We start from the raw sequence: 55,667 nt of genomic DNA on the forward strand, positions 1-55,667 counted from the left end.
GTTGGACGAGCGTATGCAGGTACTGCATGTCGTAGCGGCCAGCGTGCAACCGGCACAACTGGCCGATGACCATGCGATGCAGGCGCTGCTGGATAAGCAGGCCTTGCTGCTGGCGATGTTTAACGGCGGCGTTCTTGCTTACCGGACTGACGGGGTCGCCATCGCCGAGACGCCGCGTTCAGTCGGGCGTGTCGGTACCAACCATTTGTATATCGACACGATTGCCGCCGCCTTGCTCGAGGGGCGTGCCACTTTTAGCCGACCCATCATGGGTAAAGCTTTGCGCGCGCCAGTTTTCGGCATGAGTGTGCCTATTCGTGACGGGCAAGGCCGGGTGGTGGGGGCTTTATCCGGCGTGACCAATCTGGGCAAGCCCAATTTTCTCGATCAAATTACTGGCAGCACTTACGGCAAGAGCGGCCATTACGCCATTGTCGATCGCCGGAACCGGCTGGTCGTGACCTCTTCCGACAAGCTGCGCATTATGCAGCCGTTACCTGCACCCGGTACTCATGCCCTGACGGATCGCCTGTTGCGGCAGAATGCCGGCTCGGCAATTGGCACGAGCCAGCAGGGGGGGGAGGAGCTGCTTTCCAGCCAGGATATCCCGCTGGCCGGTTGGGTATTGACGGCCTCACTCCCTACTGAAGAGGCATTTGCCCCTATCCAGTCTATGCAGCAGCGCATGCTGCTGGCCGCTTGCCTGCTGTCCTTGCTGGCCGGTGTGCTGATCTGGTGGCTGCTGCGGCGTCAGCTTTCACCTTTGCAACAGGCCGCCAGTATGTTGACGCAACTGGCAGAGCAGCCTCCTGCCGTGTCGGCCTTGCCTATCCAGCGCCATGATGAAATCGGCAGTTTGATTGCCGGTTTTAACCGCTTGCTCGCCAAGCTGGCCCAGCGTGAACGTGCCTTGCAGGAAAGCCGGAGCATGTTGTCGGAAATTCTGGCCAATGTGGATGCAAGTATTTATCTGAAAGATACAGAAGGGCGTTATCTCTTTGCCAACCGCCCGGTGCTGACCTTTTTTGGCGCTTCTCTTGAGGAGGTCGTCGGGCAGAGGGATGAGCATTTTTTCGACCCGGATACGGCTGCCCGCTTGTGCCTGAATGACCGTCAGGTGCTGGATCAGGGTCTGGTGCTGCGCACGGAAGAGAGCAATTTGCAGGTGCAGGGGCGCTGCGCGACCTACTGGACCGTCAAGTTGCCGCTACGCAATGCTGCCGGTGAGATTTATGCCTTGTGCGGAATCTCTACCGATATGACCGAAAGCAAGCGCATTGAAAAATACGAACAGTTCCGCAGCCAGACCCTTGAACTGCTGGTGAAGGGCGCTTCCTTGCCGGTGTTGCTGCAGGCCATTGTGCAGGGGGTGGAGCAGGTTGACCCGGCCATGTTGTGCAGTATCCTGCTGCTGGATGAAGACGGTCGCCATCTTGGCCAGAGCGTAGCGCCGAGCCTGCCTGAGTTTTATGTTGCCGCTATTGACGGCGTCGAGATCGGGGTCGGCGTAGGCTCTTGTGGAACGGCGGCCATCACCGGGCAGCGGGTGATCGTCGAGGATATCCAGCAACATGCTTATTGGGCGCCATATAAGGAGTTGGCAGCGCGTGCCGGGCTGGCGGCTTGCTGGTCGCAGCCGATATTGTCATCCGCCGGCAAGGTGCTGGGGACTTTTGCCATCTATGCGCGCGAAGTGCGCCAGCCTGGCACCAGCGATATCGCGATTATTGAACAGTCTGCCCATCTGGTCAGTATCGCGCTTGAGCGCAAACAGGCGGAGGACAAGCTGCATCTGGCGGCGAGCGTGTTCACTCATGCGCGTGAGGGCATCATGATTACCAGCCTTGATGGCAGAATCATTGATATCAATGCTGCGTTCAGCCAGATGAGTGGGTATTCTCGCGCTGAAGTGCTGGGGCAGAACACCCGTCTGTTCAAGTCGGGCCGGCATCCGGATGCGTTTTATAGTGAGCTGTGGCAGCAATTGGGTATATGCGGCTATTGGTCGGGTGAACTGTGGAACCGCCACAAGAATGCCGAGATCTGTGCCGAGATGGTGACAATCAGCGCCATACGCGATAGCGCAGGCAGTACGCGGCAATATGTGGCGCTGTTTTCCGATATCTCCGCATTGAAGGCGCATCAAAACCAGCTTGAATACATGGCGCATTATGATGCGCTGACCCGTCTGCCCAACCGTATCTTGCTGGCGGACAGATTGCAGCAGGCCATGAGGCAGAGCTCCAGAAGCGGGCATGCACTGGCTGTTGTCTATCTGGATCTGGATGGTTTCAAGGAAGTCAACGACCAGTATGGACATGCAGCGGGCGACCAGTTGCTGCTTGTGCTGGCCGATGGCATGCGAAACGCCCTGCGGGATGGCGATACGCTGGCTCGTCTGGGCGGCGATGAGTTTGTCGCGGTGCTGCCGGACCTGTCTGAGCCTGCAGCCTGCAAGCCCATTCTGGCCCGATTGCTGGATGCCGCAGCGCAGACCGCGATGGTGAATGGTGAGGCCTTGCAGGTTTCGGCCAGTGTGGGGGTCACGTTTTATCCGCAGCAGCAGGAGGCAGTAGATGCCGACCAGCTCTTGCGTCAGGCCGATCAGGCCATGTATCAGGCCAAACTGGCCGGACGTAACCGCTTCCACCTGTTTGATGCGGAGGAAGATCGCAATATCCGCCACCACCATGCCAGTCTGAAGCGTTTGCGCCAGGCGTTGAATGATGGCGAGTTTGTGCTGTATTACCAGCCCAAGGTCAATATGCGTAGCGGTGAAGTGGTGGGGGCCGAGGCACTGATACGCTGGCAACATCCAGAGCAAGGCTTGCTGCCACCTGGCGAATTCCTGTCGGCCATCGAGAATGACCCTTTGGCCATTGAACTGGGGGAGTGGGTGATTGCGACCGCATTGGCCCAGATGCTGGCGTGGCGGGAGGCAGGGCTGGATATACCGGTTAGCGTCAATATCGGAGCATACCAATTGCAACAGGCCGGTTTCGCCACGCGCTTGCGGGCGCTATTGGCGGCACAGCCGGCGGTTCGGCCTGGCGATCTGGAACTGGAGGTGCTGGAAACCAGTGCCATGGAGGATCTGAGCGGGGTATCGCAGCTGATCGCGGCATGCGGCGAGATCGGTGTTGTGTTTGCGCTGGATGATTTTGGTACCGGCTATTCCTCGCTGACGTATCTGAAACGCTTGCCGGTTGTCCTGCTTAAGGTGGATCAGAGTTTTGTGCGCGACATGCTGGAAGATGCCGATGATTTGGCCATTCTGGAAGGCGTGATCAGTTTGGCCGCGACTTTCCGGCGCCAGCTTATTGCCGAAGGCGTGGAAACCATCGCGCATGGCGAACTGCTGCTGCAATTGGGGTGCGAACTGGCGCAGGGCTATGGTATTGCGCGCCCTATGCCCGGGCCGGCCTTGCCGGACTGGGCCGCGCTCTGGCGACCCGACCCGGCCTGGCAAGATGTGGCGGTGATTGAGCGCCATCATTTACCGCTGCTATTTGCCCAAGTGGAACATCAGGCATGGATGGATCATATGGTCCGCTATCTTCGCGGCGGACAAGTGGCTCAGCCCGCGCTGGATCCAAAGCGTTGTCGCCTGGGCTTATGGCTTGGTGGCGAGGGCTTGCTGCGTTACGGGGCATTGCCGGCCTTGACCCAGGCTGCAGCCTTGCATGATCAAGTCCATGCACAGGCTGCGCGTTTGTGCGAGTGGCGGGTATTGGGCCGGCAGGCACAGGCCGATGCCGGCATCGAGGCGCTGCAGGAACTGCATGCCGGGTTGCAGGATCAGCTAAAAAAGCTGGAGGTAGTGTCGGGGCAGGGTCTTGTTTCACGTGTTGAAGCCCGGGTTTAAGAGCTTGTCGCTTACGTGCGGCATGCGAGTATAAGCCGGACGCGCCCGGCGCCTTGCACCCCCGGCTTCACCCGTATTCGTCATCAACCTGTGCCACCTGCCACCACCAGTTGGTGCATACGGGTCATGCAAGGTGATGGCGAAGCGCTTGGTTCCGGCAGGTGCATCGCTTTCAGACTAGCGGTGGCGATATATTATTGCCGCTGCAGCCCCAGACAAGGGCAAAACATCGTGCTGGCAGAAAGTGCTGTATCTCACGGATTATCCTTTTCGTAGATGCGGCGCTTACTTGAATACACCCAGCAGCTTCAGCACAAACAGCAAGATCACGGCGCCCAGAATGCCGAAGCCCAGGCCGGTCAGTGAAAATGCGCCGGCGCTGTCGGCTGCACCGATGCCCAGCACGCTGCCGAACACCCAGCGCCCGAGTGCCGAGCCGATAATACCGACCAGGACATTGGCGATAATGCCTTGCTGGGCGTCAGTGCCCATGACCTTGCTGGCCAGCCAGCCGATCAGACCCCCCACAATCAGGGTGATGATCCATCCCATAAAGTTCTCCTCCTGTACGTACCTGATAAATGATGATGTACCGTGCCAGCATAGACGCATTTCTGGTTTTTTTTGCACGGCGCGCAGGTGACAGGCTTTACGGTATCATCGCCGCTCGCCCATCTGTCTTTGTGATGTCATGCCCCATTCTGTTGATGAACTGATTGCCCGTCTGCCCAAGACCGAGCTGCACCTGCATATTGAAGGCACGCTGGAGCCGGAGCTGATGTTTGCCTTGGCGCAGAAAAACGCCGTTGCCCTGCCGTATGCCAGCGTGGAAGAAGTCCGTGCCGCCTATGATTTTTCCAATCTGCAGTCTTTTCTCGACCTGTATTACGCCGGTGCCGGCGTATTGCTGACTGAGGATGATTTTTTCGATCTGGCCTGGGCCTATCTTGAGCGCGCACATGGCGACCGTATCGTGCACGCCGAAATCTTCTTCGACCCGCAAACCCATACCGCCCGCGGTGTTCCCTATGCCACCGTGCATCGCGGCCTGTGCCGTGCGCTTGCTAAAGCACAGCAGCAGTGGGGCATGAGCTCGCGCCTGATCCTGTCTTTCTTGCGCCATCTGAGCGAGGACGACGGCTTTGCCGTGCTGGACGAGGCTTTGCCGTTTATTGACGAGATAGACGGCTTCGGCCTGGATTCGAGCGAGCTTGGCCATCCGCCGGAAAAATTCGCGCGCCTGTTTGCCCGTTGCCGCGAACTGGGCAAGCCGGTAGTGGCGCATGCAGGAGAGGAGGGGCCGCCGGACTATGTGTGGCAGGCGCTGGAGGGTTTGCAGGTGTGCCGCATCGATCACGGTGTACGTTCGCTGGAAGATGCGGCGCTGGTCGCGCGTCTGGCACAGGCGCGCATGCCGTTGACCGTTTGCCCCTTGTCCAATCTCAAGCTCAAGGTGGTGGATGATCTTGCCGTGCATCCGCTGAAAAAAATGCTCGATGCCGGTTTGTGCGCGCTGGTGAATTCGGATGACCCGGCTTATTTCGGCGGCTATCTGGGGGAGAATTTGCTGGCTTGCCGTCAGGCGCTGGACTTGTCGGCGGATGATGTTGTGCAACTGGTCAAGAACGGGTTTGAGGCCAGCTGGTTGCCATCCGCACAAAAAGCCTGCTGGCTGGCCGAATGCGATGCCGTCCTGGCTGCGTGGGAAAATGAAGCATGAGCGTGGTCTCGCCCTGTATTGGCCAGTGCAAGCTGGATGAGAGCGGCCGCTATTGCACCGGCTGCCAGCGCACGCGCGATGAAATCGGTGCCTGGAGTGCGATGAGTGATGCCGGCAAGAAGGCAGTGTGGGCGCGCTTGCTGTCGCTTAAGCCAGCCGTGAGGCAAAAGGTGTGCGAGGCGTGCGGTGCCGGCTTTGCTTGTGGCAGCGGCGCTAAGGACGGGACTTGCTGGTGCAATGACCTGCCCAATGTGCTGCCGCCCACCCCGGGCGTGGCCGATTGTCTGTGTCCGGATTGCCTGAAACAAAAGCTGGCTGCCGAGTATCAGGCGCGCGGTCTGGATTGCCCGCTTTAAATGAAACCCATGCCCGCGGTGATCGCTCTCTTTGCCGCGGGTTTGCTTCCACTTGCCTTGCTCATGGGCGATACATTGCATTTTTCTAAAGTGAATATGATTACATAGTAATTTATTCATTCTGTTCTCCTCTGTACATTCCGGATCAAGCAAAGACCACGGGCCTTGTTAGTCAGGCCCGGTTTTGAGAATCAGGAATCCGGAGGAAATCATGTCCCAAAGTTTGCCTTGTCTCTTTGTTGATCTGCCGCTGGTGCGTGCCAATGCCGAAGCAATGGTCGAGTTATGCGAGGCGTCGGGCATCCACCCGGTCGGCATCACCAAGCTGGCCTGCGGCTCGCATGAAGTGGCTGAAGCCTACCTCGATGGCGGCATCCGCACCTTGGGCGACTCGCGTATCCATAATCTGGAAAAGCTGCAGGACTTGCCTGCGCAAAAACTGCTGCTGCGCATTCCCGCCGCAAGCGATGCCATGGATGTGGTGCGCTACGCCGATATCTCGCTCAACTCCGAAGAACACACGATACGGGCCCTGTCTGCGGCAGCCGTAGCGCAAGGGCGCGTACACAAAATCATCGTGATGCATGACTTGGGCGACTTGCGCGAGGGCTGTTTCAATGCTGACGACACCGTGGCGCTGGCGCATCTGGTCAGCGAGTTGCCCGGTCTCGAACTCGAAGGTCTGGGCACCAATCTCGCCTGCTATGGCGGCGTCGAACCCTCTACCGAAAACCAGCAGCAACTGGTCGATATTGCACACCGTATCGAGCATGAACTGGGCGTGAAGCTGCATGTGGTTTCCGGCGCCAGCTCCGCTGCATTGCCCTTGCTGCTTAGGGGCGGCTTGCCGGACGGCATCAACCAGCTGCGTCTGGGCGCGTCCTTGCTGATGGGCATCGGTCTGAATGACGACCCGATTCCGGGCACGAGTCAGGACACCATGCGTCTGGGGGTCGAGATTATCGAGCTCAAGGAAAAACCGTCGGTACCTGTCAATTCGACTGCACTGGATGCTTTTGGCAACAAGCCGGTATTCGAGGATCTGGGTATCCGCCGGCGCGCCATCTGCGCTATCGGCAAACAGGATGTGAATTTCGACGACCTGATCCCGCTGGATCCTGCGCTACGCATTATTGGCGGCAGCTCTGACCACCTGATTCTCGATGTGACCGAGACTGCGCAGCCTTATCAGGTCGGCGACACCATCTACTTCGCGCTGAGCTACGGCGGCGCCTTGCAATGCATGACTTCCGAGTACGTGCGCAAAGAATACTTGCACTAAGCCATATGGGCTTCCGACTCATTGAAATGGAGTAAAACATGACTGAAGTCGTACAAGGAGGGGCCGCGCCCGCGGCCGAACCCAAGCTGAAACTCGGCGCGCTGACCGCGCTGGTCGTCAGTGCCCTGATTGCAGCAGGCATCTTCTCGCTGCCGCAGAATATGGCGAAATCGGCCGGTGCCGGTGCGATCATCATAGGCTGGGCGATTACCTTCGTCGGCATGCTGATGCTGGCTTTCGTGTTCCAGACGCTGGCCAACCGCAAGCCCGATATCGAAGGCGGTGTCTACGGTTATGCCCGCGCCGGTTTCGGTCCGTATATGGGCTTTAACTCGGCCTGGGGTTACTGGATCTCGGCGTGGATCGGCAACGTGTCTTACTACGTGGTGATCTTCTCTGCCTTCAGTTCTTTTTCCGGCCTGGAATTCTTCGGTGAGGGCAACACCCTGCCGGCCATCCTGTGCTCGTCCGTGCTGCTGTGGGCCTATCATTTCCTGATTTGCCGCGGCATTCAGGGTGCGGCGATGATCAATATCATCACCACCGTTGCCAAGCTGATTCCGCTGGGCCTGTTCCTGGTGCTGGTATTTGTTGCCTTCAAGATCGAAACTTTCCAGCTCGACTTCTGGGGACGTCCGGAACTGGGTTCCGTGCTGGATCAGGTCAAGAGCACCATGCTGGTAACCACCTGGGTGTTCATCGGTATCGAAGGCGCGTCGATTTTCTCCAGCCGTGCCGAGAAGATGGCCGATGTGGGCAAGGCGACAATGATCGGTTTTGCGCTGTCCATCATGATGTTCGTTGCCGTGTCGCTGCTGTCGCTGGGCGTGCTGTCCCAGCCTGAACTGGCTGCGCTGAAGAACCCGTCTACCGCTGGCGTGCTCAAGGCTGCCGTAGGTGACTGGGGTGCGACACTGATGAATGCCGGTCTGATTATCTCGGTTGGCGGTGCACTGCTGGCCTGGACCTTGCTCGCAGCCGAAGTGCCATACCTCGCCGGTAAAGACGGCACCATGCCGGCTTTCCTGGGCAAGACCAATGCCAAGGGTGCTCCGGTCAATGCGCTGCTGCTGACCAATGGTCTGGTGCAACTGTTCCTGATCATCACCCTGTTCAATGGTTCGGCTTACCTCGACCTCTTGTATCTTGCTACGTCGATGATCCTGATCCCTTACCTGTTGTGTGCGCTGTATGCTGCGATGATCGCCGTGCGCAAGGATGGCTATAAGGGTGAAGAAGGTGCTGCAGGTAAAGACTTGGTGGTTGGCGTGCTGGCCTCGGTTTACGGTTGCTGGCTGCTGTATGCGGCAGGCCCTAAATACCTGCTGCTGTCCATGGTGCTGTACGCCCCAGGCATTCTGTTCTACCTGAAGGCCCGTAGCGAGCAGAAGCTGGCCGCCTTTACCCGTAACGAAATGGTGTTGGCCGCAATTGCTGTCGTGCTTGGTTTGTTTGCCGCCTGGCAACTGGCCACCGGTGCCCTGACGCTGTAAACCAACGTTTTCCGTGATGTACCCTATTGCCCCCGCGCTGCGGGGGCTTTTTTGTGCGTGTTTGATTAAGGTCAAATCGGCGCTAAGGGGTTGGCGGTAGTTTTCGCTACCTTGTTGCCGGCTGTTTTATTGCCGGCCATGGAAAACGAAAATGGAAGGCTGGCCGTGCGTCTGGATAATTTCGATCTCAGGTTGTTGCGCATCTTTATCACCATTGTCGAGAGTGGCGGATTTTCGGCTGCCCAGGCCAAACTGGGTATGAGCCAGTCGGCCATCAGCTGCAAAATGCACGATCTGGAAACCCGGCTGGGCATGTGTCTGTGCCTGCGCGGTCGCAGCGGCTTCAAGTTGACGGTAGAAGGGCAGCAGGTTTACGAAGAAACCCTGCGCCTGCTGTCTCAGCTTGGGCAGTACGAGAACAAGCTGGGCCTGATACGCGAGCAGATTTTCGGTCATGTGCGCATCGGGGTCGTTGACACCATTGCGATGAATCCTGCTTGCCGTCTGCCGGTCAGCCTGCGCGAGTTCACACGCAAGTATCCGGAAGTCAGTGTGACGCTGGATGTGATGGAGTCCAATGAAATCGAGGTGTTGTTGTTGCAGGGCAAGCTGAGCATAGGCTTGTGCTCCAGCGATTACGAAATGCCCGGCCTGGAATACATCCCTTTGTTTTCCGAGCGCCAGCGCCTGTATGCTGCTGCATCGCATCCGGTGTTCCAGCTCGATCCCCCGGTATCGCGTAAAAAAGATCTGTTGCCGTTTGCCATTGCCGGGCGCGGCAAGCCCGGTGTGACGCCACTGGACGAAGCCGATGGCTTTTGCTCGCGTGCCGTTTCGGCCCATATGGAAGGCACGGCCTTGCTCTTGCTTTCGGGCGAGCAAATCGGATATTTGCCCGAGCATTATGCCGTGCCCTGGGTCGCTGCCGGTGTGTTGCGTGTTCTGGATTTGCCTGCCTTGGACTACTTTCCCGCATTCAGCCTCTGTTTGCCGCGTTACGGCCAGAGCTCGCAAGCGACGCAGCGCATGCTGGTTGAGCTACTCGCCCCTTATCCGCAAGCTGCAGGAAAGGTTGTGCGCGAGCACTGGCCAGAGGCCGTGATTTAGCATCTGGCTTCTTCCTTCAGTTTGGGCGCATCTGACCGGGATCAAATCAACTGAATAAGAATACCTTTATATTCATGGCATGATTATCCGACTGACCCGCCAGCGGGCCGGCCACAGGAGCATGTATGCAGGTATTCAAGGCTGATGTTGTGATTGTGGGGGCCGGCGGGGCCGGTTTGCGGGCGGCGATTGCCGCCGCCGAACTGGATCCGGCACAAAGCATTGCACTATTGTCCAAGGTCTACCCGATGCGCAGCCACACGGTGGCGGCCGAGGGCGGCGCAGCCGGCGTGGTGCAGGCACACGACAGTCTGGAGCATCACTTTAACGACACGGTGTCCGGTGGCGACTGGCTGTGCGAGCAGGATGTGGTCGATTATTTTGTCGGCGAATGTACGCGCGAGATGGTGCAGTTGGAACATTGGGGCTGTCCGTGGAGCCGCAAGGAAGACGGCCATATCAATGTGCGCCCGTTTGGCGGCATGAAAATAGAACGCACCTGGTTTGCCGCCGACAAGACCGGCTTCCATATGTTGCACACCCTGTTCCAGACCTCGCTCAAATATCCGTCCATCCGCCGCTTCGATGAATACTTTCTGCTTGACCTGATTGTCGACGACGGCCGGGCCCAGGGCGTGCTGGCAGTGGAAATCGCCAGCGGCGAGATGATCCTGATTGAAGCCGGTGCGGTGGTGTTTGCCACCGGCGGTGCCGGACGCGTGTTCCGCGAGAACACCAATGGCGGCATCGTCACCGGCGACGGCATGGCGGTGGCCTATCGCCATGGTGTGCCTTTGCGCGATATGGAGTTCGTGCAGTATCACCCGACCTGTATGCCGGGCACCGGGCTGCTGTTTACCGAGGCCTGTCGCGGCGAGGGCGGGCTACTGGTCAATAAGGATGGCTACCGCTACCTGCAGGACTATGGTCTGGGGCCGGCCGAGGACAAGCCGCGCAATAAGGCGATGGAGCTGGGGCCGCGCGACCGTCTGAGCCAGGCCTTCTGGTACGAGATGCAGAAGGGCCGCACCATAGACGGCCGCTACGGGCCGGTGGTGCATCTGGATTTGCGCCATCTGGGCGCGGAAAAATTGCACGAGCGCCTGCCGCAAATCTGCGAGCTGGCACGCGAATTCATGGGTGTCGATCCGGTCACCGAGCCGATTCCGGTGCGCCCGGCCGTGCACTACACCATGGGCGGCATACCGGTCGATGTGCACTGCGCATCCTCCTTGAGCGGCCTGTTTGCCGCCGGCGAGTGTTCCAGCGTTGGCATCCACGGCGCCAACCGTCTGGGCTCCAACTCGCTGGCCGAGTTGTCGGTGTTCGGCAAGGTGGCCGGCGAATCCGCCAGCCGTTATGCGCGTGAAGCCAAGCCGCGCAATAGCGCCGCCTTGCTCAAACTGGCCGAAGCGGCCGCCTTGCCTGCGAAAAACCTGCTGCGCCGCGACGGCAGCGAGCGCATTGCCGATATCCGCCGCGAAATGGCGCAGACCATGGAAGAGGGCTGCGGCATCTACCGCTTGCACGACAGCATGCAGGCCACCTGCGACAAGCTGGCCGAGCTTAAGGTGCGCTACCGCAATATCCACATCGAAGACCGCTCTTCGGTGTGGAATAGCGACTGGCTGCTGGCGATCGAGCTGGGTTACCAGCTGGATGTGGCCGAAGCCATGGCACATTCGGCGCTGAACCGGCGCGAGTCGCGCGGCGCGCACCAGCGTCTGGACGGCTACGAGGCGCGCGACGACATCAACTTCCTCAAGCACTCGCTGGCGCACTACCAGAGCGGGTGCGCACCGGTCATTTCCTATGGCAACGTGAAAATCACCCGCTCGCCACCGCGCGTGCGTGCGTATGGTGCGGCAGGCGAGGCAGCGGAAAAACAACAGGCAGGGCAGGAGGCTAAAGAATGAGCGCAGCAATGGCTAAGGTTTCGGTATTGCGTTACCGCCCCGAGCAGGACGAGGTGCCGGTGTGGCAGGATTATCAGGTGCCGTACAGCGACGACATGTCGGTACTGACCGCGCTGAACTACATCAAGGATGAGCTGGACGGCACGCTGAGCCTGCGCTGGTCATGCCGGCAGGCGATTTGCGGCAGTTGCGGCATGATGATAGGTGGCAAGCCGTCTCTCGCCTGCAAGACCTTCCTGCGCGACTACCCCGAAGGAATCAGGGTCGAGGCGCTGGCCCACTTCCCGATCGAGCGCGACCTGGTGGTGGTGATGGACGGCTTTATGGACAAGCTGCAGAAGGTCAAGCCCTACATCATCCCCAAAGAAGCGCGCTCGCTGGATGAGGGCGAGTATTTGCAGACGCCGGCAGAAATGGATCTCTATGCCCAGTTTGCCGGCTGCATCAACTGCGGCTTGTGTTATGCCGCCTGTCCGCAGGTCGGCCTCAACCCCGACTTTATCGGCCCGGGCGCCATTGCATTGCTGCACCGCTACAACCTTGACAGTCGCGATGGCGGCAGCGCCGAGCGCATGGCGCTGATCAATAGCGAAGTCGGCGTGTTCAATTGCACTGCGGTGGGTTATTGCTCCGAGGTGTGCCCGAAGATGGTGGACCCGGCAAATGCGGTCAACGTGGGCAAGATGAACAGCGCGCGCGACTACTTCTTCCGCTTTATGCGTCCTGCTGGCGAAAAAGGAGAGTGCCGATGAGTGCGAGAAAACCCTATGTCCGGCCTATGGCTGGCTGGTGGCGCCGCGACCCGTTTTTCGTCGAGTATATGGTGCATGAAGGCACGGCTTTTTTTGTCTGGCTGTATGCACTGGAGCTGCTGGCGGGCGTGCTGTGTCTGGCACAGGGCAAGGCCGCGTGGGATGCCTACCGCGCGTTCGTTGCCAGTGTGCCGCTGTTGATCCTCAACGCCGCCATCTTCGCCATGATGCTGTATCACGGCTACACCTGGTTCAAGATCATGCCGCGCACCTTGCCGCCGATGAAGGTCGGCGGCAAGCGGGTGGCCGGTGCGACCATTACCGCGCTGGGCTTGGGCGGTGCACTGGTGGCCAGCGTGCTGCTATTCGGGATTGTATGGATGTTGACGAGCGGAGGTGCACAATGAACCAAGCCCTGAAGCGTAGTCATGAGCCGATATTCTGGCTGCTGTTTGGCGCAGGCGGCATGTTGGCGGCGCTGATCGGCGCCATGCTGGTGTTGATCACCGCCTTTGCCGTCCCCCTGGGGCTGTTGCCGGCGGATGCTTTCTCCTACGCCAATATGCTGGCCTTTGCGCAGAACCTGTTCGGCAAGGCCTTTATCCTGGCAGTGGTAGCCTTGTTCTTCTGGCATGCGGTACACCGCATCTTCCATAGTCTGCACGATGTGGGCATCCATGCCGGCACCGGCGCCCGTGTGCTGTGTTACGGCACGGCATTGGCCGGCACGCTGCTCACTGTCTGGGCGCTGTGGACGATAGGCTTCTGAGTTTGGGTAAAGCGTTGACACCGCCCGGCTTTGGCCGGGGTGTGTCATGACCAGCGTTTAAACCAGCACCTGACGCGTGTTGCGCATGTACTGATGAATCTGTGTTTCGATATCCGGGGCGGTCAGTACTTCGGGGCGGCGGCCATGCGGGCAGGGCAGGCTGGCGGTAGTGCCGAACAGGCGGCAGATCAGCGGGCGTTCGCTGTAAACCTGACAGCCCTTGTCACCCAGATGCGGGCAACTCAGTGCCGCCAGTGCGGCCTCGTGCTCGGCTGTGCTTTTGCGCGGCAGTCTGGCCATTTCCTCGCTCGAAGTAGTGACCGGGCCGCAGCAATCGTGGCAGCCGGGGACACAGGCAAAGGCCGGGATCTGGCTGCGGAAAAAACGGATTTTCTGGCTATTGCTGTTCATGATGGGGTAGGCGATCCGGTCGGCAAAAATAATAAAGGCGTCCGCAAGCGGACGCCTTTGCCTACGGTGATGCGTGCTTAGTTTTCTGCCGCATTCATGGCATTGATGCTGAAGCCGGCATCCACATAGGTGATTTCACCGGTAATGCCCGACGACAGGTCGGACAAGAGGAAGGCGGCCGTATTGCCGACTTCTTCGGTGGTGACATTGCGGCGCAGGCAGGCCTGATCGGCCGCGGCGCTGAGCAGCTTGGAGAAGCCGGAGATGCCGGCTGCCGCCAGCGTCTTGATCGGGCCGGCCGAGATGCCGTTGACGCGTATGCCTTCTTTGCCCAGGCTGGCAGCCATAAAGCGTACCGACGCCTCCAGGCTGGCTTTGGCCAGACCCATCACGTTGTAGTTGGGCATGGCGCGTACTGCGCCCAGATAGGACAGGGTAAGCAGCGATGCCTTGCGTCCCTGCATCATCGGACGTGCCGCCTTGGCCAGTGCCGGGAAGCTGTAGGCCGATACGTCGTGTGCGGTCTGGAACGCTTCGCGGCTCAATGCGTCGAGAAAGTCGCCTTCCAGCGCTTCGCGCGGGGCGAAAGCAATGGCGTGTACCAGACCGTCCAGACCTTCCCACTCCTTGCCCAGATCGGCAAACAGTGCATTGATTTCGTCATCGTTCTGCACATCGCAGCGGAAGACCAGCTTGGAGCCGAAGTCGGCGGCCATGTCACGAACACGCGTTTCCAATTTGTCGACTACATAGGTAAACGCCAGTTCTGCCCCTTCACGGTGGCAGGCTTGGGCGATGCCGTAGGCGATCGAACGGTTGGAAATCATGCCGGTGATCAGAATTTTCTTGCCTTGCAGGAAACCCATTTCGAGTCCTTGTACATGTAACAAGCGGGCATTATACCCGATGCGTGCCGTTCGCCTAATGCCCCGTGTCTGGCAAAGGCGGGCTTGTGGTATTTGTTGCCTGAAAAGCACGCAGTGCCTGTTTCAGTGTCTGGTAAAGATGGTCGGCGCTGCCCCAGTCTTGCTGGGCATGGCTTTGCTGCCATTGCAAGAGTTCGGCACGCCGCCCGGCCAGCGCCAGATGGATGCCGCGCAGCCTGAGTTCGTGTTTGAGTTCGTGCAGGGCATAAAGCCCGGTGGCGTCCAGACGGGTCAGCGGCAACATGTCTATGATCATCCAGCGCAAGCCGGTTTGTGTCTGGCAGGCTTGCAAGGCGCGGTGCTTGAAGTAGGGGGCATTGAAAAAAACAAGCGGCGCATTGAAGCGGTAAATCAGCACGCCGGGTTCCAGTATTGCATCGGGGTGGCGCCGGCTGTCGTGAAAACCGGGTACGCCGGGGATGCGACCGAGAATCTCGTCGTCGGGCCGGGCGGTAATGCGGATAAAACGCAAGAGAGACAGGCCGATGGCAATCGCGATGCCCTGCATTACGCCGGCGCTCACCACCCCCAGCGTGGTCAGCAGTGCGACGCCCAGTTCGCTGCGGCTGATCTGGCGCAACTGGCGCAGTGTGGCCAGATCGATCAGGCCAAAGGCTGCATGCATCAAAATGGCGGCCAGCGCTGCGATCGGAACAAATTGCAAGGGGCGCGTCAGAAACACAATGGCCAGCGCGATCATGCCGGCGGTGACGACCGACACCATTTGGGTTCGCCCGCCAGTCGAGAGGTTGACGGCAGTGCGCGAGTCGGCGGCGCTGATGGCAAAGCTGCCGGACAGCGCCGCCGCGATATTGGCCGCGCCCAGCGCATTGAGTTCCTGATCCGGGTCGATTTGTTCGCCGGTTTTGGCGGCAAAACTGCGGGCGGTCAGGATGGCGTTGGAAAAACTGATCAGAGCAACGCCAGCGGCCGCCGTCAACAGCCCGCCCAACTCGTAAGCCGATATATGGCTAAAGTCCAGGTGCAGGGTAGGCAAACCGGCAGGTACGAAGCCCAGTGTGGCCACCCCCTTGGCTTGCAAACCCAGCGCAGCCACGGCGGTGCTGCTGGCGATGATGGCGACAAGCGCAGCAGGCAGGCGCGGTAGCAGGCGGTCACAAAGCAGCATCGTAGCGAAGGTCAACAGGCCGATGGCCAGTGTCGGCAGGTGGGTTTGCGGCAGTTTATCGGCCAGTTCGGCCAGGCGCGGCAAAATACGGTGGCTATCCAGAGTAAAACCCAGCAACGGCCCGCTTTGGCCGATGAAAATACTCAGCGCTACACCGTTGAGAAAACCGACCAGAATGGGGCGGGACAAAAAGTCGGCCAGCAAGCCCAGGCGCAGGCGTGCTGCGAGCAGGCACAACACGCCGGCAAAAAACGCCAGCAGTGCCGACAGCGCAAGGTAGGTGTCCGGCTGCTGGGCGGCCAGCGGAGTCAGGGCGCTGGAGACCATGGCGCAAGTGGCGGCATCCGGCCCTAGTATCAACAGGCGCGAGCTGCCGAATAGTGCATAGGCCAGTAGTGGCAGCATGCAGGCATACAGGCCGATTTCAGGCGAAAAGCCGGCCATTTGTGCGTACGCCACCGCCACCGGCAGGGCAATACTGGCCACGGTGAGGCCGGCATACAGATCGGCCGGTAAATCCTGACGCCGGTAGTGGACGAAAACCGGCAGTCCCGGCATCAGGCGGTACAGGCGTGTGCGCAAGGCGGGAAGGGGGTAAGTCATGCCTGTACTATACGCCCTGCTATATTTTTGTCATGCAAAGTGGTTGCCGGCCCAAAGCCAGAGCCTTGCCGGATTCGGGCTTGCCGCTGGGCTTGTGGCTTTGCTACCATCAGCGCTTAAACAGCGAATAACGCATACATACCCAGAGGAAACCATGAGCGATCTTATCCAGCACGTTAGCGATGACTCCTTCGAACAGGATGTACTGAAGGCACAAGGCCCGGTTCTGGTTGATTACTGGGCCGAGTGGTGTGGTCCTTGCAAGATGATCGCCCCGATTCTGGACGACGTGTCGCGCGATTACGAAGGCCGCCTGAAAGTGGTCAAGCTGAACATCGACCAGAACGAGCAGACCCCGCCCAAGTTTGGTATTCGTGGCATTCCTACCCTGATGCTGTTCAAGGATGGCGAAGTGGTGGCAACCAAGGTTGGTGCACTGGCCAAGGGTCAGTTGACGGCATTTATTGACAGCCACATCTAATCAAGACTATCCTTCCAGCAGTTTCATGTACGGGCGGCCCCTCCGCCGCCTGTTCTCCCGTTTTCTTCCTCATACTTCCGGCTTTTGAAGTCAATCGTTTCCCTTCACTTCATCAAAAGTCGACACACGGCTGCTATGCACTTATCTGACCTCAAACATCTCCACGTCACCCAATTGGTGGAAATGGCGATCGCCAATGAAATTGACGGCGCCAACCGCTTGCGTAAACAAGACCTGATCTTTGCCCTGCTGAAAAACCAGGCTAAAAGAGGTGAAAGCATTTACGGCGAAGGTACGCTGGAGGTGTTGCCCGACGGTTTCGGCTTCCTGCGTAGCCCGGATACTTCGTACCTGGCCGGTCCGGATGATATTTATGTCAGCCCCAGCCAGATCCGCCGCTTCAACCTGCATACCGGCGACAGCATCGAAGGCGAGATCCGCACGCCAAAAGACGGCGAACGCTACTTTGCACTGGTGAAGGTCGACCGGGTCAATAGCGAGCCGCCGGAAAACTCCAAGCACAAGATCCTGTTTGAAAACCTGACGCCGCTGTTTCCGACCGAGCCTTTCAGGCTGGAGCGTGATATCAAGGCGGAAGAAAATATTACCAGCCGCATCATCGACCTGATCGCCCCGATAGGCAAAGGCCAGCGTGCCTTGCTGGTGGCACCGCCCAAGTCGGGTAAAACGGTGATGCTGCAACATATTGCACATGCCATTTCGGCCAATCATCCGGAAGCGATTCTGATCGTATTGATGATCGACGAGCGTCCGGAAGAAGTGACCGAGATGCAGCGTTCGGTGCGCGGCGAAGTGGTGAGTTCGACGTTTGACGAGCCGGCTACGCGCCATGTGCAGGTCGCCGAGATGGTGATCGAAAAGGCCAAGCGTCTGGTCGAGCATAAAAAAGACGTGGTGATTCTGCTTGACTCCATTACCCGTCTGGCGCGCGCCTACAACACGGTGGTGCCGGCTTCGGGCAAGGTGCTGACCGGTGGTGTGGACGCCAATGCGCTGCAGCGTCCCAAGCGCTTCTTCGGCGCCGCGCGTAATGTCGAAGAAGGTGGCTCGCTCACCATTATCGGCACCGCGCTGGTCGACACGGGCAGCCGCATGGATGACGTGATCTACGAAGAATTCAAGGGTACCGGCAACTGCGAACTGCATCTTGACCGTAAAATGGCCGAGAAGCGTATTTTCCCTGCCATCAATATCAACCGCTCGGGCACTCGCCGCGAAGAGCTGCTGGTGCCGCAAGACCAGTTGCAGCGTATCTGGGTGTTGCGCAAACTCTTGTATCCGATGGACGATATCGAGGCGATGGAGTTCTTGCAGAACAAGATACGCGCAACCAAGACCAATGCAGCCTTCTTCGATTCGATGCGCCGCTAAGATCTGATCGCCAAAACAAGCCAGCCTTTGCGCTGGCTTTTTTTATGGCAAGCAGACATGATATGAGGATGAATCCTGTCCATCATGGTCTTCGTCCCGACTACCCCGCCACGGCCGAGGATGCCCATGGCTGGCTGTCCCTGTGTATGGCACGCGCGGCGCGACCCGTGCGCCCCGAATTTGCCCAGGGCTTTCCTGCACATGTGGCATTGCGGGCGGCGGCGGTGCTGATCGCCATACTATGGCATGCACAAGGGCCGAGCATTTTATTGACACGCCGCACCGAGGCTTTGAAAAGCCACGCCGGGCAAATCAGTTTTCCCGGCGGCAAAGTGGATGCGGACGACGCGAGTGTGATGGATGCGGCATTGCGCGAGGCTTGGGAGGAAGTCGGGCTGGCGCAAGACAGCGTCAGCGTGGTCGGCGAGATGGAGGTTTATCCGACCTTAAGCGGTTTTGCCATTCATCCGGTCGTCGGCATTATCACGCCGCCTGTGAGTCTGGTGCCTGAACCGGGGGAGGTGGCCGAGATTTTCGAGCTGCCGCTTGCGCGCGCGCTCGATCTGTCGGCCTATCAGCGCCATGCTTTTAACCGCGGTGGCGTGGTGGGCGAGTATTACTCGCTCACCCATGAAGAACATTTCATCTGGGGTGCGACCGCCGGCATGCTGCATCAGCTGGCGGTGCGTCTGGCTTAGGGTCTGTCTACTTAAAAACGGCGGTGCAAGGCACAATGCCCTATACACACGCCGCTTCCTTAGCCGTTTTTGCCTTTAAGCCTGGGTAAAGCGCATCGACAAATCGATGGCGCGGATATCCTTGGTCAGCTTGCCGATCGAGATGCGGTCAACGCCGGTTTCGGCAATGGTGCGTACCGTGTCGAAGTCCACCCCGCCCGAAGCTTCAAGTTCGGCGCGCCCCTGATTCAGCGCCACGGCCGCGCGCATTTCTTCCAGCGACATATTGTCCAGCAGTACCAGAGAGGCACCGGCGTTGAGTGCCTGTTGCAACTCGTCCAGATTCTCTACTTCCACCTGTATGCTGACCCCGGCCGGCGCCAGTGCGAATGCGCTTTGCAAAGCTGCCGCAATCGAACCGGCTGCCGCGATATGGTTTTCCTTGATCAGGATGCCATCGTAAAGCCCGATGCGCTGGTTGCAGCCTCCACCGGCCAGTACTGCGTATTTCTGTGCCAGCCTGAGACCGGGCAGGGTCTTGCGGGTGTCGAGAATGCGCGCGCGCGTGCCGGCAATCAGTGTGCTGTAGCGACGGGTTTCGCTGGCGACGGCAGACAGCAGCTGCAGGAAATTCAGTGCCGAGCGCTCGGCTGTCAGCAAGGCACGCGCCGGGCCGGTGATTTCGCATAGCGTTTGCCCCGGCGCGACGCTTTCCCCTTCTTTGACCAGCCACAGTATCTGGCAGCGGGCATCGACCTGACGGAAGCACTCGTCAAACCAGGCTTGTCCGGCTATGACGGCTTCTTCGCGCACGATAATGCGCGCCTGGCCTTGCGTTTCGGACGCAACCAGTTGTGCCGTCCAGTCGCAGGCACCGATATCTTCGGCCAGCGCGCGGGTAACGTCCTGTGCAATCAGATGAGGGGCGGGCAGGCTGGGCATGGCGTTCTCCGTGGCGGGCGACAAAAGCGCGATTCTAGCAGAATGCTGTGCTGTGATGCTTAAGGGAAACTCGCCTGTGTTCTGCTATGATTTGGGCATATTGCTTTGTCTGTGCCTGTTATGAATTTCACTGCCGACCTGTTTCCCCGTGACTGGCTAGGCTTGTCGGCGCTGCTGTCGCTGCTTGTCTTGTTGTTTTGCCTGTGGCGCACACCGTGGCGCAAGCTGGATAGCCGCCTGCTTAATGCCGGTATGGGGGCGACGGTGGCGGTGCTGGCTTTGTGGCTATTGCATGGCGGGCTGAATAACGGCCTGTCTTTTCATTTGCTGGGAGCCGCCATCCTGACGCTGATGCTGGGGCCATGGCTGGCCTTGCCGGCTTTGGCGCTGGTGCTGCTGGCGGTGTCTACGCTGGGTCTGGGGCAGTGGCAGGCTTTCGGGATGAATTTTCTCACCATGGCCTTGCTGCCGGTTGGCCTGGTGCACGGGGTATGGCGATTGAGCCGGCGCTATTTGCCGGCGAATTATTTTGTCTATCTGTTCGTGTGTGCCTTTGCCGCAGGTGGCGCCAGCCTGTTGCTGTCGACGCTGGCATCGTGTGCGGCGCTGATGCTGGCAGGGGCTTATGCGACGGACTTTTTGCTAAATGAAGTCTTGCCGTTTTATTTTTTGCTGTCGTGGTCGGAGGCGTTTACCACGGGCCTTGCGATGGCGGTCTTGACGGTGTACCGGCCGGCATGGGTGGTGTCGTTTGACGACGCGACCTATCTGGGGAAACGTGGGAATTGAGTGCGGTTTAAACCGTGAGGGACGTGATGATGGGTTTTGCCTTGTGGAGTTTGCTGATTGCCTCGCTACTGCCTTTGTTGTGGGCGGTATTGGCCAAGGCGGGGGCGCCGTACGATAACCATCAGCCGCGTACTGTGCTGGCGAATGCGACCGGGCATCGCCTGCGCGCCAACTGGGCGCAGCAAAATGCCTGGGAGGCGCTGACCCCCTGGGTCGCTGCGGTACTGGTGGCGCAGTGGGTGGGGGTCTCGCAGGCGCTGATGGACGTGGCCGCGCTGATTTTTATCGCGGCCCGTCTGGCGCATGGCGTGTTTTACATGACCGACCGGCCAACGCTGCGTTCGCTGGCCTGGCTGCTGGGCTTTGCCGCCATGGTCAGCCTGTATGTTGCAGCGGCTCGGGTGGCCGCCTAGTTCAGATTACGATAGGTTCGGGCTCGATATCGACGCCATAGTGCTGGGCGACCGTCAGCCTGACCTTGCCGGCCAGTGCCCAGATTTCAGCGCCGCTAGCCTTGCCATAGTTGACCAGTACCAGCGCCTGCTTGGCGTGTACGCCGGCATCACCGTCACGGTAGCCCTTAAGGCCTGCCTGATCGATCAGCCAGCCGGCCGCCAGCTTGACCCTGCCTTCACCTGCCGGATAGTGCGGCAGCGCCGGGTGGCGTGCCAGCAGTGCTTCGGCTTGGGTCGCATCGACAATCGGGTTCTTGAAGAAGCTGCCTGCATTGCCCAGTTGCGCGGGGTCGGGCAGCTTTTGCGAGCGGATGGCAATCACCGCCTGGCTGACATCGCGCGCCGTGGGCGCGCTGATGCCGCGGCTGTCCAGTTCGCGGGCAATATCGCCATAGGCGGTTTTGAGGCTGGCGGCTTTGTCCAGCCTGAATCGCACTGCGGTGACCAGCAGGTGCGCACCGGCTTCGTGCTTGAAGATGCTGTCGCGGTAGGCAAAGCGGCAGTCGCTGTTTGGCAAAACGACTTCGGCTCCGCCGTTTGCCAGATCGGCGCAGACTACCTCGCTGATGACGTCTTTTACTTCCACCCCATAGGCGCCGATGTTCTGCACCGGGCTTGCTCCGACCGTGCCCGGAATCAGGCTGAGGTTTTCCAGTCCGGACAGCCCCATCTCTAGCGTATGCAGCACAAAATCATGCCAGGCTTCGCCGGCGGCGGCTTCAAGCTCGATATGCGTATCGGTGTCGGCGATGACGCGTATGCCGCGGGTGGCCATGCGCACCACCATGCCCGGATAGTCGCGGGTAAACAGCATATTGCTGCCGCCGCCCAGCCATAGTACCGGCCCCTGCCGGTAGGCGTCGCTGGCGAGCAGGGCGGGCAAGTCCGCCAGCGTCTCCAGTTCGGTGTAATGGCGCGCGAGGGCATTCAGACCGAAGCTGTTATAAGGCTTGAGTGAGGTTTCACTGTGCAGGGTCAGGCTCATGGCGCAATCTTTGCTAAATGTTGGCGATGCAGGCGCTGGCGGCTTTCGCGAGCCAGATACCAGACCAGGAAAAAGGCTGCGACCGACAGGCTGACCACCAGCGCGGCCCAGAAGCCGTTGACGCCCATGGCCGGCACCAGATAATCGGTCAAGCCCAGCACAATGCCCAGTCCCAGTCCCAGCACCCAGAACGACACAATATGGATGAACATCGGAATGGTGGTGAGCTTGTAGCCGCGCAGTGCACCCGAGGCGATGGTTTGTGCGGCATCGGTCAATTGATAGACCGCGGCAAACAGCAGCAGGGTCAGGCCGATGGCGATGACTTGCGGGTCATTGGTATACATGCGGATGATGGGCTCGCGCAGCAGCAAGACCAGCACCATGGTGATAAAGGCGGCGATCAGGCCGGCTACCAGCCCTACGCCGGATACAAAGCGGGCCTGCAGATAGTCGCCCGCGCCCACGGCTTGCCCGACGCGCACCGACAGGGCAACCGACAGGCTTTGCGGCAGCATGTAGATGATGCTGGTGAAGTTGAGTACCGCCTGGTGGCTGGCCACGACCAGTGTGCCCAGCTTGGCGACCAGAAGCGCAATAAAGGAAAACAGGCTGACTTCGACAAAGAAGGACAGGCCGATCGGAATGCCCAGCTTGAGAAAGCCGGCATAGCGCCTGAAATCGGGCCAGCTCATGCGCTCGGTCAGGCCGTAGGGCTTGAAGTGCTTGGCGCGCGCGATATAGATGTAGAGTGCGATGGCATTGAACCAGAACACGATGGCGGTAGCCCAGCCGCAGCCGGCGCCGCCCATTTTGGGCATGCCGTACAGGCCGTGAATCAGGATGTAGTTAAGTGGGATATTGAGTGCCAGCGCAATCAGGCTGACCAGCATAATGGGCCGTGGCCGGTTAAGGCTGGAGGCGTAGGCGTGCAGGCTGCGGTGCATCAGCGCCGCCGGCATGCCAAGCGCGGCACCGGTGATGTAGAGCATGGTCATGTCTTCGACGTGTTCGGGCAGCGTCAGCCATAGCCTGAGCAGGGGCTCGACCGCGATCATGGCAATCATGCCCAGGATGCCGGCAAACAGACCGAACCACAGGCCCTGACGGCCGGTTTCACCGATGTCGCCATGCTCGCCCGAGCCGAACTGGTGCGACAGAATAGGGTTCAGCGCCGCCACGACCCCCATCAGGGTCACGTAGGCGGTCACGAAGATGCTGGAACCCAGGGATACGGCAGCCAGGTCATCGGTGCTGACGTTGCCGGCCATGACCGTGTCGACAAAGCCGGTGGCGACTTGGGCGACTTGGGCGATCATCATGGGTAAGGCGAGATGGATCAGGGAGCGTGCTTCGCGGCTGATGGCGCCGCGTGGCGCACGATTGAGTTCGAACAGCATGGTCATCCAGAGCAAACAGGCGTAAGCACGCTATTGTAGCGGCAAACGCCTGCTTCTGTCCGGCCTGTGCTAGCGATGGCGTGCGGGCGGGTCCTGGCGCAGCTCGCAGCTGATGACCAACTGGGCGGCAAAACGGCTATTGATGGCCAGTGCGTCATCCAGTGAAACATCGCTTATCAGCAAGCTTGTGCCTTTGTGGCGCGGGATATAGCCCAGCATCGCGGCGTGGGCCGCCAGGCTGGCCAGTGCGCCATGGGTGTCGGCATGCAGCGAGTGCGCATGCAGCACGCCGTTGAGGCTAGAAGCAGGGCGCAAGACGGCAGGTGCCGGGGCGTCGAAATCGGTGTAGTTGTCAGTCTGGCAGTCGTACATGGTTCTGTCCTTGTCGTGCGCGGGTCGCCTTATGCGGGCCCGGTCGCAGCCAGGCGTCGCTTTAGCAGGATTTATATGGGCGCCCTGCAAGTTGTCGGTTAAATCGGCGCTGGGGTCGGAACCCCGATACTCGAATAGCAGATATTGCACTGTACTCAAGAGGGCTCAGCGTAGGGTGTGCGCCCTGCCTTTGTCAAGCGAGGTGTGCATCGGCCGGTTTCGCGATATAATCCGTCCCATGTCTGTCGCGGCGTCCCGCGACCAAAACCAGAATCCGCTACCCCATTCCCATGATCCGCAAGTTAATCCGACGCGTGCTCGAACTGCCCGCAGAGTTGGGCAGCCGCCGTGGCAAACCCAAAGTCATTCCGTTTGCCATGCACGGAATCCGGCGTGACGAACTCAGTCGCGGCGCCCAACGTGTAACCTCCACCTTGCAGGAAGCCGGTTTTTCCGCCTATGTGGTCGGGGGGGCCGTACGCGACCTGATGCTGGGTGTGTCACCCAAAGATTTCGATGTCGCCACCAATGCCACGCCGGAGGAGGTGCATCACCTGTTCCGCCGCTCGCGCATCATCGGTAAGCGTTTTCGCATTGTCCATGTGATGATGGGGCCGGAAACCATCGAGGTCACTACCTTCCGTGGTGGCAATATCGGCCGCAAGAACGACTCGGGCCGCATCATGGCCGACAACTCTTACGGCTCGCAGGAAGAAGATGCGCACCGTCGCGACTTCACCGTTAATGCGCTGTTTTACAACCCGTCCGACGAGTCCATCGTCGACTTTCATCAGGGTATGCGCGATATCAAGGCCAAAAAGCTGGTGATGATCGGCCAGCCGGTGCAGCGCTACAAGGAAGATCCGGTACGCATGCTGCGCGCCGTGCGTCTGGCGGCCAAGTTAGGCTTCGCTATTGATGAAAAAACGCGCAAGCCGATTGCCTCTCATGCCGTTCTGCTCAAGGACGAACCGGCTGCGCGCCTGTTTGACGAGTTGCTCAAGCTTTTGCTGTCCGGCCATGCCTGGGACTGCCTGACCAAATTGCGCGATGAAGGCTTGTCCGGCGGCGCCTTCCCGCTGCTGGATGTGGTTATGGGCGAGGCGGCCGATGACGGTTTTATCCGTCTGGCGCTGGATAGCACCGATGCGCGCGTACGCGACGAGCGGCCGATTTCGGTCGGATTCTTGCTGGCGACCTTGCTGTGGCGTCAGGTGGATCAGCGCTGGCAGGCCTTGCAGGCGGATGGGGAAAAACCGATTCCGGCCCTGATGCAGGCCATGGCTGATGTGGAAGCGACGCAGGACAACGATTTTGCCATTCCGCGCCGCTTTAGCGTCACCATGCGCGAAATCTGGATGCAGCAGCCGCGCTTCGATGCGCGTAGCGGCCAGCGCCCGTTCCGCTTTATGGAACAGCCGCGTTTCCGTGCCGGTTTCGACTTCCTGGCGCTGCGTGCCGCGGCCGGCGAAGTGCCGCAGTCGCTGGTGACCTGGTGGGCCGATTTCCAGAAGGGCGACAATGAAGCGCGTCAGGCGCTGATTGCCGCGGTCAAGGATGAAGAGGGTGTACCTGTGCGCAAGCGCCGCCGCCGTCCGCGCAAAAAGCCTGCTGCCGGAGATGTCGCTTGACTCGCGCCTTTGTGGCTTTGGGCAGCAATCTGGATAACCCGGCCGCCCAGCTGAAGCTGGCGCTGGTGGCGCTGGCCGCCTTGCCGGGCACCTCTTTGCTGGCAAGCTCCGCCTTGTACCGCACCACACCGGTTGGTTTTATTGCTCAGCCTGATTTTGTCAATGCCGTGGCCGAGCTGGACACCGCGCTGGATGCGGATGCCTTGCTGGATGCCCTGATGCAAATCGAGCGTATGCATGGCCGTGTGCGTTCTTTTCGCAACGCGCCGCGCGTATTGGATCTGGACCTGCTGACTTATGGTGACGAGATCAGGCATAGTGAGGTGCTGACCCTGCCGCACCCGCGCATGCATGAGCGTGCCTTTGTGTTGCAGCCTTTGGCCCAGATTGCACCCGACTACCAGTTGGGTCATTACGGGTCGGCACGAGAGTTGGCCGAGCGCTTGGGTTCGGCTGGTATCGAGCGCCTGAACGACTAAACCCCCGTCCGATTGTTGGAGAGCGTGCATGAATCCTTTGCGTTATGTGGTGATAGAAGGGCCGATAGGTGCCGGCAAATCGACCTTGGCGCGCCGTCTGGCCGAGCATTGGGAAGTCGACCTTTTGGCCGAAGCGTCCGAGGCGAATCCTTTTTTGCCGCGTTTTTATCGCAGCATGCCGCATCACGCACTGTCTACTCAGCTCTCTTTTTTATTGCAGCGCAGTAGTGCCGCGCGCAGCATGATAGAGGGTGAGCTTCAGGGCCGGCCGGTGGTGTCGGACTTTTTGTTCGAAAAAGATGCTCTGTTTGCCCGTGCCAATCTGGATGCCGAAGAACTGGCACTCTACCGGCAATTGACACCGCGCATCCTGCCCGAGCATCCGTCGCCCGATCTGGTGATCTATCTGGAGGCCTCGGAAGACGTGTTGTTGTCACGGGTGGCCGAGCGCGCCTGCGAGTATGAAGTTAATTTTCCTGACGGCTATCTCAAGCGGGTGCATGAGGCTTACCGCAACTTTTTTTACGAGTATGATGCCGCGCCCTTGCTGACCGTGAACACCGATCACCTCAACTTGCTTGAGGGGGGCGAAGATTTTGAATTATTGTTGCGCTGTATTAGCGAGATGCGCGGGCAGCGCAGTTATTTTAACAAGAGCGCTTGATGCGTCTGGCCACAAGCCAGGCTTGTGCGCAGTTCCAAAGACCCTAAGGAGACACCTAGGTCATGAAAGTCACTGTCAATACCCTGAACAAGATGGCCGCCGAAGGCCGCAAGATTTCCATGCTGACTTGCTACGACGCAAGTTTTGCGAGCCTGCTGGAGGATGCCGGTGTCGATATCCTGCTGGTGGGTGACTCGCTGGGTATGGTCATTCAGGGCGTAGATTCGACCTTGCCGGTGACGCAAGAAGAGATGGAATATCATGTGCGCTGTGTCGCGCGTGGTGCCAAACGTGCGCTGGTGCTGGGCGACATGACCTTCGGCAGCTACCAGCAAAGCCCGCAGCAGGCATTTGCCAATGCGTCGCGCCTGATCCAGGCTGGTGCGCATATGGTGAAAATCGAAGGCGGCGCCTATATGGCGGAAACCACCCGTTTCCTGTCCGAGCGCGGCATTCCGGTGTGTGCCCATATCGGGCTGACGCCGCAATTCGTCAATGCTTTTGGCGGCTACCGGGTGCAGGGCAAGAGCGAAGACGATGCGCGCCGCATCGTCAACGACGCCAAGGTGCTGGCCGAGGCCGGTGCCAGCATGGTGCTGATGGAGTGCGTGCCCTCTGCGCTGGCGCGCGAAATCACCGAAACCGTGGCTGTGCCAACCATAGGCATTGGTGCCGGCGTCGATGTGTCCGGTCAGGTGCTGGTGTCGTACGATGCGCTCGGTGTCTATCCGGGCAAGAAGGCCCGTTTCGTCAAGAATTTCATGGCTGACGCCCAGAGCATACAGGGTGCGGTCGAAGCGTATGTCAAGGCCGTGCAGGACAAGAGCTTCCCTGCCGCCGAGCACACCTTCTAAGGGATGAACCATGCAAGTCATTCGTAGCATTGCCGAGCTGCGCGCTTGGCGTAAACAAGCCGCTAGCGTCGCTTTTGTGCCGACCATGGGCAATCTGCATGCCGGCCATATTGCGCTGGTTAACGAAGCGCATCAGCATGCCGCGCATGTGGTGGTCAGCATTTTCGTTAACCGCCTGCAGTTTGGCCAAGGGGAGGATTTTGATGCCTACCCGCGCACCTTCGATGATGATTGCGCCAAGCTGGAAGCGGCCGGCGTCGATGTGCTGTTCTTTCCGCTGGAAGCCGAGCTGTATCCGCATGTCCGCCAGTCGTTTAATGTCGAACCGCCGCATCTGCAGGACGAGTTGTGCGGGGCTTTCCGTCCCGGACATTTCCGTGGTGTCGCGACGGTGGTGACCAAGCTGTTCAATATTGTCGAGCCGGATTTTGCCTGCTTTGGCAAGAAGGACTATCAGCAGCTGGCGATTATCCGCGGCATGGTGGAAGACCTGAATAGCCCGGTGCAACTGGTACCGGTTGATACCGGCCGTGCCGATGATGGTCTGGCCTTGTCGTCGCGTAATGGCTATCTGACGAGCGAAGAGCGTGCCGAGGCGCCGCGCCTGTACCGCAATCTCACGCTGATGCGCGAGGCCTTGCTGTCCGGCGACAGCGATTATGCGGCGCTGGAAACGCGTGCGCGCCAGGATCTGGAGGCGCATGGCTGGCGTGTCGATTATGTCGAGGTGCGTCAGGCGCAAACGCTGGAAATCGCCCATGCCGGTGAAAAAAATCTGGTGGTGCTGGTCGCTGCCCGCCTGGGCAAGACCCGCCTCATCGACAATGTAGAAGTCGCGCGTTAAGCGGTCTGTCTTCTACCCGCATAAGGCCCGCTGCAGGTTTGCATCGGGCCTTATGGTTTGATTGTCAGGAAAAAAGGGAAATACCTCATGCTCAGAAGCATGCTCAAATCCAAGCTGCACCGCGTGACGACCACGCATTCGGAACTGCACTATATCGGCTCGTGCGCCATCGATGAAAACCTGCTGGAAGCCGCCGATATTCTCGAATACGAAGAAGTCGAAATCTGGAATGTGACCAATGGCGAGCGCTTTGCGACCTACGCCATTCGCGCCGAACGTGGCTCGGGCATTATTTCGGTCAACGGTTCGGCTGCACGTCGTGCCGCGCCGGGGGATCTGTTGATCATCGCGACTTTTGCCCAGATGAACGAGCAGGAAGTCGCCGCCAACAAGCCGGCGCAGGTGTTTGTTGATGCGGATAACCGCATCACCGAAGTGAAATATGGTGCCACGCCGGTGCAAGCCGCTTAAGCACTGCCTGCTCTAGATGAAAAAATCCCGCCGCTGGCGGGATTTTTGCTGTCCGGAAAGTGCCGTGCGATTATTTGATTTCCACCTCCACGCGGCGGGATTCGCGATTGTCGGCCATGTCGGCCACGGTGTAGACCGGTTCTTCCAGTACGATCTGATCGGCTTGAACACCGGCTTCCGTCAGTAGCTTCTGGACTGCTGTAGCGCGGTTTTTGGCCAGTTCGATATTGTGTGCCGGCTCACCGGTTTTATCATGGTAACCACTGATGCTGATCTTGGCGGCGGGATTGGCGTTGGCATATTCGGCGATGGCCGCCAGTTCATTCCTGCTGCTGGCGGGGGGCGTAAATACATCGATATCAAAATAGATGCGGGCGGCTGCCGGCTTGCCGGCAAGGGCGGGGGGCTCCATGGCTGCGGGTGCTGCTGGCGCTGGGGGTGGCGCTTCCGCTTGTTTCATGACCTGGGGCTGTTCGGGCTGGATAGCTTGTTCGCTACAACCGCGAAATTGAAAGATGCCGAACAGAATGGCGGCAAGTCCGAGCAGCCATAGCCACCAGCGGCCAAAGCCGGATTTTTCTGCGACAGCCTCGATCTTGTGGCCGGCATCCGGGATGGCTTGGGCGACTGCCTTGGGCGCCGCTCCGATTAAAGAACCCAGGCCCAGCATGGCCGTGATCGCTGCGGGTATCTGTCCGGATAAAAAGCTTTCCTGTCCCTTGAACAGGCTGCTCAGGGCACTTGCATCTATGGTGCCGCCGCCGGCCTGATTCCTGAGGAAACCGAGAACGAAGGGGGTGGCTAAAGCCAGTAGTTTGTCCATTGACAGCAGATTTAAATGGCTTTCGCTGGCGAGTGTAGAGGTCAGTGGAGCGAGTTTTTCACCAAAGAGGGATGACAACTGCTGCTGTCCCATGGCAGAGACTACGCCTATCTTGTCGGGCGTGAGCAAGGTGCCTGCATCCTGCAATAATGGCAGGTTGGGGGCATTGACTAGCTCCAGCAGTTTGTTGGTTCCGCCGGCACTGGTGTTCTCCTTGAACAGGCTGGCGAGCAAGACTGGAATGGCGGTGCCCAGAGCGTTCTTGATGCCGGTCGCGGGCTCTCCCAGATGCTGGGCTGCGAGTCCGGTGAAGGGGCCTGCCAGGCCCTGTTTTAGGGTATCGAGTAAGTTGACGTGCATTTCCATACTCCCGGTCGGGTGGTGTTGGTATGTAAGACAATACAAAACAATGGCTTACGTGCATTACGTCAACTTAGTCCATCTTTTTTTTCTTTGTCTGCTTTTAACGCGATGTGGGCTGTTTTATGTTTTATTCTGCTGGAGTCGCGCACCCCCGGCCAGCCGCTCACAAGCCGGGCAATGATCCGGCGTGGAGGGCGGGAGCCTGATCGCCCAGCCACTGCAGCAACTGGCGCTTAACCTCGGGGCTGCTTAACAGTGCCATATGGCTGGTGTTGTAGGCGATGCTCTGGTTTTGCGGGGAAAACTGCAAGACGCGCTGCGGATCTGCATGTTCGCCCAGCGCACTGGATAGCGGTACCAGACCGTCGCCCAGAATGGATTCGGTCAGCGTGCCGCGCTTGCTCGCCGTTGTCGCCGCGATGGTGTAACAGACGACACCTGCAGGCAAGGGAAGAATTTGCCTGTCGTCCGGTTTGCGCCGGAAACGGTCATGACCTTGCCAGTCTTCATCCAGTACGTGGCCGTACCTCAGATCGGTAATGCCGGCGCTGCGCAACTGGCCAATCTTAGCCAGCGGCGCGCTATAGGGCGTACTGCCCAGAATGACATCTATCCAGTTGCCGGCCTTCTCCAGCGGTGCACCATGGTGCGGCGTGCCCAGAAATACGATGTTCTGCAGCGCGTCTGGCCAGGAAAAGTCCGCCGCCCGGGCATAATGAATAGCGCTGCGGATCAGTAAGCCGCCCATGCTGTGTGCCAGCACGGTCAGCTCGCTAATGGGTACTGGCCACTGGGACAGTGTCTGTTCCAATAGCTCGGCCAGTGCGTGGCCATTTTGCGAGACATGCAGGCCGCTGTTGTAACGCAGGTAAAGCGGGGTATAGCCCAGCGCATCGGCCAGCAGGGTGCCATGATCGAACTCCGCCTCTGGCTGGCCGCTGCACCATTGCAGGTCATTCATGCACAAACCGTGTATCAGCAGCAAAACCTTGCCCTGACCCGCTGGGCACGCAGCCATTTCCAGCGGTGCACCCTGATGGCGTAAGCTCATTGTCAGGGCAAACGGGCTGTGATGCGCTTGCAGCTTGTCACCCATCACGCCATTCAGTGCCGCCAGTAGCGCAAGCCGCTCTCGGCTGTCTTGCTCCGACTCATTAGACGGGGAGAGTCGTGTTTCCAGGCTAGAGAAAGCCCGTTGCAGGCCTTGGTCAATTAGGCGGGTCACGCCGCGTACGCTCTGGTACACAAAGCCGGTAATGCCGGCAGTCTGCCCGGGTGCCGCGCCGCCTGACATGCCCAATGTCTTTCTGATCGACTGGTGGACGTTTTCGACAATATGGCTGCTATGGGTGACTGCCAGGCCCGCTAATTGGCTGAGTCCGCGCAAATCGCTTGCCCGCCAGTGCTGGCCCGGCTTGACGTGATGGGGTGACGGCATGGTGGGCTCACTCGCTAGAAATGCTCGTGCAAACAGGTGTTTGCCTGTGTCGAGACTACGCGCAGTTGCCCGCCTTGTCGTGTCCTGCTGCCAGGCAGCGGGATCTTTGTGGTAGAAAAGCCCTGTCAGCCAGAGCTTGGCTCTATGCATCAACTTGGCTTAACGGTCAGACAAAGGCACGCTCAAAGCATGGAGGTGCTTGCCGCACTGGATAGCTGCCATCCGGCCACCTGCTGGCTGACCGCCAGCGGCCAGCGATAGACGCGCGAGAGCGCTGCCGGTTCCAGTACCTTGTCAGGGCTGCCATAGCCGACCAGCTTGCCCGCATCCAGCAAGGCCAGCCATGTAGCGTGGTTGGCCGCCAATGTCAGGTCGTGCAGTACTTCGATGACCGTATGTCCAGCTGCTGCCAGTGTTTGCAGCAAGCGCTGCAAACGGAATTGCTGGCGCAGATCCAGATGGTTGGTCGGTTCGTCCAGCAGCAGAACCTGAGCCTGCTGTGCCAGCGCGCGTGCGATGGCCGCCCGCTGGCGCTCCCCGCCGGAGAGGCTATCCAGCCGCTTGCCTGCCAGTTGTTCCAGCTCGCAGCGGGCCAGTGCCTCGTCCAGTACGGCTCGATCGGCTGCGCGTGGCTGGGAAAATGGTCCCAAATGCGGCATCCGGCCCAGTAATACGAATTCAGTAACCGTCAGCGGTAAACCGGCCGGTATGTGTTGCGGGACATAGGCGATGCGCTTTGCACGTTCGGCTGCGCTCAGTGCATAGACATCGTCACCGCCCAGAACTACCTGGCCGCAAGCGGGTTTTGCCAGCCCTGCCATCAGGCGCAGCAGGGTGGTTTTACCTGCGCCATTGGGGCCGAGCAAGGCACAGACCTGACCGGCGGGGACATGTAGCGACAGATTGTCGATGACTGTCCGATTCCCTCGCAGCAGGCTGATTTCATTCAGATCAAATACCATTTCAGCCATTGACTAGACTCCTTTGCTGGCGGGCAAATAGCCAGACGAAAAACGGCGGGCCGGCAAAAGCGGCAATCAGGCCAACCGGAATGTCGATCGGCCACACGACTGTGCGTGCCAGCGTGTCAGCTGCCAGCAGAAATAGTGCGCCCCCCCAGGCCGAAAGCAGGATCATGCGGCGTCTGCAGCCCCCAACCAGCACGGCGACCAGATTGGGCACCATCATGCCGACAAAGCCGATCACCCCCGACAAGGCGACGGCACCACCGGTCGCCAGCGCGGCACCGATGGCGGCCAGATACCGGGTACGCACGACATCGACGCCCAGCGAACGCGCGGCATCCTCACCCAGCAGCAGGCAATCCAGATCGCGTGCGATCCATAGCAGCAGTGCGATGCCGGTGAGCGCGACCAGGGCGCACGCACCCAGCCGCTCTGGTGTTGCCGCAGCCAGGTTGCCGGCAAGCCAGGCGCTGGCTGCGCGCAGTGTCAGATCATCAGACAGAAACAGCATCAGGCTGATCAGCGCGCCGCAAAACGCGCCGACCACCAGCCCCATCAGCAACAGGCCGGCAAGACCGCCGCGTACCAGCCGTGTCAGCGCCAGAATAAGCCAGGTCGCAGCCAAGCCACCTGCAAATGCGGCCAGAGGCAGGGGCAGGGCATGCCAGCCCAGTGCCAGCACGGCGACGACTGCGAGGGCTGCGCCACCCGAGGTGCCGATCAGGCCAGGGTCGGCCAGCGGATTGCGAAACAGCGCCTGTAGCGCGGCCCCGCTGGCAGCCAGTGCCGCGCCGACCAGAAGGGCGGTTGCGATGCGCGGCAGGCGCAGCGCCTGGGTTAGCGGATCGGATAAGTCGGGCCAGGCCAGCGCATCGCCCTGGCTTGCCAGCGCCAGTAGCGGCAGCAATAGCGTGGCTGCCAGTAATATGCCCATCAGGCGGTGCATCGGGTTCATGGTGCCAGGCGCAAGCCTTGTCTCGATAACGGCCATCTCAAAGCCTCCGCAAACGCTCGACGACGGCTGGGCTGTCCAGCGTCACCATCATGGCATCGCGCGCACTCAGTTCAACAACGTTGCCGGCCTTGCCTGCAGGGGTGGCCGCAATTTCCGGCCGGCGTGCGAAAACCGCCGCGCCACCATGTACCGGCGTATTGTGTGCGGCCAGTACGATTACATCCGGTGCCAGCGTGCGCCATGCCTCGCGCGACAGGGTTTTGTAGCCCTTGATCTGGCCGGCTGCATTCACGCCACCGGCGGCACGGATGAGCGTGTCGGCCGGCGTGCCGCTGCCGGCTACCATGGCGCCATCGTAGCTGATCAGGTAGCGGCGCCCATTGGCTGGGCGCGTGCCCATTTTTGTTTGCCAGTCACGTGCCAGGGTCGCGGCAGCAGCCGGTTTGCCGACCAGCGTGCCGACCCGCTGTATCGCCTGGGCAAAGTCACTGCCGTCCTCGGCCAGTGAGACTTCTTCGGCGCGTACACCGATGCGCTGTAGTTGCTGCCAGATGCCCGGCGGCTGCGCGGCGGCGCTGCCCAGTACCAGCGTCGGCCGGGCGCGGGCGATGGTTTCGGCCGAGAGTGAGCGGACAAAACCGATTTCGCCCGCATGCGCAAGTTCCGGCATGCGGCTTGAACGGTCGCGTCCGACGACTTCGCCAGCCGCACCCAGCGCGACCACGATTTCGGCTACATCACTGCTGACTACGACCAGACGTTCTGCCGCCTGTAAGGGCAGGGTGAATGACAAGGCCGCCAGTGTCAGCGTCCGGTTTACCCATTTATGCATCGTCGCTCTCCAGTGGCAGCAGTTCGCCCAGCAGTTTGCGCCATTCGATGCGCTCGCTTTGGCCGGGTTTGCGTTCGCCAAAGAATGTCACCAGTGATTCGCCCGCTTCGTTGAATAACTCCAGCGAGGTCACCGCGCCAGTGTCGCCCGGTTTGTGGGTCACCCAGGCTTCGGTGATCAGATCGGTGCGCAGGCGCAGCTTGAACTGTGCATCCAGTACATTCAGCCAGTTGCCGACAACCTTGACTTCATGTAGCGGGCCGGTGTGGATCTGGATGATGCCGCCATTGCCGGCAAACACCATAATCGGCAGGCCAATGGCCGCGGTACGGCGTAGCAAAACTTCCACGGCATCGGTACGGACTTGCCAGGCCTGTCCGGGCGGCGCAAGCCGGAAAGCTTGCTGGCGCGACAGTCCGTAGCGCCGCAGCAAGGGATGAAAAGCGTGTACATCGCCAAGGGCCAGCCAGTCGCGCTGGAATGCGGCAATGTCTATATCGCTGCTGGCAGCCTTGCTCTGCACCACCGTCGCCGCGTCTAGCTGCAGTGCTGTACGCGGGCAGGCAAAGCGCTCACGCAACGCATCGAATGCAGCGATATTGCTGCTGTCGCTCAGGAATACCTTTTGGATTGCATGTCCGTTACGGTCAAAGAACTGCAGCGCGCGCCTGATGCCTTCTGTACCCGCCGTGACTTGCGCATAAGCATGCGCCCAGCCGAACAGGAAAAAGCGCAGGTCGATCACCGGGTTGATGGCCAGGCCTACTTTGCCGTCGAACTGCACATTGCCGTAGTGGCCGGTCAACTCATGGACGCAGGCACTGTTGTGTGCCAGTGCGGTCACTTCGCCCAAGGCCGCGATGGCGGACAGCAAGGCCGGCCAGTCTGAAGTATCCAGCCGGGTAGCGGCCGGGTCGGCATGCACCAGTTCGCATTCGGTGATGCCCAGTTGTGCCGCGGTGTCGCGCGGGTAAAGTGCGCCTTCCTGTGCGCGTAACAGCGCCAGTTGGGCCATCAGGTTCGGTGGTGCGGTTTCCATTCGTGTTCTCCTTGTTTTTTCGGTCAGGTCAGTACTGCCGCTTAAAAGCTGTAGTTGTAGCTGGCGCTAAAGTTGCGCCCGGGTTGGGTGTAGCGCTCAAGTACCGCATCGCCTGCGCTCAGTCCGCGTACGTCGGCGCTATTCCAGTACTTGCGGTCGGTCAGGTTGAAAATGCCGGCCCGTACGGTGTGGTGCTTATCCGCTTGCCAATAGGCGGTCAGATCCAGTGTCGCGTAAGCGGGCGTCTTGAACTGGTGCGCTTCTGCAACACGGCGTTTTTGGGATACGGCTTTGACAAAGGCCTCGGCGCCCCATGTTTCGCTGTCGTAGCGCAGGCCGGCAACGGCCGTTAGCGGGGCGACCGAGTTCAGGGGGCGATCGTCGGTTTCATTGCTGCCCTGTGCCCAGGCTACGCTGCCCGCCAGACGCCAGCCGGGTGCAAAGCGCCAGCCTGCCTTGGCTTCTACGCCATGGATGCGGACTTTGCCGATATTCTGGTACTGGGATTCAAAACTGCCCGGACGGGTGCTGCTGCCGATACCGTTGCCGTTGCTGTCGCCTTGCAAGGTGACCAGTTCGATAAAGTCGCGGTAATGATTGGCGTAGGCGGTCAGGCCAAAATCGGCATGCTGCCAGTTGCCCTTGAGCCCCAACTCGATGCCACGGCTGGTTTCGGAGTGGAGATTCGGGTTGGCCACGACTTCGTAACCGTGGGCATGGTTGGCATACACCATATTGGCATCGTCAAATGGCGGTGCTCTAAACCCGGTAGAGAGCTGTAAAAAGCCGGTGTAATGTTCGGCAAACGGCAGCGCCAGACCAAACTTGGGGGAGAAGGCATTGTCGCTGAACGAGGGGGCCGCACCGTCAGGGTTGGCGTTCAGATAAGCCTGATCGGTGTGGGCGCGCATGCGGTAGTAGTCCCAGCGCAGGCTGGGCGAGGCGACAAGCCCGCTGGCGAAGCGGATTTCATCTTGCACGAATACACCTACGCGATCGGATGTGCTGTCCGGGAAGGTCTTGCTGGGGAAGGTTTCGCCGGCGATGACGTTGCTGCTGCTGCCGTTGGCCTTGATCTCTACTTTGTCGCGCGGGCGGCTGGTGTCGGTACGGCTGGCATCCAGCCCCCATGCCAGCTGGTGGGTGAGGCCGGCCAGATCGAATTGCTGGCGGGCGTCGAGTGTCAGGCCTTTGCTTTGCTGTTCAAAGCCGTAATTGGAAATGCGGCGTGCGCCATTGCTGCGCCATTCAATGCTGTCATCGCTATTGTCGAGCTTCTGGGTATAGAGCTTGACCGATAGCTGGTCGAATACACCGATATCGTCAGCCTGCCAGGCCAGCGAAATACGATCACGTGCCACGGTGTCGGCCGCGTTCATTTGCAGGATGCCTGCGCTGTACTTGTCAGCGGTAGTGCGTGCGCTGATTACATCGGTATCGGTCTGGCGCCGGTAGTGGTCCAGTGCCAGCTCCAGCCGCTGACCCGCCACGGGCTGCCAGCCAAGCTTGGCCAGTACGCTGTCGCTCGTCCAGTCCTGCGGGTTGGGCGTGGTGCGGTTTTTGGCGCTATCTGGATTGCTTGCACTGTTGCTGCCCTGGTTGCGGGTCTCATGGCCACGGCGATGGGTCGCGACCAGCATCGCATCTGTGTTCTCGCCCTTGAGTGCCAGTCTGGCGCTCAGACCGGTCGAGTTGTCGGCACTGCTGCCGAACAGCTTGACGTCACCGCCCATGTTTTCACCGGTTTGCAGCAAGTCTTCGGCTTGCAATGTGCGATAGCCGACTACGCCACCGATGGCGTCCGAGCCGTACAGGCTGGAAAACGGCCCTTTGACGATATCGATCGCACGCAAGGTTTCCAGATCGAGGTAGTCGCGACCGGAAGTAAAGCCGTTGGCATTGCCGCCGCCGGCGTAGGCATCCGGCAGGCGAATGCCGTCGACCAGCATCAGAATGCGGTTGCCGTCAATGCCGCGGATGGTATAGCCGGCATTGCCGCGGCGGGCAGGGTCGCTGGCAACTTCGACACCGGGCTCGTACTTGACGGCCTCGGCGATATCGCCTGCCAGCGTTGCATCCAGCTTGTGGCGCGATACAACCACCGCATTGGGGGCCGTTTCAGCCAGTACTTTTGCTGTGCGGTGGGCGGTAACTTCGACGGTTTCCAGTCTATCGAGCTGGACCGATGTTTCGGCAAAAGCCGGCCATGCCGAGGCAAGGCCGATCAGTAATGGGGTCAGATGAAAGCGGGCCATGCAAACTCCCTGGCGGGTTGTTGGCTGGCTGGCGCAAACGCGGGCTGGCTGGGTGAATAGGGCGGGAGGGTCCCGCGAGGACTATTTGGTGAGAATCAACTTGTTATTGCTGGTCAGGCTGAGGCGATAGACCTCGCCGGCATGTTCTATTTTGATTTCCCGGGTATGGCTGAACAGCTGCTGGCTTTGTAAGGCCGGTGTGCTTGTCGGGATGGTGAGGGCTGGGTTAACGCGCGGTTTGTTCATGTTGCGACCTTTATTTTGATTTCGCAAATGATAATGATTCTCAGTAAGAAGTGCAATTGTTAGTTGTTATTGTTGCAAATGAGACACATTATCATTTAGCCTAGAGAGGCCAGCCACCGCCAGCACGTCATTTTTCCGTCCAACTGGAGACTTCATGGCTGACGCCTCATCTGCTGTACTACCTTTTTCCACCCGCCGTGCATTGATGCCGATGTGGGGGCAGAGCCCGCTGGCACCAAGCCAGTGGCCGGAGCGCTGGTCGCAACTGCAAGCGGCAACCCTGCCGGATAATGCCCTTGCCTATGTTCATATCCCTTTTTGTGCCAACCACTGCGTTTTCTGCGGCTTTTACCGCAATGGCTGGAACCCTGAATCGGCTCGCCGCTATACCGACCGCCTGATCGCTGAACTGGAGGCGGATGCCGCCAGACGTGCACCCGGTGGCAGCATCCAGGCCCTGTATCTGGGGGGCGGTACGCCGACCCTGCTTGCGGCAGAAGATCTGGCGCGCTTGCTGGACGCACTGCGCGCTACGCTGCCGCTGAGCGATGACTGCGAGATCACCGTCGAGGGGCGCATCTCGCATTTCACCCCGGAGAAGGTGGATGCTTGCCTTGCCAGCGGAGCCAACCGTTTCTCGATTGGCGTGCAGACTTTTGATTCGGCCATCCGCCGTCGGCTCGGCCGCAAACATCCGGGGGATGAGGCGGCTGATTATCTTGCCTGGCTGGCTGCTTATAGCGGGCAGGTTGTCGTTGCCGACCTGATTTTCGGTTTGCCGGGGCAAAGCGAAGCAATCTGGCGGCGAGACCTTGAAATCGCTCTCGGGCTTGGCCTTGCCGGGCTTGATGTTTACGCCTTCAACCTGATGCCGCAATTGCCGATTGTGCGCATGATAGAAAAAGGTGCCTTTCCGCCAGCCCCCGGGCTTGCCGAGCAATTGCAGCAATACCGCATTGCATGCCAGCTATTTGCCGATGCCGGCTGGGCGCAGTTATCGAATAGCCATTTTGGCACGCCGGATGGTGGTGAGCGTAACCGTTACAACCTGGCCATCAAGTCGGGTGCGCCCTGTCTTGCTTTTGGTGCCGGTGCCGGCGGCAATCTGGCCGGTATCAGTTATGCGGTAGAGCCTGATCTGGCCCGCTATCTTGAGACGCCATCAGCACAAAAGCCGCTCGCCCGCATGGCACGCGCAGCGACGGGCAACCACTGGTTACCCGTCTTGCAAGGCGAAATCGAAACCGGATGCTTCAGGCTGGCGGCTTTGCCTCGCCCCGAACTGACCCTGCCGCTATTGCAGCATTGGGCGGGGCAGGGCCTGTTGTGGCTGGATGACTCGCATGCCCGCCTGACAACGGAAGGTCGTTTCTGGGGCCCCACCATGATGCGGCAACTCGCCGATACCTTGCAGCCGGCCAATCATGCCGGCCATGCCGTCGCGCTTCACCCCCATTGCACACGTAAGGACTAGTATGACCAATACAAAACTGATCGAAATCAAGGACCGTCTTTCCCGTAATCCCGGTGTCGTGCTGGAAGCCCTGGCCGAGAAAAGCGGTTTGAGCACGGCGGAAGTGATCGAGTGTCTGCCGGAATCCATGTGGAAAAAGCGCGCAGGCAGCGATTGCGTCGAGGTCTTGCAGGCTTTACCGGCATTAGGCGATGTGACGGTGATTGTGCATACCGCCGATGGCATTTTTGAGTTTGGCGGGCGTTTTCCCGAAGGTGAGACCGGCCATGGTTTCTACAATCTCAAGAACCATAGCGGGCTGCATGGTCATTTGCGCGCCAACCGCTGCCAGTGCATTTATCTGGTCGAGCGGCCGTTTATGGGGCGCGATAGCGCAAGCCTGCTCTTTACCAATCAGGAGGGCGGGATCATGTTCAAGGTGTTTGCCGGGCGAAATGCAGACGGGGCGCTGGATCCGCTGCAACTCGCCGCGCTACGCAAGCTGTGCGAGGCGACGGCATGAACGATTTGCTGATCTTTGGTGCCAGCCGGAATAGTGGTTATTTGCTGGCACAGCAGGCTCGTGCGCAGGGTTTGAAGGTTGCCGCGCTGGCCCGTCCCGGACGGGGTGCAGGCCTGGCCGGGCTGGGTGTTACGGTGGTAGAGGGTGATGCCTTCAATGCCGAGGATTGTTTGCGCGCACTGGCTTTGACACAGCCAAGGCAAGTCGTCAGCTTGCTGGGCGGCAAGGACAGTACGGGCCGGCGAATTGACGAGACCGGCAATATCAATGTGATTGCCGCGTGCGAGCAGTGCGGTGTTGAACGCGCCTTGCTGGTGACCAGCTTTGGTTGCGGTGACCTCGCGCCTTTGCTCTCTGCTCAGGCCGCCAGCTTGCTGGGAGAGGCGCTTGCTGCCAAAAGCCGCGCAGAAGTGCGCTGGCAACAAAGCCCGCTCGCGATCACGCTGTTGCGCCCCGGCGGGCTTAGCCACGCCCCAGCAAGCGGTCGCTGGCAGTTGCATGATGGCAGCCGTGGTAGCGGTGCGACGCTAGCCCGCGCCGATCTGGCTCTGGCCATTCTCGCGCTACTTGCCGACTCGGCAAGCGTAGGCCAAGTGCTGTGTGTGAGTGCGCGCGGGGCAGAAGATGGCGGGGCCATCGCAGATCGTTAATTAGTAAAATGCGGCGGTGTGAAAACAACAGCCCGGCTTTTGCCGGGCTGTTGTTATATGGAAGACGGCTAATTAGCGCTTGCCGCTTTTGGGTGGCCGTCCTGCCGGTTTGCTGGTGTTGCGTGCGGTGGGCAGTTTTCTGTCCTGAGTCTGGCCATTGCTGCGGACACTGCCCGTCGCGCGACGCGGGTTGCCGGCTGGGCTCTGGCGCGGGCTGCCTTGCTTGCCAAAGCCTGGCTTGTCTTCGACACCCCATGGCGGCACCAGATGCTGCGGGCCATTACCGATCAGGTCGGCGCGGCCCATATCTTCCAGTGCATTGCGTATGGTCGGCCAGTTTTTCGGGTCATGAAAACGCAGGAAGGCCTTGTGCAGGCGGCGGCGTGCCGGATCGCGCACTGCGTCGACTTTTTCCGAGCTGCGCGCCAGTTTTTTCAGCGGGTTGCGGCCGGTGTGCCACATGGTGGTGGCCAGCGCCATCGGCGTCGGGGTAAAGGTCTGCACCTGGTCCGGACGGAAGCCGTTGTCCTTGATCCACAGTGCCAGATTCAGCATGTCCTCGTCGCTGGTGCCCGGGTGGGCGGCGATAAAGTAGGGGATCAGATACTGCTTTTTGCCCGCCTGCTTGCTGTAGCGCTCGAACAGTTCCTTGAAGCGGTAGTAGCTGCCGATGCCCGGCTTCATCATCTTGGACAGCGTGCCTTCTTCGGTGTGCTCGGGCGCGATCTTCAGGTAGCCGCTGACATGGTGGGTCACCAGTTCCTTCACGTACTCGGGCGAGCGCACCGCCAGGTCATAGCGTACGCCCGAACCGATGGTCAGACGCTTGACGCCGGGCAGGGTGCGCGCCTTGCGGTAGAGCTGGATCAGCGGGCCATGGTCGGTGTTCATGTTCTCGCAGATGTCCGGATAGACGCAGGACAGGCGCCGGCATGAGGCCTCGATTTTTTCGTCCTTGCAGGTCAGGCGGTACATATTGGCAGTCGGGCCACCCAGATCGGAAATATGTCCGGTAAAGCCTTCGGTCTTGTCGCGGATTTCCTCGATTTCGCCCAGGATGCTGGCTTCCGAGCGGCTCTGGATGATGCGGCCCTCGTGTTCGGTAATCGAGCAGAAGGTGCAGCCGCCAAAGCAGCCGCGCATGATATTGACCGAGAAGCGGATCATCTCCCACGCCGGAATATTGGCGCCTTCATAGACCGGATGCGGGTTGCGTGCATAGTCCAGCCCGTACACATAATCCATTTCCGGTGTCGTCAGCGGAATCGGTGGCGGGTTCATCCAGACATCGCGTTCGCCGTGGGTCTGCACCAGTGCGCGTGCATTACCGGGGTTGGATTCCAGATGCAGGGTGCGGCTGGCGTGGGCATACAGTACCGGGTCGTAGGCCACGGCTTCGAAAGCCGGGATGCGGATCACGGTCTTGGCGCGTTCGGCGCGGCGTGCGGCGAGGCGCTCTTCGCGGCTGACGATGCGGATGGTCTTGGGCGCATCCGGCGCAGCCGCGCTGTCGCAGGCCGCTTCTGTTGCCTGGGTAGTGTCGATATACGGGTTGATATGGCTGTCGATGCGGCCGGGCACGTCGACCGTGCTGGAGTCCATTTCGGTCCAGCCTTCGGGCCGCCAGCCATAAGGCACCATAAAGGAGGTGCCGCGCACATCGCGGATATCGGCCAGACGCTCGCCGGCGGCGGCGCGGTGTGCCACTTCAACCAGTGCGCGCTCGGCGTTGCCGAACAGCAGCATGTCGGCCTTGGAGTACACCAGTGCCGACTGGCGCACTTTTTCGCTCCAGTAGTCATACTGTGCGATGCGGCGTAAGGAGGCTTCGATGCCGCCGACCATGATGTCGGTGCCGGGATAGGCTTCGCGGCAACGCTGGGCATAGACGGCCACGGCGCGGTCCGGGCGCTTGCCGGCCACACCGGCGGCGGTGTAGGCATCGTCCGAACGGGGTTTGCGGTCAGCCGTGTAGTGGTTGACCATCGAATCCATATTGCCGGCCGAGACGCCGAAAAACAGCCGTGGCTTGCCCAGTGCCTTGAAGTCTTCGGCCGAATGCCAGTCCGGCTGGCTGATAATGCCGACCTTGAAGCCCTGGTCTTCCAGCAGGCGGCCTATCAGTGCCATGCCGAAGCTGGGGTGATCGATATAGGCGTCACCGGTCACCAGAATAATGTCGCACGCGTTCCAGCCTAGCTGCTTCATCTCGATGCGGCTCATAGGCAGGAAGGGGGCGCTTTTGTGTTTTTTATTGGAACGCAGGGCGTGGATGGGTGTGGTGGTGACGTCGGTCATGGCTGGGCTTCAATTCGGCAAGGCGCGCATTGTGCCAGAAATGGCGGGTTTTTTCATGGTTTTTTGTTGATTTTCATTGACATAGCCCTTTTTGGCTCAGGGTTAAAACTGTGCTTTGCCATGCTGTTGTTGTGTGCCTGACCGGGTTTTTGCCTGCCGTGCGCTCAATATTTCTTGTTATTTAGATACTTGTTACTACCTTTTATGGCGTAAACGTGTTTAAACTCACCGCCTTTGCTGCCCGCTGCTTCTTTTGCCACAGTGGGCGTGTATTTCATTTGGGAGTGATCTGCATGTCTTTCTGTACCCGATCCATTCGTGCCAGCCTGGGCGCTCTGCTGGTGTGGGTTGCCTTCGCGCCGGTGCAGGCGGCTGGCAATCTTGCCGTGCCGGATGCGGCCGCGAGCGACCCGGCTGCCTTGGGCTGGATGGTCGGTTCGCCGCCACCGCCCGAGCGTATGGTGCGCTTCGATGATGGCAGCTATTTCAAGTTTCCGGCCATGCGCTGGAGCGTGTCCCATTTTCGCCAGCTGATGCCGACGGTGAATGTTTCGCGCGGGCTGGGTGCGCCGGTGCCTTTGCCGTACAAGCTGCGTAGCGAGATTGATGCGTTGCGCTTTACCCCCTTGGGTGCCACAGAGACCATGACTTGGGGCGAGTCGCTGGGGGCTAATTACACCGATGGTATCGTGGTGCTGCATAAGGGCCGTGTCGTTTACGAGCGCTATTTTGGCGTATTGAAGGACGACGGCCAGCATGGCGCGATGTCGGTCACCAAATCGCTGGTTGGTACGCTGGGCGCGATGCTGGTGGCCGAAGGCAAGCTGGATGCGGGCAAGCCGGTATCGGCTTATCTGCCCGAGCTGGCCGGTTCGGCCTTTGGCGATGCTACCGTGCGTCAGGTGCTGGACATGACGACAGGCCTGCAGTTTAGCGAAGATTATGCCAATCCCAAGGCCGAGGTGTGGGCGCATGCCGCTGCCGGCAGCCCGCTGCCCAAGCCCAAGGATTACACCGGCCCGCGCAGCTATTACGAGTTTTTGCAGACGGTGAAAAAGCAGGGTGAGCATGGCGCGGCCTTCGGCTACAAGACGGCCAACACCGATGCGCTGGGCTGGATTATCGCCCGTGTGACCGGGCGCTCGGTGGCCGAGCTTTTGTCCGAGCGCGTATGGCGCCGTATGGGAGCGGAGCAGGATGCCTACTTTACCGTTGACTCGACCGGCACGCCGTTTGCCGGTGGCGGGCTGAATGCCGGCTTGCGCGATCTGGCGCGTTTTGGCGAGATGATGCGTAATAACGGCCGCTTTAACGGGCAGCAGATTATTCCGCGCGTGGCGGTCGAGGATATCCGCCATGGCGGCAAACCGGCCGATTTTGCCAAGGCCGGCTACAAGCTGTTGCCGGGCTGGAGCTACCGCAATATGTGGTGGGTGACGCATAACGAGCACGGTGCTTACGCTGCGCGCGGGGTATACGGGCAAACCATTTATATCGACCCCAAGGCCGAAATGGTGATTGCGCGCTATGCCTCCAACCCGGTGGCCGGCAATGCGGCCAATGATCCGACCTCGCTGCCGGCTTACCATATGCTGGCCAAGCACCTGATGGGTGTTGCCAAGTAAAGTGCTGGGCGTCGCGCTTGTCAGCAAGGGGCAGGGCCATGGCGGCCTTGCCCCTTTTTTTAGGCGTTGTCCCAGTGATGAGTGGGTGCTTGCATAGAATGTTTAGCGTTGATCGCACTTTGACAAGGAGAGCGGAAACTGCCTAGTGAAACGTCAGACCGTCTTGCGCCGCAGGGGGGGGCTTACCCTTGGGCGAAATGTGCTGGTACGGCATCCTGTTTAAGTGGGCTGTCGCCTTTTTTGCGTCGCCAGTGCGGCGCAATACATTGCCGCCAGCGGGGCGATCGCCTATGCTCGCGCTTTTAAATATTGAAGATGGGTAGCTCGTGTCGCGTGTCCTTGTTCTGCTTGGCTGTACCCTGATTCTTTCTGCCTGTGCCACACAGCAGGCGCCGGTGCCGGTCGTGGTTGCGCCGGCTGTTGTGCCCGAGTTGCCGCCGTTACCGGTGGCGCCCGCTGTCGTGCCGGTGCTTGCGCCAGTGGCCGAGCCTAAGCCTGCGGTGAAGGTGGTACCGCAGGTGAGCGAAGCCGAAGGGCGGGTGCTGCTGGATCGGTTATTGCCGGCCAAGGTGTCGCCGCGTGCCGGCTGGCGTGAAGATATTCTGTCGGCTTTTAGCGCACAGAAAATTCCGTATACGGCGCAAAACTTTTGTGCGGCGCTGGCGGTGATCGAGCAGGAGTCAAGCTGGCAGGCCGACCCGACGGTGCCGGGCCTGCCCGGCATGGTGTGGGGCGCCATCGAGGAGCGCGCCGGGCGTTACCATGTGCCGCTGGCGCTGGCCAAGACCGCTTTTTTGAAGGGCTCGCCCGATGGACGCAGCTATAAGACGCGTATCGACAGTCTGCGTACCGAAAGGGAAGTGAGTGAACTGTTTGATGATATGGCGGCCGATGCCGTGCGTTATGGCTTGCCGGTGGGGATGAAAAATCCGATCCGTACCGGCGGGCCGATGCAGGTCAGTGTGGCTTTTGCCGAATCGCAGGTAGAGGCCTGGCCTTATCCTTATATCCGGCGTGGCAGCATACGCAGCGAGGTGTTCAGTCGTCGTGGCGGGCTTTATTTCGGTATCGCCAATCTGTTGCAGTATCCGGCGCCGTATAGCGAGATGAAATACCGCTTTGCCGACTTTAATGCCGGGCGCTACTCCAGCCGCAATGCCGCCTTCCAGGCTGCCTTGTCGTCCTTGTCCGGCCAGCGCCTGACGCTGGATGGCGATCTGCTGAATTACCGCGCCGGTGGCGCGCAGAGCGAAACCTCGCAAGTGTTGCAGGCTCTGGCTGGCCGTCTGGGCATGAGTCCTGACGCGATGGCGCGCGATTTGAAAATGGAAAAGCTGGCAGGTTTTGGTCAGAGTGCCTTGTACCGCAAGGTGTTCGAGTTGGCGACGCGCGAGCAGGGGCGGGCCTTGCCGCGTGCCATCATGCCGCAGATAGACCTGAAAAGCCCCAAAATCAGCCGCAAGCTCACCACCGAATGGTTTGCCGGGCGTGTGGACTGGCGTTATCAGGCCTGCCTTGCGCGCGCGCCGCGTTAAGCGTGCGGGCGAAGTTTGCGCCAGAGCAGGAATAGGCTGCCCGCGCACACGATGGTGATAAGGATGGCTTCTTCCAGATGTTTGAGTTCGCCCAGCAGCAAGGTCAGCGCACTGCCGAAGACATAACCTAAGCTTGCGAACAGGTTGGCCCAGATGGCAGCGCCAATGGCGTTGTAAAAGGCGAAGGTGGCAAAGGGAATGCGGCTCATGCCCATGATGGCTGGGCCGGCGGTGCGCAGGCCCAGCATGAAACGTATGCTGATAATGAGCGGGGCATGCCATTTGTCCAGCAGGGTATTGATGCGCGGCGTATGGCGGGCCAGTGCCGGAAAGCGGGCCAATAGCCATTGGCCGCGCCAGCGCCCCAGGCTGAAAGCCAGCATGTCGCCGCAAAATCCGCCGGCGGCAGCGACTGCCATGACCCAGGGCAGGCTCAGCCAGCCGCGGTGCGCGGCAAAGCCGGCGGCAAGCAAAACGGTTTCGCCTTCGATGGCTGTGCCGGCAAACAGGGCGTAGTAGCCGTACTGGTCGATCAGCGTGCTGAGCATGGTGTGGGCTATGGGGTGGATGTGTGCCTAGTGTAAACGCTGCATGGCAGTTCGTGCAGCCATGCAAAAAGCCTCGACCGGAGTCGAGGCTTTCTGTTTTCTGGTGGAGGTAAGCGGGATCGAACCGCTGACCTCTTGCATGCCATGCAAGCGCTCTACCAACTGAGCTATACCCCCCAAAATGGCGTCCCCAGGGGGAGTCGAACCCCCGTTATCGCCGTGAAAGGGCGGTGTCCTAGGCCACTAGACGATGGGGACCTTAATGGTCGGTCGAAGCGATGTTGCGGCTTCAGGCCTGAATCTTCTGGTGGAGGTAAGCGGGATCGAACCGCTGACCTCTTGCATGCCATGCAAGCGCTCTACCAACTGAGCTATACCCCCACGATTTACTGCTGCGTTGCAGTGTGTGCTGCAACGAGAACGGAACTATACAGACGGCTTTTTTTACCGTCAAGGTGTTTTTTTATTGTTTTTGTGAAAAAAGCAGATTTTCCGATTTATCTTGAGGCGCAGTGCGGCGTCCGGCATGAATGGCGGCGATGCCGGGTCGCCGTTTGTTCTGCTCTGGCCTTATAATCGCCGTTTTACATCCTGTGACGGCGGTCTAGCCATGTCGGTCGGGCATTACGAAAATTTTCCGGTAGGTTCTGTATTGTTGCCACGACGCATGCGCCGTGGCGTGCATGCCATCTACCATTTTGCCCGTACTGCCGATGATATTGCCGATGAGGGCGATGCCGGTGCCGAGGCAAGGCTGGCGGGGCTTGCCGCGCTGTCATCTGCGCTGGACGAAATCGGTCGCGGCCAGTTGCCGCAAGACCCGATGATGCAGAATCTGGCGCAGGCGATTGCCGCGCATCAGCTGCCGCTGGCACCATTTTATGATTTGCTGTCGGCTTTTAGCCAGGATGTGACCAAAACGCGTTATCAGGATTTTGCCGAAATCGTCGATTATTGCCGCCGTTCGGCCAATCCGGTCGGCCGCCTGATGCTGGCCTTGTATGGCGAGCACGACAGTAAAAGCATCGCCATGTCTGATGGCATTTGCACAGCCTTGCAACTGATCAATTTCCTGCAGGATGTCGCCATCGACTGGGACAAGGGGCGGGTCTATCTGCCGCAAAGCGATATGGCCAAATTCCGTGTCAGCGAGGCGCAGATCGCTGCGGGCGATACTTCCGGCTTGTGGACGCCTTTGATGCTGAAGGAAATCGGGCGCGCACGTGCCATGCTCGCGGCTGGCGCGCCATTGGGGCGGCGGCTGAAGGGGCGGTTCGGTTTTGAAATCCGCATGACCATACTCGGCGGCGAGCGCATTTTGCAAAAGCTGCATGCCTCTGGCGGCGATGTATTCAAGGCGCGTCCGGTGCTGACGCGCAAGGATTGGCTGTATATGTTCTGGCGCGCGCTTAAGGCGTCCTGAGTTCCCAAATTTTAGGGTGGTGCGCCGGGGTTTAGGGCGCGACCCGCTACAAGGAGGCGCGTTTGACGCCAGACCAGTATTGCGCCGATAAGGCCAGAGCCAGCGGCTCCAGCTTTTACTCGGCCTTCCGCTTTTTGCCGGCCGAGCGCCGCCGTGCCATCACCGCGTTGTATGCCTTTTGCCGCGAGGTGGATGATGTGGTGGACGAAATCCACGACGAGGGGGTCGCGCGTGCCAAGCTTGGCTGGTGGCGCGAGGAAATCGCCCGCCTGTTTGATGGCGTGCCGCAACATCCGGTGACGCAGGCGCTGCTGCCGCATGTGGATGCTTTTGATCTGGCGCGCGGCCTGTTCGATGAAATCATCGACGGCATGCAGATGGATCTGGATGTGGCGCGTTACAACCGTTTTGCCGATCTCTTGCTGTACTGCCACCGCGTGGCAGGGGTGGTCGGCCAGCTGTCGGCACAGATCTTCGGCTATACCGACCGCGCCACGCTCAAGTACGCGCACGAGCTGGGCATTGCTTTTCAGCTGACCAATATCGCCCGCGATGTGGGCGAAGACGCGCGCCGTGGCCGCTTGTACCTGCCGGTGGAAGATCTGCAGCGCTTTAATGTACCGGCGGCCGATATTATGGCCTACCGCGAAAGCGCGGCGTTTACCGAGCTGATGGCCTTCCAGATTGCGCGGGCCGACGATTATTACCAGCGTGCCTGGGCTTTGCTGCCCAAGGCCGACCGCAAGGCGCAGCGCCCGGGGCTGATTATGGCGGCAATTTATCGCGCTACCTTGCACGAACTGTCGCTGGATGGGCCGGGTAAAGTGCTGAACCAGCGCCTGTCGCTGCCGCCGGGGCGCAAGCTATGGCTGGCCTGGCGTACCTGGGCCTTCGGCTACCGCGCATGAAACGCAAGCCACGGGTGGCGGTGATTGGTGCCGGCTGGGCCGGCCTGTCGGCTGCCGTCGCGCTGGCGGATCAGGCTGACCTAACTCTGATCGAAGCCGGGCGCGTACCCGGCGGACGGGCACGGCGCCTGCAAAGGCCGGCCAGTACGCTGGACAACGGCCAGCACATTCTGATCGGCGCCTATCGCGACACCTTTGCCCTGATGCGGCGCGTGGGCCTTGATCCGGAGGCCTTGCTTTTGCGCCAGCCGCTGACATGGTCCATGGCCGATGGCCTGTCGTTTGCCTGTCCGCGCCTGTTTGCACCGCTACACCTTTTGGCCGGCTTGCTGGGCGCTCAAGGTTTGCGCTGGCAGGAAAAATTATCTTTATTGCGCGCACTGTCTGGCTTGCGCCTGCGTAACTGGCGTGTGGCGCACGATGGCAGTGTCAGCGACTGGCTGGCGGCGCAGCGGCAAAGCGCCGCGCTGGTGCAGGGCTTCTGGCGGCCCATGGTGCTGTCGGCGCTCAATACCCCGCTGGAGCTCGCTTCCATGCAGACGCTGGCCCGGGTTTTGGGTGACAGCGTGGGCGGGGCACGCACCGACAGCGATCTGATGCTGCCGCGGGTGGACTTGTCGCAGCTTTTGCCCGAGCCCGCCTGGTGTTGGCTGCAAGCGCAAGGCGCAGACTGCCGCGCCGGGCAGCGGGTGCGATCGCTGGCGTTTGACGGCGACGGGGTGGATGTCGATGGCGAGCGCTTTGACCGGGTGATTGTGGCGCTGCCGCCGTGGCAGGCGGCGCACTTATTGTCCAGCGAAATGGCGGGTGTCGCACTTCAGGCTTTTCAAGCCCGGCCGATAACAACTGTGTACCTTGGCTTTGCCAGTTTGCCGGCCTTGCCGCGCTGCATGACCGGCCTTGCCCATGCGCGGGTGCACTGGTTTTTTGACCGTGAACAGTTGTGCGGCGAAAAAGGGCAGATTGCGGCGGTGATCAGCTGTGATGACGGCGCAGGCAGCGAAGACGCGCTGATTGCCGAGGTGCTGGCGGATCTGGCCGGTATTTGCGGGGCAGTGGCCGCGCCCCTGTCGGTGCAGGTGGTGCGCGAGAAACGCGCGACCTTCGCCTCCAGCGTGGCACTGGCGCGACCGGGGCCGCGCATGCAGGTAAACTATGGCTATCTTGCCGGGGACTGGGTGAACCAGGATTACCCGGCGACTTTGGAAGGCGCCGTCAGAAGCGGCGCGGCTGCGGCATCTGCCGTGATGCACGACTGGAATTGATCTCATGACTACACAAGACTTTGCAGCAGACTGCCTGAACGGGCGCGTTATTCTGGTAACCGGCGCGACCCAAGGCATAGGCGAGCAGGCAGCCTGGCATTACGCGCGCCACGGTGCCACCGTGGTGCTGTTGGCTCGCAATACCAAGCGTTTGGAAGCATTGTACGATGCCATCGTGGCCGAGGGTTTGCCCGAGCCGGTCGCTATCGTGCTGGATCTGCTCAAGGCCAGCGACGAAGAATTCAATAATCTGGCCTTCCAGTTGGGTCAGTCGCTGGGCCGGCTGGACGGCATCGTACACTGCGCATCGCATATGTATGCCCTGTCGCCTTTGGCCAACCAGACCATAGACGAATGGATGAACCAGTACCGCATCAATACGGTGGCGCCTTTCGCTCTGACCCGTGCCTGCCTGCCGCTATTGAAAGCCTCGCCCGACGCCTCGGTGCTGTTTGTCGGCGAAGAGCACGGCCAGCAGGCCAAGGCATTCTGGGGCGCGTTCGGGGCATCGCATGCCGGTCTGGGCTATCTGACGCAGGTGGCGGCCAGCGAATGGGATGCATTCCCCAATCTGCGCGTCAATCTGCTGACCCCGGGTTCGGTCAACTCGCCGCAGCGCCTGCGTACCCATCCGGGCGAGGCGCGTTGTGAGCGCGGCGAACTGGCCGATTTGATGCCGCATTTCCTTTACTGGCTAAGTGCGGTAAGTCGCGGTCGCAGCGGCGAAATCATCCATCTGGACCTGCGTACCCAAACTGCCTGAAGGAGCTGCGCATGAAAGCATTGTTCTGGCTGCCGCTATGCGTGCTGCTCTCCGGCTGTAACTGGATAGGCAATCTGACCGGTCTCACTCATGATGCCAATAAGGCCATCGGTGCCGCCTGTCGCCAGACCGGACGCTCGCTGGAAGAGTGCTTTTTGCGCAACGAGGACGCGGACAAGGCGCAAATTTACGCCGGCTGGCGTGAAATGAACGAGTACATGGTGAAAAACAAGCTGGACACCATGGCGCCGCCTCCTGTGGCCGCCAAGCCCGTGACCGGCTTGCCGGCCAAGGCGGCCCCGCTGCATGGCAAGGCGGCGCCAGCTGTTGTGCAGCTGGGGCCGACGCATCTCAGTAGCGAGGAAGCCGACAAGCAGGTGCAAAGCGATCCGCAGGTGCAGGCAGTGCTGTCTGCCATGCGCGAGCGCAAGGGCGCTCCTGTGAAGGAGGGCAGTGGCACGGAATCCGATCAGATGCGTTTATTGGATATCATCCGCCAGTCCCAGCCCGCTGCCAGTGCGGCGCCCGGCTAAGTCGTTCTTTGCTGACCTAGCCTGGCTTCATTCAAATAATGCCGTGCTTTGCACGCCCCCGGATGGTGTGCAGGCTGGCTATTGCTGTTCTTGCGGAATCATCATGGCCAAAGCCAAAACCATCTATAGCTGCACCGAGTGTGGTGGAACTTCGCCCAAATGGCAGGGCAAGTGCCCGCATTGCAATGCCTGGAATACCCTGGTCGAGGCGGTGGAAGCGCCTGCTGCCGCACCGCGCTTTGAGACCTGGACCAGCCAGACCAGCCGCGTACAGAGCCTGTCTTCGGTGCAGGCCGAAGAAGTGCCGCGCGAGAGTTGCGGCATGGAGGAACTCGACCGTGTGCTGGGCGGGGGCTTGGTGCAAGGTGGCGTGATTTTGCTGGGTGGCGACCCGGGCATAGGCAAGTCCACCTTGCTATTGCAGGCGCTGGCGACCATGGGGGCCAACCGCAAGGTCCTGTATGTGTCGGGCGAGGAGTCGCCGCAGCAAATTGCATTGCGCGCTTCGCGCCTGCAACTGGATGCCAGCCATGTACGCCTGCTGGCCGAGATCCGTCTGGAAGCCGTGATTGCCGCGCTCAAGGATGAGCAGCCTGCGGTGGCAGTGATCGACTCCATCCAGACGCTGTATTCGGATCAGGTCAGCTCGGCGCCAGGCTCGGTGTCGCAGGTGCGTGAATGTGCGGCGCAGCTGACCCGCATCGCCAAACAGTCCGGCATTACCATTGTACTGGTTGGCCATGTGACCAAGGAAGGTGCGATCGCCGGCCCGCGTGTGCTCGAGCATATTGTCGATACCGTGTTGTATTTCGAGGGCGACAGCCACTCCAACTACCGCATGATACGGGCGATCAAGAACCGTTTTGGTGCTGCCAACGAGTTGGGTGTGTTCGCCATGACCGAGCGCGGCATCAAGGGCGTGTCCAATCCGTCGGCCATTTTTCTGTCGTCTTATCGCGATGATGTGCCCGGTTCTTGCGTGCTGGTCAGTCAGGATGGCACACGCCCCTTGCTGGTCGAGGTGCAGGCACTGGTGGACAATGCCCACGGTTTCCAGCCCAAGCGGCTGGCGCTGGGGCTGGACCAGAACCGTCTGGCGCTATTGCTGGCCGTGATGCACCGCCATGCAGGCGTGAGCTGTGCCGATCAGGATGTATTTCTTAATGCGGTGGGCGGGGTCAAGATTATCGAGCCGGCGGCCGATCTGGCACTGGTGCTGGCCATGGTGTCGTCGCTGAGGAACAAGCCCTTGCCGGAAAAACTGGTGGTGTTCGGCGAGCTGGGGCTGGCAGGTGAAGTGAGGCCGGTGTCGCGCGGGCAGGAGCGGCTGAAAGAAGCAGCCAAGCTGGGCTTTACCCGCGCTCTGGTGCCTTCAGCCAATCGTCCGCGCCAGCCAATCGCGGGGCTGGAAATCATCGGCATCGAGCGCCTGTCCGAGGCGGTGGCGTTTATCGCCGAGCGTTAAGGCACGCGGGTGACGCGTAGCCGCACCGTGCTCAGGCTTTGCCTGTTGCCGCCTTGTGCACCGAACACGAATAGCTGTCCGCCGCGCCCGTCCTGATTGATGCTGCCCAGCGTGACCCAGCGACCCAAAGGCGTGCTCAAGGTGGTGATCAGCGATTGTTTGCGCACGCTCCCCCCTTTGCCTAATTCCTCATCGCTGACCGAAATATCCAGCAGCACCTGCTGCCCGTTCAGCCTTGGCGTGACCTGAAAGCCGCTGATGGCGCGCTGGCTGCCCTGTCCGTTAAACCACCACGGTAGCGGCCGCTCGACGCCCAGGCTGATGCTGCCGCTTTTGCCCGAGAGCAGGCTTAAGCTTTGCAGTGTACTGTTTTGGCGACTGCCGCTATTGACCGACCAGCCATTATTACTGGAAGTGCCGTTGCCCGGATTGATCTCGCTACGGCTGCCTTGCGCCGATTTGTCCTGTGCCACTTCAATGTCCAGCATGGCAGGCTGGGTGTCCAGCTCGCGTGCTGCCTGTGCCAGTATCTGTTCGCGTTGCACACTGGCATTGATGATCAGCTTGCCTTCAAAGGCCGATAGCGATTCGCCCGGCTGCAGCGTCGGGCGTAGTGCCGCTGCGACTTCACTTGCATTAGCCCAGTCAAGCGTCAGCACCTGCAAGGCATGGGCAGGCAGGGCGAGCAGCAGCAAGAATGCATGCAGTACGGCTTTCATCAGTATTCCTTACCGGCGCGCCAGATGGAAAAAATGAGCCACAGGCTGTTGAGCATCGCCACCATAAAGCCCAGAAAGCCGAATAGCGGCAGGCCGAACAGCATGGGGCCGGCATTGACCGTCATGACGATGCTGGAGCCTATGATCAGGCAGCCGGTGACGATGCCCATGGTCAGGCGGTTGGCGCTTTTGTCTATCTGGCGGCCGAAACTGTCGAGGCGGGCGAGGTCGAGGTTGATACGGAATTTGCCCTGACGTATATCGCGCGCCATGCGCACCATATCGTGCGGCAGACCGGACAGCATGGTAATGCCGTCCAGCAGGCTTTGTTTGCCTTTGCGGGCGATGGCCTTGGGATGGTAGCGCGCCTTGACCAGATCACGCACAAAGGGGGCGAGCTGGTCGACCAGATAAAACTCGGGGTCAAGCTGCCGTCCCAGCCCCTCCAGCGTGACCAGCGCCTTGAACAGCATAGCAAGGTCAGCCGGCAAGACTATGCCGTGATCGCGAATCAGCGCCATGATGTCGTTGATCAGCTGGCTGATATTAAGCTGTCCCAGCGGTACATGCTCGTACTGGAACATCAGCTCGGACACATCATAGGCAAAGCGTTGTTCATCCACCGGATTGCGGCCGGTCCATTCGATCAGTGCCTCGGCCATGGCGCGTTCGTCGCGCCGTGCCAGCGCCGACAGCAAGTCGACAATCTCGTCGCGCCTGACATGCGACAGGCGTCCGACCATGCCGAAATCGATAAAGGCGATGCGGTTGTCCGGCAGGTAGAACACATTGCCCGGGTGCGGGTCGGCGTGGAAAAAGCCGTTGATCAATATCATCTTCAGTACGGCGTCGGCGCCGCGCCGCGCCAGCAGGCCTGCGTCCAGCCCTGCTTCGGGCAAAAGGTCGAGCCGCCCGCCCGGAATGCCCTCGATATAGTCCTGCACATTGATTTCGCTATTGCTGAAATCCCAGTACACCTTGGGCACCACCACATGCGGGTCGTCCTTGAAGTCGCGGGCGAAACGGTCCATGCCGCGTCCTTCGGCCGCGAGATCCAGTTCGCGCTTAAGCGAGCGGGCGAACTGGGCGACAATTTCGCGCGCATGGTAGTGGCGCGTCTCGGGGAACTCCATCTCGATCAGGTAGGCGATATGGTCGAGGATGCGCAGATCGGCTTCGACCTTGGCGACAATAGCGGGGCGCCGCAGCTTGATGGCCACCGGTGTGCCATTTTTCAGGCGGGCGCGGTGCACCTGGGCGATGGAGGCTGCGCCTATGGGCTGGGCTTCGAACGCGTCGAAGACCTCGTCCAGCGGGCGGCCCAGTGCCTTGCTGATCAGCGGGGCTACTTGCAAGGCGGGGATGGGAGGGACGCGGTTTTGCAGTTTTTCGAATTCGGTAATCCACTCGGGTGGAAACACATCGACGCGGGTGGAAAGTATCTGTCCGAGCTTGATAAAGGTCGGTCCCAACTCTTCAAAAGCGAGGCGCAGGCGTACCGGTGTCGGAATGGCCGTCACGGTTTCCGTGGTTTCGTGTCGCAGCAATTTGGCCATCTGCGCCATGGCGCTGGGCAGACCCAGACGTTCGGCAAAGCGCCCCAGTCCATGGCGCACCAGAATTGCACTGATTTCGCGCAGGCGGGGGAGGTCGCGCATGGCAACCAGCGTTTCTCTTAACATGGCTATCCAGATGTTTAGGACTTCGACTTTACACTGCAGGTCACGTTCGATAGAGTGCAGTGTATGAAATTGCCTTTATTCTTGCCAGCTCTGTTTTTTGCATTTTTCATGACTTTTGCTTATGCGGCGCCGGAGGCGCAAGTCAAGGGATTCGCAACAACCGAAGAACAGTCCGACCCTATTGCCCGCTTTGCTAGCGCACCGGGCGAAGAGGCCGTGGGTGACTTATTGCTACAGGCGATGAGCCTGATTGGCGTGGCTTACCGCTTTGGCGGCAACTCGCCGGCATCGGGGCTGGATTGCAGCGGTTTCATCAAATATGTGTTTGAAAAGTCGCTCAAGGTTAATCTGCCGCGAACGGCCGCAGAAATGGCGCGCGCCGGCCGTGCGGTGGAGCGTAACGAACTGGCGGCGGGCGATCTGGTCTTTTTCAATACCCGCGGCTTTCGCAACTCCCACGCCGGTATTTATCTGGGCGGCAACAAGTTTATCCATGCGCCGCGTAGCGGCAAGAATATTGAAGTCGCCAATATGACCGGCAGCTATTGGGTTAGCCGGTATAATGGTGCCCGTCGCGTGCAGCGTGGTCAGCCGGT

General features: G+C 60.2%; 53 protein-coding genes and 3 tRNA genes (2 of these 56 running past the window's edge). 33 read left to right on the forward strand and 23 right to left on the reverse strand.

From position 1 onward, the window contains the following. On the forward strand, positions 1–3,865 hold the 3' portion of the coding sequence (locus tag GQF02_RS04115; RefSeq protein WP_160795069.1) for a bifunctional diguanylate cyclase/phosphodiesterase. 191 nt of this gene lie to the left of the window's left edge; 3,865 of the gene's 4,056 nt are visible here — the last part of the coding sequence; the start codon falls outside the window, past its left edge; its stop codon occupies positions 3,863–3,865. A gap of 285 nt (positions 3,866–4,150) precedes the next feature. Here GQF02_RS04115 and GQF02_RS04125 read toward each other — a convergent pair whose 3' ends face one another. Then, the gene (locus tag GQF02_RS04125; protein WP_124736021.1) at positions 4,151–4,417 is read right to left on the reverse strand and encodes a GlsB/YeaQ/YmgE family stress response membrane protein; all 267 of its coding nucleotides are present in this window, start codon (positions 4,415–4,417) and stop codon (positions 4,151–4,153) included. Between the two features lie 139 nt (positions 4,418–4,556). On the opposite strand from GQF02_RS04125, the gene GQF02_RS04130 reads away from it, so the two are divergent. From GQF02_RS04130 to frdD, 9 genes are all read left to right on the forward strand, one after another. Next, positions 4,557–5,585, forward strand: a complete 1,029-nt coding sequence (locus tag GQF02_RS04130) for an adenosine deaminase (RefSeq protein ID WP_160795071.1) — start codon at positions 4,557–4,559, stop codon at positions 5,583–5,585. Further along, complete coding sequence (locus GQF02_RS04135) at positions 5,582–5,941, forward strand: cysteine-rich CWC family protein (protein WP_124736019.1); 360 nt, start codon at positions 5,582–5,584, stop codon at positions 5,939–5,941. The genes GQF02_RS04130 and GQF02_RS04135 overlap by 4 nt, the downstream gene beginning before the upstream one ends. Before the next feature lie 211 nt (positions 5,942–6,152). After that, positions 6,153–7,223, forward strand: coding sequence for an alanine/ornithine racemase family PLP-dependent enzyme (locus GQF02_RS04140; protein WP_124736018.1), 1,071 nt, complete (start codon positions 6,153–6,155; stop codon positions 7,221–7,223). Positions 7,224–7,261: 38 nt separating this feature from the next. Then, a complete protein-coding gene (gene arcD / locus GQF02_RS04145; RefSeq protein ID WP_124736017.1) occupies positions 7,262–8,716 on the forward strand; it encodes an arginine-ornithine antiporter in 1,455 nt (484 codons plus the stop codon). 138 nt (positions 8,717–8,854) lie between these two features. Continuing rightward, positions 8,855–9,823 carry a LysR family transcriptional regulator gene (locus GQF02_RS04150; RefSeq protein WP_124736016.1) on the forward strand — a complete coding sequence of 323 codons (969 nt, stop codon included), beginning with the start codon at positions 8,855–8,857 and terminating at the stop codon, positions 9,821–9,823. Between the two features lie 125 nt (positions 9,824–9,948). Beyond that, entirely contained in the window at positions 9,949–11,739 is a 1,791-nt protein-coding gene (gene frdA / locus GQF02_RS04155) for a fumarate reductase (quinol) flavoprotein subunit (protein ID WP_160795073.1), read from the forward strand. After that, positions 11,736–12,491 carry a succinate dehydrogenase/fumarate reductase iron-sulfur subunit gene (locus GQF02_RS04160; protein WP_220789330.1) on the forward strand — a complete coding sequence of 252 codons (756 nt, stop codon included), beginning with the start codon at positions 11,736–11,738 and terminating at the stop codon, positions 12,489–12,491. The genes frdA and GQF02_RS04160 overlap by 4 nt, the downstream gene beginning before the upstream one ends. Next, positions 12,488–12,898, forward strand: a complete 411-nt coding sequence (locus tag GQF02_RS04165) for a fumarate reductase subunit C (RefSeq protein ID WP_160795075.1) — start codon at positions 12,488–12,490, stop codon at positions 12,896–12,898. The genes GQF02_RS04160 and GQF02_RS04165 overlap by 4 nt, the downstream gene beginning before the upstream one ends. Beyond that, positions 12,895–13,260 carry a fumarate reductase subunit FrdD gene (gene frdD / locus GQF02_RS04170; protein ID WP_220789331.1) on the forward strand — a complete coding sequence of 122 codons (366 nt, stop codon included), beginning with the start codon at positions 12,895–12,897 and terminating at the stop codon, positions 13,258–13,260. The genes GQF02_RS04165 and frdD overlap by 4 nt, the downstream gene beginning before the upstream one ends. A gap of 57 nt (positions 13,261–13,317) precedes the next feature. Here the strand turns inward: frdD and GQF02_RS04175 are convergent, their stop codons facing one another. The 3 genes from GQF02_RS04175 to GQF02_RS04185 form a co-directional block, all read right to left on the reverse strand. Continuing rightward, on the reverse strand, positions 13,318–13,671 hold the full coding sequence (locus GQF02_RS04175) for a YkgJ family cysteine cluster protein (RefSeq protein ID WP_160795077.1): 354 nt from the start codon (positions 13,669–13,671) through the stop codon (positions 13,318–13,320). Positions 13,672–13,748: 77 nt separating this feature from the next. Beyond that, complete coding sequence (gene fabI, locus GQF02_RS04180) at positions 13,749–14,537, reverse strand: enoyl-ACP reductase FabI (RefSeq protein ID WP_124736012.1); 789 nt, start codon at positions 14,535–14,537, stop codon at positions 13,749–13,751. Between the two features lie 55 nt (positions 14,538–14,592). After that, positions 14,593–16,329 (reverse strand): SulP family inorganic anion transporter, encoded by a 1,737-nt coding sequence (locus GQF02_RS04185; RefSeq protein WP_220789332.1) that lies wholly within the window; start codon positions 16,327–16,329, stop codon positions 14,593–14,595. A 154-nt stretch (positions 16,330–16,483) separates the two neighbouring features. On the opposite strand from GQF02_RS04185, the gene trxA reads away from it, so the two are divergent. From trxA to GQF02_RS04200, 3 genes are all read left to right on the forward strand, one after another. After that, the gene (gene trxA / locus GQF02_RS04190; RefSeq protein ID WP_124736010.1) at positions 16,484–16,810 is read left to right on the forward strand and encodes a thioredoxin TrxA; all 327 of its coding nucleotides are present in this window, start codon (positions 16,484–16,486) and stop codon (positions 16,808–16,810) included. Positions 16,811–16,945: 135 nt separating this feature from the next. Further along, positions 16,946–18,202, forward strand: a complete 1,257-nt coding sequence (rho, locus tag GQF02_RS04195) for a transcription termination factor Rho (RefSeq protein ID WP_124736009.1) — start codon at positions 16,946–16,948, stop codon at positions 18,200–18,202. 68 nt (positions 18,203–18,270) lie between these two features. After that, on the forward strand, positions 18,271–18,900 hold the full coding sequence (locus tag GQF02_RS04200; protein ID WP_160795365.1) for a CoA pyrophosphatase: 630 nt from the start codon (positions 18,271–18,273) through the stop codon (positions 18,898–18,900). 75 nt (positions 18,901–18,975) lie between these two features. On the opposite strand, the gene nadC is transcribed toward GQF02_RS04200, so the two are convergent. Beyond that, positions 18,976–19,821, reverse strand: coding sequence for a carboxylating nicotinate-nucleotide diphosphorylase (gene nadC, locus GQF02_RS04205; protein WP_160795079.1), 846 nt, complete (start codon positions 19,819–19,821; stop codon positions 18,976–18,978). A 120-nt stretch (positions 19,822–19,941) separates the two neighbouring features. Here nadC and GQF02_RS04210 point away from each other — a divergent pair, with 120 nt between their 5' ends. Together GQF02_RS04210 and GQF02_RS04215 are read left to right on the forward strand one after the other, a co-directional pair. Further along, positions 19,942–20,610 (forward strand): energy-coupling factor ABC transporter permease, encoded by a 669-nt coding sequence (locus tag GQF02_RS04210; RefSeq protein WP_160795081.1) that lies wholly within the window; start codon positions 19,942–19,944, stop codon positions 20,608–20,610. A 26-nt stretch (positions 20,611–20,636) separates the two neighbouring features. Beyond that, entirely contained in the window at positions 20,637–21,023 is a 387-nt protein-coding gene (locus GQF02_RS04215) for an MAPEG family protein (protein WP_235930050.1), read from the forward strand. A gap of 1 nt (position 21,024) precedes the next feature. Here the strand turns inward: GQF02_RS04215 and murB are convergent, their stop codons facing one another. From murB to GQF02_RS04230, 3 genes are all read right to left on the reverse strand, one after another. Further along, a complete protein-coding gene (gene murB, locus GQF02_RS04220; protein ID WP_160795083.1) occupies positions 21,025–22,050 on the reverse strand; it encodes a UDP-N-acetylmuramate dehydrogenase in 1,026 nt (341 codons plus the stop codon). Continuing rightward, a complete protein-coding gene (locus tag GQF02_RS04225) occupies positions 22,047–23,450 on the reverse strand; it encodes an MATE family efflux transporter (protein ID WP_124736004.1) in 1,404 nt (467 codons plus the stop codon). Before GQF02_RS04225 ends, murB begins: the two co-directional genes overlap by 4 nt. A 69-nt stretch (positions 23,451–23,519) precedes the next feature. Next, the gene (locus GQF02_RS04230) at positions 23,520–23,822 is read right to left on the reverse strand and encodes a hypothetical protein (RefSeq protein WP_160795085.1); all 303 of its coding nucleotides are present in this window, start codon (positions 23,820–23,822) and stop codon (positions 23,520–23,522) included. A 290-nt stretch (positions 23,823–24,112) separates the two neighbouring features. Here GQF02_RS04230 and pcnB point away from each other — a divergent pair, with 290 nt between their 5' ends. The 6 genes from pcnB (at position 24,113) to panD (ending at position 28,765) form a co-directional block, all read left to right on the forward strand. Beyond that, positions 24,113–25,453, forward strand: a complete 1,341-nt coding sequence (gene pcnB, locus GQF02_RS04235; protein WP_160795087.1) for a polynucleotide adenylyltransferase PcnB — start codon at positions 24,113–24,115, stop codon at positions 25,451–25,453. Beyond that, complete coding sequence (gene folK, locus GQF02_RS04240; protein WP_160795089.1) at positions 25,450–25,932, forward strand: 2-amino-4-hydroxy-6-hydroxymethyldihydropteridine diphosphokinase; 483 nt, start codon at positions 25,450–25,452, stop codon at positions 25,930–25,932. The genes pcnB and folK overlap by 4 nt, the downstream gene beginning before the upstream one ends. 28 nt (positions 25,933–25,960) lie before the next feature. After that, positions 25,961–26,596 (forward strand): deoxynucleoside kinase, encoded by a 636-nt coding sequence (locus tag GQF02_RS04245; RefSeq protein ID WP_160795091.1) that lies wholly within the window; start codon positions 25,961–25,963, stop codon positions 26,594–26,596. 62 nt (positions 26,597–26,658) lie between these two features. Next, positions 26,659–27,450, forward strand: coding sequence for a 3-methyl-2-oxobutanoate hydroxymethyltransferase (gene panB, locus GQF02_RS04250; RefSeq protein ID WP_124735999.1), 792 nt, complete (start codon positions 26,659–26,661; stop codon positions 27,448–27,450). A gap of 10 nt (positions 27,451–27,460) precedes the next feature. After that, on the forward strand, positions 27,461–28,294 hold the full coding sequence (gene panC / locus GQF02_RS04255; RefSeq protein ID WP_124735998.1) for a pantoate--beta-alanine ligase: 834 nt from the start codon (positions 27,461–27,463) through the stop codon (positions 28,292–28,294). 87 nt (positions 28,295–28,381) lie between these two features. After that, on the forward strand, positions 28,382–28,765 hold the full coding sequence (panD, locus tag GQF02_RS04260) for an aspartate 1-decarboxylase (RefSeq protein WP_124735997.1): 384 nt from the start codon (positions 28,382–28,384) through the stop codon (positions 28,763–28,765). Between the two features lie 70 nt (positions 28,766–28,835). Here the strand turns inward: panD and GQF02_RS04265 are convergent, their stop codons facing one another. The 8 genes from GQF02_RS04265 to hemP all read right to left on the reverse strand — a co-directional run bounded on the left by GQF02_RS04265 (position 28,836) and on the right by hemP (position 37,681). Further along, the gene (locus tag GQF02_RS04265) at positions 28,836–29,948 is read right to left on the reverse strand and encodes a DUF937 domain-containing protein (RefSeq protein ID WP_160795093.1); all 1,113 of its coding nucleotides are present in this window, start codon (positions 29,946–29,948) and stop codon (positions 28,836–28,838) included. A gap of 166 nt (positions 29,949–30,114) precedes the next feature. Then, positions 30,115–31,389, reverse strand: a complete 1,275-nt coding sequence (locus GQF02_RS04270; protein ID WP_160795095.1) for an esterase/lipase family protein — start codon at positions 31,387–31,389, stop codon at positions 30,115–30,117. Positions 31,390–31,571: 182 nt separating this feature from the next. Then, the gene (locus tag GQF02_RS04275; RefSeq protein WP_124735994.1) at positions 31,572–32,360 is read right to left on the reverse strand and encodes an ABC transporter ATP-binding protein; all 789 of its coding nucleotides are present in this window, start codon (positions 32,358–32,360) and stop codon (positions 31,572–31,574) included. Further along, entirely contained in the window at positions 32,353–33,345 is a 993-nt protein-coding gene (locus tag GQF02_RS04280; protein ID WP_235930051.1) for a FecCD family ABC transporter permease, read from the reverse strand. Before GQF02_RS04280 ends, GQF02_RS04275 begins: the two co-directional genes overlap by 8 nt. A 1-nt stretch (position 33,346) precedes the next feature. Then, complete coding sequence (locus GQF02_RS04285) at positions 33,347–34,141, reverse strand: heme/hemin ABC transporter substrate-binding protein (RefSeq protein WP_160795098.1); 795 nt, start codon at positions 34,139–34,141, stop codon at positions 33,347–33,349. Continuing rightward, positions 34,134–35,180, reverse strand: coding sequence for a hemin-degrading factor (locus tag GQF02_RS04290; RefSeq protein ID WP_235930052.1), 1,047 nt, complete (start codon positions 35,178–35,180; stop codon positions 34,134–34,136). The genes GQF02_RS04285 and GQF02_RS04290 overlap by 8 nt, the downstream gene beginning before the upstream one ends. Positions 35,181–35,221: 41 nt before the next feature. Further along, positions 35,222–37,435: a TonB-dependent hemoglobin/transferrin/lactoferrin family receptor gene (locus tag GQF02_RS04295; protein ID WP_160795100.1), complete on the reverse strand. Its 2,214-nt coding sequence runs from the start codon at positions 37,433–37,435 to the stop codon at positions 35,222–35,224. Between the two features lie 81 nt (positions 37,436–37,516). After that, positions 37,517–37,681 (reverse strand): hemin uptake protein HemP, encoded by a 165-nt coding sequence (hemP, locus tag GQF02_RS16055; protein WP_124735991.1) that lies wholly within the window; start codon positions 37,679–37,681, stop codon positions 37,517–37,519. 154 nt (positions 37,682–37,835) lie between these two features. Between hemP and hutW the strand changes: the two genes are divergently transcribed. From hutW to GQF02_RS04315, 3 genes are read left to right on the forward strand one after another with little or no spacing between them, the layout of a single operon-like run. Beyond that, positions 37,836–39,155 carry a heme anaerobic degradation radical SAM methyltransferase ChuW/HutW gene (gene hutW / locus GQF02_RS04305; protein WP_160795102.1) on the forward strand — a complete coding sequence of 440 codons (1,320 nt, stop codon included), beginning with the start codon at positions 37,836–37,838 and terminating at the stop codon, positions 39,153–39,155. Position 39,156: 1 nt separating this feature from the next. Next, positions 39,157–39,657, forward strand: coding sequence for a heme utilization cystosolic carrier protein HutX (hutX, locus tag GQF02_RS15895; protein WP_160795104.1), 501 nt, complete (start codon positions 39,157–39,159; stop codon positions 39,655–39,657). Beyond that, positions 39,654–40,307, forward strand: coding sequence for an NAD(P)-dependent oxidoreductase (locus GQF02_RS04315; RefSeq protein ID WP_160795106.1), 654 nt, complete (start codon positions 39,654–39,656; stop codon positions 40,305–40,307). The genes hutX and GQF02_RS04315 overlap by 4 nt, the downstream gene beginning before the upstream one ends. A gap of 72 nt (positions 40,308–40,379) precedes the next feature. Here GQF02_RS04315 and GQF02_RS04320 read toward each other — a convergent pair whose 3' ends face one another. Beyond that, on the reverse strand, positions 40,380–42,605 hold the full coding sequence (locus tag GQF02_RS04320; protein WP_160795108.1) for a YgiQ family radical SAM protein: 2,226 nt from the start codon (positions 42,603–42,605) through the stop codon (positions 40,380–40,382). 293 nt (positions 42,606–42,898) lie between these two features. Between GQF02_RS04320 and GQF02_RS04325 the strand changes: the two genes are divergently transcribed. Both GQF02_RS04325 and GQF02_RS04330 read left to right on the forward strand, forming a co-directional pair. Beyond that, positions 42,899–44,230 carry a serine hydrolase domain-containing protein gene (locus GQF02_RS04325; RefSeq protein ID WP_160795110.1) on the forward strand — a complete coding sequence of 444 codons (1,332 nt, stop codon included), beginning with the start codon at positions 42,899–42,901 and terminating at the stop codon, positions 44,228–44,230. A 326-nt stretch (positions 44,231–44,556) separates the two neighbouring features. Continuing rightward, on the forward strand, positions 44,557–45,765 hold the full coding sequence (locus GQF02_RS04330) for a DUF1615 domain-containing protein (protein WP_160795112.1): 1,209 nt from the start codon (positions 44,557–44,559) through the stop codon (positions 45,763–45,765). Here GQF02_RS04330 and GQF02_RS04335 read toward each other — a convergent pair. The 4 genes from GQF02_RS04335 to GQF02_RS04350 form a co-directional block, all read right to left on the reverse strand. Continuing rightward, positions 45,762–46,313 (reverse strand): DedA family protein, encoded by a 552-nt coding sequence (locus GQF02_RS04335; protein WP_160795114.1) that lies wholly within the window; start codon positions 46,311–46,313, stop codon positions 45,762–45,764. The two genes, GQF02_RS04330 and GQF02_RS04335, sit on opposite strands and share 4 nt — an antisense overlap. 101 nt (positions 46,314–46,414) lie before the next feature. Beyond that, positions 46,415–46,490 (reverse strand) — tRNA-Ala (locus tag GQF02_RS04340). A 5-nt stretch (positions 46,491–46,495) separates the two neighbouring features. Next, positions 46,496–46,571, reverse strand: a tRNA-Glu gene (locus GQF02_RS04345). 47 nt (positions 46,572–46,618) lie between these two features. Next, a tRNA-Ala gene (locus GQF02_RS04350) sits at positions 46,619–46,694 on the reverse strand. A gap of 229 nt (positions 46,695–46,923) precedes the next feature. Here GQF02_RS04350 and hpnC point away from each other — a divergent pair. From hpnC to radA, 6 genes are all read left to right on the forward strand, one after another. After that, complete coding sequence (gene hpnC / locus GQF02_RS04355) at positions 46,924–47,736, forward strand: squalene synthase HpnC (protein WP_160795116.1); 813 nt, start codon at positions 46,924–46,926, stop codon at positions 47,734–47,736. Between the two features lie 62 nt (positions 47,737–47,798). Next, complete coding sequence (hpnD, locus tag GQF02_RS04360) at positions 47,799–48,644, forward strand: presqualene diphosphate synthase HpnD (RefSeq protein ID WP_160795118.1); 846 nt, start codon at positions 47,799–47,801, stop codon at positions 48,642–48,644. Beyond that, the gene (gene hpnE, locus GQF02_RS04365; protein WP_160795120.1) at positions 48,641–49,909 is read left to right on the forward strand and encodes a hydroxysqualene dehydroxylase HpnE; all 1,269 of its coding nucleotides are present in this window, start codon (positions 48,641–48,643) and stop codon (positions 49,907–49,909) included. Before hpnD ends, hpnE begins: the two co-directional genes overlap by 4 nt. 4 nt (positions 49,910–49,913) lie before the next feature. Further along, on the forward strand, positions 49,914–50,672 hold the full coding sequence (locus tag GQF02_RS04370) for an SDR family oxidoreductase (RefSeq protein ID WP_160795122.1): 759 nt from the start codon (positions 49,914–49,916) through the stop codon (positions 50,670–50,672). An 11-nt stretch (positions 50,673–50,683) separates the two neighbouring features. After that, a complete protein-coding gene (locus GQF02_RS04375; RefSeq protein ID WP_160795124.1) occupies positions 50,684–51,205 on the forward strand; it encodes a hypothetical protein in 522 nt (173 codons plus the stop codon). Positions 51,206–51,308: 103 nt separating this feature from the next. Next, positions 51,309–52,670, forward strand: coding sequence for a DNA repair protein RadA (gene radA, locus GQF02_RS04380; RefSeq protein WP_160795126.1), 1,362 nt, complete (start codon positions 51,309–51,311; stop codon positions 52,668–52,670). Here the strand turns inward: radA and GQF02_RS04385 are convergent. Together GQF02_RS04385 and GQF02_RS04390 are read right to left on the reverse strand one after the other, a co-directional pair. Beyond that, on the reverse strand, positions 52,667–53,389 hold the full coding sequence (locus tag GQF02_RS04385) for a hypothetical protein (RefSeq protein WP_160795127.1): 723 nt from the start codon (positions 53,387–53,389) through the stop codon (positions 52,667–52,669). The two genes, radA and GQF02_RS04385, sit on opposite strands and share 4 nt — an antisense overlap. Continuing rightward, on the reverse strand, positions 53,389–55,047 hold the full coding sequence (locus GQF02_RS04390) for an ABC1 kinase family protein (RefSeq protein WP_328698590.1): 1,659 nt from the start codon (positions 55,045–55,047) through the stop codon (positions 53,389–53,391). The genes GQF02_RS04385 and GQF02_RS04390 overlap by 1 nt, the downstream gene beginning before the upstream one ends. Before the next feature lie 132 nt (positions 55,048–55,179). On the opposite strand from GQF02_RS04390, the gene GQF02_RS04395 reads away from it, so the two are divergent. Then, positions 55,180–55,667, forward strand: partial view of a C40 family peptidase gene (locus GQF02_RS04395; RefSeq protein WP_235930053.1) — the 5' portion only. The gene runs 271 nt beyond the window's last position; the window shows 488 of its 759 coding nt (coding positions 1–488); it begins with the start codon at positions 55,180–55,182; the stop codon falls past the right edge of the window.

It is taken from the genome of Craterilacuibacter sinensis (genome assembly GCF_009831765.1).
Classification (GTDB): Bacteria; Pseudomonadota; Gammaproteobacteria; order Burkholderiales; family Chromobacteriaceae; genus Craterilacuibacter; species Craterilacuibacter sinensis.

Excerpts from the sequence above, each read along its gene's own strand:
- GQF02_RS04125 (WP_124736021.1), bottom strand. The coding sequence starts at position 4,417 with ATGGGATGGATCATCACCCTGATTGTGGGGGGTCTGATCGGCTGGCTG.
- GQF02_RS04130 (WP_160795071.1), top strand. The coding sequence starts at position 4,557 with ATGCCCCATTCTGTTGATGAACTGATTGCCCGTCTGCCCAAGACCGAG.
- GQF02_RS04135 (WP_124736019.1), top strand. The coding sequence starts at position 5,582 with ATGAGCGTGGTCTCGCCCTGTATTGGCCAGTGCAAGCTGGATGAGAGC.
- GQF02_RS04140 (WP_124736018.1), top strand. The coding sequence starts at position 6,153 with ATGTCCCAAAGTTTGCCTTGTCTCTTTGTTGATCTGCCGCTGGTGCGT.
- arcD (WP_124736017.1), top strand. The coding sequence starts at position 7,262 with ATGACTGAAGTCGTACAAGGAGGGGCCGCGCCCGCGGCCGAACCCAAG.
- GQF02_RS04150 (WP_124736016.1), top strand. The coding sequence starts at position 8,855 with ATGGAAAACGAAAATGGAAGGCTGGCCGTGCGTCTGGATAATTTCGAT.
- frdA (WP_160795073.1), top strand. The coding sequence starts at position 9,949 with ATGCAGGTATTCAAGGCTGATGTTGTGATTGTGGGGGCCGGCGGGGCC.
- GQF02_RS04160 (WP_220789330.1), top strand. The coding sequence starts at position 11,736 with ATGAGCGCAGCAATGGCTAAGGTTTCGGTATTGCGTTACCGCCCCGAG.
- GQF02_RS04165 (WP_160795075.1), top strand. The coding sequence starts at position 12,488 with ATGAGTGCGAGAAAACCCTATGTCCGGCCTATGGCTGGCTGGTGGCGC.
- frdD (WP_220789331.1), top strand. The coding sequence starts at position 12,895 with ATGAACCAAGCCCTGAAGCGTAGTCATGAGCCGATATTCTGGCTGCTG.
- GQF02_RS04175 (WP_160795077.1), bottom strand. The coding sequence starts at position 13,671 with ATGAACAGCAATAGCCAGAAAATCCGTTTTTTCCGCAGCCAGATCCCG.
- fabI (WP_124736012.1), bottom strand. The coding sequence starts at position 14,537 with ATGGGTTTCCTGCAAGGCAAGAAAATTCTGATCACCGGCATGATTTCC.
- GQF02_RS04185 (WP_220789332.1), bottom strand. The coding sequence starts at position 16,329 with ATGACTTACCCCCTTCCCGCCTTGCGCACACGCCTGTACCGCCTGATG.
- trxA (WP_124736010.1), top strand. The coding sequence starts at position 16,484 with ATGAGCGATCTTATCCAGCACGTTAGCGATGACTCCTTCGAACAGGAT.
- rho (WP_124736009.1), top strand. The coding sequence starts at position 16,946 with ATGCACTTATCTGACCTCAAACATCTCCACGTCACCCAATTGGTGGAA.
- GQF02_RS04200 (WP_160795365.1), top strand. The coding sequence starts at position 18,271 with ATGAATCCTGTCCATCATGGTCTTCGTCCCGACTACCCCGCCACGGCC.
- nadC (WP_160795079.1), bottom strand. The coding sequence starts at position 19,821 with ATGCCCAGCCTGCCCGCCCCTCATCTGATTGCACAGGACGTTACCCGC.
- GQF02_RS04210 (WP_160795081.1), top strand. The coding sequence starts at position 19,942 with ATGAATTTCACTGCCGACCTGTTTCCCCGTGACTGGCTAGGCTTGTCG.
- GQF02_RS04215 (WP_235930050.1), top strand. The coding sequence starts at position 20,637 with ATGATGGGTTTTGCCTTGTGGAGTTTGCTGATTGCCTCGCTACTGCCT.
- murB (WP_160795083.1), bottom strand. The coding sequence starts at position 22,050 with ATGAGCCTGACCCTGCACAGTGAAACCTCACTCAAGCCTTATAACAGC.
- GQF02_RS04225 (WP_124736004.1), bottom strand. The coding sequence starts at position 23,450 with ATGCTGTTCGAACTCAATCGTGCGCCACGCGGCGCCATCAGCCGCGAA.
- GQF02_RS04230 (WP_160795085.1), bottom strand. The coding sequence starts at position 23,822 with ATGTACGACTGCCAGACTGACAACTACACCGATTTCGACGCCCCGGCA.
- pcnB (WP_160795087.1), top strand. The coding sequence starts at position 24,113 with ATGATCCGCAAGTTAATCCGACGCGTGCTCGAACTGCCCGCAGAGTTG.
- GQF02_RS04245 (WP_160795091.1), top strand. The coding sequence starts at position 25,961 with ATGAATCCTTTGCGTTATGTGGTGATAGAAGGGCCGATAGGTGCCGGC.
- panB (WP_124735999.1), top strand. The coding sequence starts at position 26,659 with ATGAAAGTCACTGTCAATACCCTGAACAAGATGGCCGCCGAAGGCCGC.
- panC (WP_124735998.1), top strand. The coding sequence starts at position 27,461 with ATGCAAGTCATTCGTAGCATTGCCGAGCTGCGCGCTTGGCGTAAACAA.
- panD (WP_124735997.1), top strand. The coding sequence starts at position 28,382 with ATGCTCAGAAGCATGCTCAAATCCAAGCTGCACCGCGTGACGACCACG.
- GQF02_RS04265 (WP_160795093.1), bottom strand. The coding sequence starts at position 29,948 with ATGCACGTCAACTTACTCGATACCCTAAAACAGGGCCTGGCAGGCCCC.
- GQF02_RS04270 (WP_160795095.1), bottom strand. The coding sequence starts at position 31,389 with ATGCCGTCACCCCATCACGTCAAGCCGGGCCAGCACTGGCGGGCAAGC.
- GQF02_RS04275 (WP_124735994.1), bottom strand. The coding sequence starts at position 32,360 with ATGGCTGAAATGGTATTTGATCTGAATGAAATCAGCCTGCTGCGAGGG.
- GQF02_RS04280 (WP_235930051.1), bottom strand. The coding sequence starts at position 33,345 with ATGGCCGTTATCGAGACAAGGCTTGCGCCTGGCACCATGAACCCGATG.
- GQF02_RS04285 (WP_160795098.1), bottom strand. The coding sequence starts at position 34,141 with ATGCATAAATGGGTAAACCGGACGCTGACACTGGCGGCCTTGTCATTC.
- GQF02_RS04290 (WP_235930052.1), bottom strand. The coding sequence starts at position 35,180 with ATGGAAACCGCACCACCGAACCTGATGGCCCAACTGGCGCTGTTACGC.
- GQF02_RS04295 (WP_160795100.1), bottom strand. The coding sequence starts at position 37,435 with ATGGCCCGCTTTCATCTGACCCCATTACTGATCGGCCTTGCCTCGGCA.
- hemP (WP_124735991.1), bottom strand. The coding sequence starts at position 37,681 with ATGAACAAACCGCGCGTTAACCCAGCCCTCACCATCCCGACAAGCACA.
- hutW (WP_160795102.1), top strand. The coding sequence starts at position 37,836 with ATGGCTGACGCCTCATCTGCTGTACTACCTTTTTCCACCCGCCGTGCA.
- hutX (WP_160795104.1), top strand. The coding sequence starts at position 39,157 with ATGACCAATACAAAACTGATCGAAATCAAGGACCGTCTTTCCCGTAAT.
- GQF02_RS04315 (WP_160795106.1), top strand. The coding sequence starts at position 39,654 with ATGAACGATTTGCTGATCTTTGGTGCCAGCCGGAATAGTGGTTATTTG.
- GQF02_RS04320 (WP_160795108.1), bottom strand. The coding sequence starts at position 42,605 with ATGACCGACGTCACCACCACACCCATCCACGCCCTGCGTTCCAATAAA.
- GQF02_RS04325 (WP_160795110.1), top strand. The coding sequence starts at position 42,899 with ATGTCTTTCTGTACCCGATCCATTCGTGCCAGCCTGGGCGCTCTGCTG.
- GQF02_RS04335 (WP_160795114.1), bottom strand. The coding sequence starts at position 46,313 with ATGCTCAGCACGCTGATCGACCAGTACGGCTACTACGCCCTGTTTGCC.
- hpnC (WP_160795116.1), top strand. The coding sequence starts at position 46,924 with ATGTCGGTCGGGCATTACGAAAATTTTCCGGTAGGTTCTGTATTGTTG.
- hpnE (WP_160795120.1), top strand. The coding sequence starts at position 48,641 with ATGAAACGCAAGCCACGGGTGGCGGTGATTGGTGCCGGCTGGGCCGGC.
- GQF02_RS04370 (WP_160795122.1), top strand. The coding sequence starts at position 49,914 with ATGACTACACAAGACTTTGCAGCAGACTGCCTGAACGGGCGCGTTATT.
- GQF02_RS04375 (WP_160795124.1), top strand. The coding sequence starts at position 50,684 with ATGAAAGCATTGTTCTGGCTGCCGCTATGCGTGCTGCTCTCCGGCTGT.
- radA (WP_160795126.1), top strand. The coding sequence starts at position 51,309 with ATGGCCAAAGCCAAAACCATCTATAGCTGCACCGAGTGTGGTGGAACT.
- GQF02_RS04385 (WP_160795127.1), bottom strand. The coding sequence starts at position 53,389 with ATGAAAGCCGTACTGCATGCATTCTTGCTGCTGCTCGCCCTGCCTGCC.
- GQF02_RS04390 (WP_328698590.1), bottom strand. The coding sequence starts at position 55,047 with ATGCGCGACCTCCCCCGCCTGCGCGAAATCAGTGCAATTCTGGTGCGC.